The organism is Teredinibacter purpureus (genome assembly GCF_014217335.1).
GTDB classification, from domain to species: domain Bacteria; phylum Pseudomonadota; class Gammaproteobacteria; order Pseudomonadales; family Cellvibrionaceae; genus Teredinibacter; species Teredinibacter purpureus.
Genome location: NZ_CP060092.1, coordinates 767,228 through 824,898 on the forward strand (window position 1 = coordinate 767,228; position 57,671 = coordinate 824,898).

The 57,671-nt window shown below is 46.8% G+C and carries 44 protein-coding genes (2 of these 44 running past the window's edge); 13 read left to right on the plus strand and 31 right to left on the minus strand.

Annotated features, from left to right (window positions below):
- The 20 genes from H5647_RS03150 to H5647_RS03245 form a co-directional block, all read right to left on the minus strand.
- Window positions 1-1,262: the 5' portion of an eCIS core domain-containing protein gene (locus H5647_RS03150; protein WP_082086940.1), read on the minus strand. Its footprint begins 265 nt before the window's first position; 1,262 of the gene's 1,527 nt are visible here — the first part of the coding sequence; the start codon lies at window positions 1,260-1,262; its stop codon lies beyond the left edge, outside the window.
- A 66-nt stretch (window positions 1,263-1,328) separates the two neighbouring features.
- Window positions 1,329-3,389, minus strand: coding sequence for an eCIS core domain-containing protein (locus H5647_RS03155; RefSeq protein ID WP_082086941.1), 2,061 nt, complete (start codon window positions 3,387-3,389; stop codon window positions 1,329-1,331).
- Window positions 3,390-3,464: 75 nt separating this feature from the next.
- A complete protein-coding gene (locus H5647_RS03160) occupies window positions 3,465-3,818 on the minus strand; it encodes a hypothetical protein (protein ID WP_045856245.1) in 354 nt (117 codons plus the stop codon).
- Between the two features lie 22 nt (window positions 3,819-3,840).
- Window positions 3,841-5,808 (minus strand): ATP-binding protein, encoded by a 1,968-nt coding sequence (locus H5647_RS03165; protein ID WP_045856247.1) that lies wholly within the window; start codon window positions 5,806-5,808, stop codon window positions 3,841-3,843.
- A gap of 4 nt (window positions 5,809-5,812) precedes the next feature.
- A complete protein-coding gene (locus H5647_RS03170; protein WP_045856249.1) occupies window positions 5,813-6,811 on the minus strand; it encodes a phage late control D family protein in 999 nt (332 codons plus the stop codon).
- Between the two features lie 13 nt (window positions 6,812-6,824).
- Window positions 6,825-7,145, minus strand: a complete 321-nt coding sequence (locus H5647_RS03175) for a tail protein X (RefSeq protein WP_045856250.1) — start codon at window positions 7,143-7,145, stop codon at window positions 6,825-6,827.
- A gap of 2 nt (window positions 7,146-7,147) precedes the next feature.
- Window positions 7,148-7,582 carry a phage tail protein gene (locus H5647_RS03180; RefSeq protein WP_052691840.1) on the minus strand — a complete coding sequence of 145 codons (435 nt, stop codon included), beginning with the start codon at window positions 7,580-7,582 and terminating at the stop codon, window positions 7,148-7,150.
- Window positions 7,583-7,620: 38 nt separating this feature from the next.
- Entirely contained in the window at window positions 7,621-9,666 is a 2,046-nt protein-coding gene (locus H5647_RS03185) for a phage tail-collar fiber domain-containing protein (protein ID WP_052691841.1), read from the minus strand.
- A 33-nt stretch (window positions 9,667-9,699) separates the two neighbouring features.
- A complete protein-coding gene (locus H5647_RS03190) occupies window positions 9,700-10,641 on the minus strand; it encodes a phage tail protein I (protein WP_052691842.1) in 942 nt (313 codons plus the stop codon).
- Between the two features lie 69 nt (window positions 10,642-10,710).
- On the minus strand, window positions 10,711-11,688 hold the full coding sequence (locus H5647_RS03195) for a baseplate J/gp47 family protein (protein WP_052691843.1): 978 nt from the start codon (window positions 11,686-11,688) through the stop codon (window positions 10,711-10,713).
- A 10-nt stretch (window positions 11,689-11,698) separates the two neighbouring features.
- On the minus strand, window positions 11,699-12,985 hold the full coding sequence (locus tag H5647_RS03200) for a baseplate J/gp47 family protein (RefSeq protein ID WP_045856252.1): 1,287 nt from the start codon (window positions 12,983-12,985) through the stop codon (window positions 11,699-11,701).
- Between the two features lie 19 nt (window positions 12,986-13,004).
- The gene (locus H5647_RS03205; protein WP_045856253.1) at window positions 13,005-14,999 is read right to left on the minus strand and encodes a hypothetical protein; all 1,995 of its coding nucleotides are present in this window, start codon (window positions 14,997-14,999) and stop codon (window positions 13,005-13,007) included.
- A gap of 149 nt (window positions 15,000-15,148) precedes the next feature.
- Window positions 15,149-15,394, minus strand: coding sequence for a phage tail assembly protein (locus tag H5647_RS03210; protein WP_045856255.1), 246 nt, complete (start codon window positions 15,392-15,394; stop codon window positions 15,149-15,151).
- 175 nt (window positions 15,395-15,569) lie between these two features.
- A complete protein-coding gene (locus H5647_RS03215) occupies window positions 15,570-16,070 on the minus strand; it encodes a phage major tail tube protein (RefSeq protein WP_045856256.1) in 501 nt (166 codons plus the stop codon).
- Window positions 16,067-17,215, minus strand: a complete 1,149-nt coding sequence (locus H5647_RS03220; RefSeq protein ID WP_045856258.1) for a phage tail sheath C-terminal domain-containing protein — start codon at window positions 17,213-17,215, stop codon at window positions 16,067-16,069. Before H5647_RS03220 ends, H5647_RS03215 begins: the two co-directional genes overlap by 4 nt.
- A gap of 50 nt (window positions 17,216-17,265) precedes the next feature.
- Window positions 17,266-17,661, minus strand: a complete 396-nt coding sequence (locus H5647_RS03225; protein WP_045856260.1) for a GPW/gp25 family protein — start codon at window positions 17,659-17,661, stop codon at window positions 17,266-17,268.
- Window positions 17,662-18,513, minus strand: a complete 852-nt coding sequence (locus tag H5647_RS03230) for a phage baseplate assembly protein V (protein WP_045856261.1) — start codon at window positions 18,511-18,513, stop codon at window positions 17,662-17,664.
- Window positions 18,513-19,139 carry a hypothetical protein gene (locus H5647_RS03235; protein WP_045856262.1) on the minus strand — a complete coding sequence of 209 codons (627 nt, stop codon included), beginning with the start codon at window positions 19,137-19,139 and terminating at the stop codon, window positions 18,513-18,515. The genes H5647_RS03230 and H5647_RS03235 overlap by 1 nt, the downstream gene beginning before the upstream one ends.
- A gap of 366 nt (window positions 19,140-19,505) precedes the next feature.
- Window positions 19,506-20,459, minus strand: coding sequence for a serine/threonine-protein kinase (locus H5647_RS03240; protein WP_045856264.1), 954 nt, complete (start codon window positions 20,457-20,459; stop codon window positions 19,506-19,508).
- Between the two features lie 265 nt (window positions 20,460-20,724).
- A complete protein-coding gene (locus H5647_RS03245; protein ID WP_162926269.1) occupies window positions 20,725-21,681 on the minus strand; it encodes an FHA domain-containing protein in 957 nt (318 codons plus the stop codon).
- Between the two features lie 347 nt (window positions 21,682-22,028).
- Here H5647_RS03245 and H5647_RS03250 point away from each other — a divergent pair, with 347 nt between their 5' ends.
- Window positions 22,029-22,634, plus strand: coding sequence for a thioredoxin family protein (locus H5647_RS03250; protein ID WP_045856268.1), 606 nt, complete (start codon window positions 22,029-22,031; stop codon window positions 22,632-22,634).
- A 192-nt stretch (window positions 22,635-22,826) separates the two neighbouring features.
- Here H5647_RS03250 and glmS read toward each other — a convergent pair whose 3' ends face one another.
- The 4 genes from glmS to glmU form a co-directional block, all read right to left on the minus strand.
- Window positions 22,827-24,659: a glutamine--fructose-6-phosphate transaminase (isomerizing) gene (gene glmS / locus H5647_RS03255; RefSeq protein WP_045856270.1), complete on the minus strand. Its 1,833-nt coding sequence runs from the start codon at window positions 24,657-24,659 to the stop codon at window positions 22,827-22,829.
- A gap of 40 nt (window positions 24,660-24,699) precedes the next feature.
- Entirely contained in the window at window positions 24,700-25,476 is a 777-nt protein-coding gene (locus H5647_RS03260; RefSeq protein WP_045861029.1) for a DeoR/GlpR family DNA-binding transcription regulator, read from the minus strand.
- 225 nt (window positions 25,477-25,701) lie between these two features.
- Window positions 25,702-26,364 (minus strand): hypothetical protein, encoded by a 663-nt coding sequence (locus tag H5647_RS03265; protein WP_162926270.1) that lies wholly within the window; start codon window positions 26,362-26,364, stop codon window positions 25,702-25,704.
- Between the two features lie 130 nt (window positions 26,365-26,494).
- Entirely contained in the window at window positions 26,495-27,850 is a 1,356-nt protein-coding gene (gene glmU / locus H5647_RS03270) for a bifunctional UDP-N-acetylglucosamine diphosphorylase/glucosamine-1-phosphate N-acetyltransferase GlmU (RefSeq protein WP_045856272.1), read from the minus strand.
- A gap of 134 nt (window positions 27,851-27,984) precedes the next feature.
- Here glmU and H5647_RS03275 point away from each other — a divergent pair, with 134 nt between their 5' ends.
- A complete protein-coding gene (locus H5647_RS03275; protein WP_052691845.1) occupies window positions 27,985-28,830 on the plus strand; it encodes a DUF4231 domain-containing protein in 846 nt (281 codons plus the stop codon).
- 64 nt (window positions 28,831-28,894) lie between these two features.
- Here H5647_RS03275 and H5647_RS03280 read toward each other — a convergent pair whose 3' ends face one another.
- The 5 genes from H5647_RS03280 to H5647_RS03300 all read right to left on the minus strand — a co-directional run bounded on the left by H5647_RS03280 (window position 28,895) and on the right by H5647_RS03300 (window position 38,449).
- Window positions 28,895-31,348, minus strand: a complete 2,454-nt coding sequence (locus H5647_RS03280) for a glycoside hydrolase family 9 protein (protein ID WP_045856274.1) — start codon at window positions 31,346-31,348, stop codon at window positions 28,895-28,897.
- A gap of 115 nt (window positions 31,349-31,463) precedes the next feature.
- Window positions 31,464-33,617, minus strand: coding sequence for a S41 family peptidase (locus tag H5647_RS03285; RefSeq protein ID WP_162926271.1), 2,154 nt, complete (start codon window positions 33,615-33,617; stop codon window positions 31,464-31,466).
- A 100-nt stretch (window positions 33,618-33,717) separates the two neighbouring features.
- Window positions 33,718-36,696 carry a CotH kinase family protein gene (locus tag H5647_RS03290; RefSeq protein ID WP_052691846.1) on the minus strand — a complete coding sequence of 993 codons (2,979 nt, stop codon included), beginning with the start codon at window positions 36,694-36,696 and terminating at the stop codon, window positions 33,718-33,720.
- 36 nt (window positions 36,697-36,732) lie between these two features.
- On the minus strand, window positions 36,733-37,842 hold the full coding sequence (locus H5647_RS03295; RefSeq protein WP_045856277.1) for a porin: 1,110 nt from the start codon (window positions 37,840-37,842) through the stop codon (window positions 36,733-36,735).
- A 7-nt stretch (window positions 37,843-37,849) separates the two neighbouring features.
- Window positions 37,850-38,449 (minus strand): DUF4956 domain-containing protein, encoded by a 600-nt coding sequence (locus tag H5647_RS03300; RefSeq protein WP_236074751.1) that lies wholly within the window; start codon window positions 38,447-38,449, stop codon window positions 37,850-37,852.
- A 930-nt stretch (window positions 38,450-39,379) separates the two neighbouring features.
- Between H5647_RS03300 and H5647_RS03305 the strand changes: the two genes are divergently transcribed.
- The 9 genes from H5647_RS03305 to H5647_RS03345 all read left to right on the plus strand — a co-directional run bounded on the left by H5647_RS03305 (window position 39,380) and on the right by H5647_RS03345 (window position 52,278).
- Window positions 39,380-41,242: a hypothetical protein gene (locus tag H5647_RS03305; protein WP_236074752.1), complete on the plus strand. Its 1,863-nt coding sequence runs from the start codon at window positions 39,380-39,382 to the stop codon at window positions 41,240-41,242.
- 267 nt (window positions 41,243-41,509) lie between these two features.
- Window positions 41,510-43,591 (plus strand): TonB-dependent receptor plug domain-containing protein, encoded by a 2,082-nt coding sequence (locus H5647_RS03310; RefSeq protein WP_045856280.1) that lies wholly within the window; start codon window positions 41,510-41,512, stop codon window positions 43,589-43,591.
- Window positions 43,592-43,806: 215 nt separating this feature from the next.
- Window positions 43,807-45,813 (plus strand): alpha/beta hydrolase family protein, encoded by a 2,007-nt coding sequence (locus tag H5647_RS03315; RefSeq protein WP_052691847.1) that lies wholly within the window; start codon window positions 43,807-43,809, stop codon window positions 45,811-45,813.
- 355 nt (window positions 45,814-46,168) lie between these two features.
- A complete protein-coding gene (locus tag H5647_RS03320; RefSeq protein ID WP_045856283.1) occupies window positions 46,169-47,182 on the plus strand; it encodes a stealth family protein in 1,014 nt (337 codons plus the stop codon).
- A gap of 397 nt (window positions 47,183-47,579) precedes the next feature.
- A complete protein-coding gene (locus H5647_RS03325; RefSeq protein ID WP_045856285.1) occupies window positions 47,580-48,035 on the plus strand; it encodes a DUF2589 domain-containing protein in 456 nt (151 codons plus the stop codon).
- A 94-nt stretch (window positions 48,036-48,129) separates the two neighbouring features.
- Window positions 48,130-48,696, plus strand: coding sequence for a DUF2589 domain-containing protein (locus H5647_RS03330; RefSeq protein ID WP_045856287.1), 567 nt, complete (start codon window positions 48,130-48,132; stop codon window positions 48,694-48,696).
- Window positions 48,697-48,727: 31 nt separating this feature from the next.
- Window positions 48,728-48,985 carry a hypothetical protein gene (locus H5647_RS03335; RefSeq protein WP_045856289.1) on the plus strand — a complete coding sequence of 86 codons (258 nt, stop codon included), beginning with the start codon at window positions 48,728-48,730 and terminating at the stop codon, window positions 48,983-48,985.
- A 301-nt stretch (window positions 48,986-49,286) separates the two neighbouring features.
- Window positions 49,287-49,979, plus strand: a complete 693-nt coding sequence (locus tag H5647_RS03340; RefSeq protein ID WP_052691848.1) for a tetratricopeptide repeat protein — start codon at window positions 49,287-49,289, stop codon at window positions 49,977-49,979.
- A 142-nt stretch (window positions 49,980-50,121) separates the two neighbouring features.
- Window positions 50,122-52,278 carry an eCIS core domain-containing protein gene (locus H5647_RS03345; protein WP_082086942.1) on the plus strand — a complete coding sequence of 719 codons (2,157 nt, stop codon included), beginning with the start codon at window positions 50,122-50,124 and terminating at the stop codon, window positions 52,276-52,278.
- Between the two features lie 145 nt (window positions 52,279-52,423).
- Here the strand turns inward: H5647_RS03345 and H5647_RS03350 are convergent, their stop codons facing one another.
- Together H5647_RS03350 and H5647_RS03355 are read right to left on the minus strand one after the other, a co-directional pair.
- Window positions 52,424-54,388: an alpha/beta hydrolase family protein gene (locus H5647_RS03350; RefSeq protein WP_045856292.1), complete on the minus strand. Its 1,965-nt coding sequence runs from the start codon at window positions 54,386-54,388 to the stop codon at window positions 52,424-52,426.
- Between the two features lies 1 nt (window position 54,389).
- Window positions 54,390-54,971 carry a hypothetical protein gene (locus H5647_RS03355; protein ID WP_045856294.1) on the minus strand — a complete coding sequence of 194 codons (582 nt, stop codon included), beginning with the start codon at window positions 54,969-54,971 and terminating at the stop codon, window positions 54,390-54,392.
- 176 nt (window positions 54,972-55,147) lie between these two features.
- Here H5647_RS03355 and H5647_RS03360 point away from each other — a divergent pair, with 176 nt between their 5' ends.
- Together H5647_RS03360 and H5647_RS03365 are read left to right on the plus strand one after the other, a co-directional pair.
- Window positions 55,148-56,929, plus strand: a complete 1,782-nt coding sequence (locus H5647_RS03360) for a beta propeller repeat protein (RefSeq protein ID WP_045856296.1) — start codon at window positions 55,148-55,150, stop codon at window positions 56,927-56,929.
- Between the two features lie 394 nt (window positions 56,930-57,323).
- On the plus strand, window positions 57,324-57,671 hold the 5' portion of the coding sequence (locus H5647_RS03365) for a globin family protein (protein ID WP_045856298.1). The gene runs 66 nt beyond the window's last position; only the first 348 of its 414 coding nucleotides appear in the window; its start codon is at window positions 57,324-57,326; the stop codon falls past the right edge of the window.

Genomic DNA, 57,671 nt, shown 5'->3' on the forward strand with positions numbered 1-57,671 from the left:
TCCACTTTCGGCATTCGCCCACGACTCGCATCTATTCGACGTTCAATAACTAACGTACCGTTCACCCACACCTTGTAATCAATCAGCCTTGCCTTTAATGAAGGTTTGCCAAGGCGTGTGGCGATTTCGAGACTAGGGGTAACCGCTAATCGAATGCTCTTACTTCCCATGAAGCGCCCAACGGCACTTTCGATGGCGGCCATTTCAGTATTTGCGCCGTGACTACCGGCCACCAAATTAGCGGCACTTTCCTGACCTCCCAGCGAATGCCCCTGCATATGCAACCATTCCCAATCCTCTTCACCAGCATATTCGGAGGCGCCAAGATAATACTTATTATTACAATTTGCGGCGAGTAGGGCTGCTTGGCCAAAGTGCTTCGCCATAACAGTACCTTGTTGGTCACGTGTTTTGGGGTTGGCTTGCGCCACCACATCAACCACAGGCCCTTCCTCAAATACTCCCCAACTTACATCGTCTTCGTAGGCATCCATTGTATTCTTGGCGCTGGCAATATCCTGTAGCGTTAAAGGCACATCGGGTGTTCGCATATAAACGCTATAGCCTCCAACACCTTTCTTTTTACGCACAGGTTGCCACCAGCGTACGTTGCCGTTGTCGCGCATGTACCAGCGCTTGCCGTTTTTGTCCGTCAACCACAGCCTATCTTGCTCATCCACCTCTTCACGGGTAGGCGGCTTAGCCTTCTTAGGGTCCGGTGGGCCGGCGGGCGCTCGTTGTACAATGCCATCGCCCGTAACCTCCATTTGTACCAACGACGCGCGGCCAATCGAACCCCGCAGCGCTTTTTCGCCCATCACGTCGGCTTCTTTTTCCAACGCGTTGTCGGTGTTCATCGCAACGCGTTTATATTGCACCGTAGGCCTCACGCGCCCCTGCATTTGCTGCACAACATGCCAGCCCTCATGAGGTAGATGTTTTTCTTGGCCTCGCCCTAAATGAATAGTGTTACCTTGGGCATAGGCAAGCGCCCCTAATGTTGCGGGCGCTGGAGAATTATAATGAACGCGGACGCCCGACAATTCAAAGCCCGATAGTGATTCGAGACCCTGTTTAAGGGGGGTTGGTATACCAGTGTTATTGGGTTTCGGTGAAGCGAGCGCAGCGTTTTTTGTGGCGGAAGCTCTAACGCCATAACGACATTGTACGGGCGCGGAACTGGGGGTAGGGGGCTCTGACCGAGACGTTTTCTCTTCGTTTACTTCTGCTTCATGCTCCGATGGTGCCTTTGTGCTGTACATGGCCAAAATATCCCTGAGCAGCGAATAACGTGTCGTTCGCTTAATAGTGTGTGATCCGCACGGGCACTACTGGTTAATATCGATAAGCATGTCATAGATATTCATCATAATATCTTCCCATTCACCAATTGGCCGTCTCGCAGCCCCAGCTTCTCTTGCCTTTGCTGAATCAAATAAGGCTTTTTCTCGAACCGTTCTCGTATCCGGGCCTGGAGGCGCAGCATAAAGACGGTATTTTTCCGCCAACCGGTCATCTGCCGCAGATTGGTTAGTACCGTAATCCTCATCTAAATACTCTAGGTGCCGGTTTTCCATTACCACGCCAACCTCTTGATTCAAGGCTGGGCCGATTTGGTCTGGCCCTAATTTTGCGCTATAGGGGTTGATGCTGCCCGCTAATAGAGGGTCATGAATATCCTGTGCATTCACATCCTGCCGCTGCGGGCCACTGAAGCCTGTAAAAACCTGTTCCAAATATTGATTAACCGACCAGCCCGCTAAAGGCGCAGTGAGCGGTGTATTCAAATGAAGCCCTACAGATCGTGCAATGGCTCTGCGCACGCCTGCGCGCAAGGCATTATTGTTCGTCAAGGTGTGGATTATTTCATGAGGGAGCTGTAGAGCTAAATCATAAAGATCGGTTTTATAGTAGTGCATTCCTACTTTTTGCTTTGCAAGGTTATTGGTTCTTAGTGCTTGAAACATCAATAGATAATTATCAAGCAATGTTAAGAAACCTAAGAAAGTCTCTTCCGTGCCGGGGTTCCAACCTTTACTTCCTTTAGAGAACCAGCCGCCACCTTGGCGAGGCCACAAACTTTTAATTGAACTCATAGCCGTGGTCGCTTTACCGATGGAGCTATGGGTGCGTTTTAGATTATCGGCGTGTTTTCGTTCACTACGATGCGTTCTTGCATGACGTTTAAGCGTTGTTTTTTGTGCTGTGGTTCGCTCGAACATCCTTGGCACTTGGCTCAATTTCACGCCATAGGTTGCATGAAAATACCCTAAACGTGGTTGAAATAAATCAGATTGTGCCGCGGTAGAACCCATAAAATAATTTCCCAAGGCGACCTGCTGATTACCTCGAATTGAATTAAAAAGGCCATTCACCCACGCTATCACAGCTCTCACACGTTGTAGCGCTTGCGCGCGTGTTAATGCCTGTTCATCCCACGCATCTGTTACTACTTCCATAATACTGGCTTGACTCGGCATCAGGTGGCCGGTGTATAACAAGAGGCCTTCCCGTTCAGCTGGGGTAAGTGCGTTTGCCACGGCGTACTCATCGAGTTCGCGAAGATATAAAGGGTCGAGTGCACCAGAATGATCAACATTCACATGGCACTGTGCACCGGCGCCATGTGCATCATAAACATCGGTGACGCCGGCACGCTGGCCAGCATCACACGGCACCGCTGCTCTCGCTGCGGTGGGCATCGGGCCGGCGCCGCCTAGCCCCCTCGCTGGCACTGCGGCGAAATTCGCTTTGTGTAAAAACAAAATAGGCAGTTCTATTTCAAAACCAAACCGCCCTTGTATAGGGGCATTCGCCATTGCAGCGGCACCCGCAGACTTTAAACTCATGGCACTTTCTGGCTGCATCGACGCGGTAGAATGCGGAGTATTTACCCGCGAGCCTCTTGCCGCCTGAGGAAAATTCCGCCCACAAGAAAGCGCCTTCTCACCCATCACGTCGGCCTCTCGCTCTAACCCGCTATCATCATTAACTGAAAGGCTTTTTAGTTGGCGCGTGGGTTTTACTCGCCCTTGTTTTTGCTGCACCACATGCCATGCTTCATGAGGTAAATGTTTTTCTTGGCCTCTACCTAAATGAATATTGGTACCTTGCGCGTAAGCCAACGCACCAATTTGTTGGGGTCGCGGAGAATTATAATGGACGCGAACATCGGACATATTAAAGCCAGACATACGCTCTAGACCCGTCTGCAAACCTCCGGGTAAGCCTGTATTTATCCCGCTTGAACGGTTTTCAGTATGCATGCTCTCACCGTACTGACACTGTACCGCTGAATAAGGCTCCGTACGCACCGCCGTGGCACTTGGCTTGGGCTTAGACTTTTGAGTGCGGTCTTGCTTGACGACTGTTTCTTTGGCCATTTGCATGTGTTTAATTCCGAAGCGTATAGAATCCATTATTTATCACGGTATAGTTCAACACTAACAGTGCTACAACAGTGATCAGGATGTCGTAAGTATTTTCTGCGAAGCCTTCACGCTCAGTTTATTCGAAAAGGCAGGCCCTACGGCTTCGTCACCATCCAACAAAACAGCGCCCTTATTGGTTATAGTAGTGGCGCCGGCTTTTAGCGTAACCGTCTCACTACCCGGTACCGGAGCCCCTGTAGAGGTATTCGCGCCAGTGTAGGTAAATACACAGGATGATTCTTTAATCACTTTTTTATCACCGTGGCTTAGTTGCCCGTTGGGCACATCAACAACAGGGCCTGCAACCCAAGAACCCTTTGCACTGGGCAAGTCGGTAGTAGACACCTCGGCTTTTACATCACCTAAAACCGCTACGGGCTTTCCCATGTTTTATTTCCTGTGCAGTGCGCTACCAATCAGCCACCAATTCTGCGACTAATGTTTTTTCTGTTTTTTTGTATTCGTCAACAGCAGCCTTACGAATATGGTGCATTTCTAGCAGATCTCCACTAGCGGCATGGAAAGCTGCATTAATTGCAATACTTCGAATAATGCCACCGGGAATTTCCAGCCGAGCCAATTTTTCGAACGTAATGTCCTTTCGAGGAAGTTGTGACGGAAATACGTTTTCCCATATAAGTATGCGTTCTTGAATTTGAGGGAAAGGAAATTGCACGATAAATCGAAGCCGGCGTAAAAACGCTTGATCGAGTGCCTTTCTAAAGTTACTGGTTAAAATGGCAAGGCCACTAAAGTTTTCGATTCGCTGTAACAGGTAACTCACTTCCATATTCGCATAACGATCGCGGCTGTCTTTTACTTCACTGCGCTTACCAAAAAGCGCATCGGCTTCGTCGAACAAGAGTATCGCGCCGCTTTTTTCCGCCGCGGTAAATATTTTCTCGAGATTTTTTTCTGTCTCGCCGATATATTTACTAACTATAGAAGAGAGATCTATCTGGTAAATATCCAACTTTAATTCGCTCGCAATAACGCGAGCCGCCAGTGTTTTACCGGTACCGCTGGCGCCAGAAAAAAGTACCCCAATCCCCAATCCGTATGCGGAACCTTGAGCAAAACCCCATTGGCGATACACTTTATAGCGGTGTTTTACTTGTTCGATAATACTGCGAAGCGTGGTGAGCTGTTCTTCGGGCAATACGAGGTTTTGCCATTGTATATCTACCGGCTCAATAATTTTTGCTAAGCCGCTCACTTCTGCCCGGCTTTGCTTACGGCAAAGGTTCAATACGTGTTCGACGGCCTCATGAGGTTCACTATGCTCACTCGAATCGGCGAAAGAAATCGCATCGATTGTCCACTGGCGTGCTATCGCCTGAATAGCATCGGCGCTTAAGTCGAACTGATCTAATATTTCTCGGAGGGCGGCAACGGATGATTCAGAGGAAAAAACATCGGGCATTAGCCGTTGCCAAATCTCTTGCTGCTCATGGTAACTCGGCCGAGTAACATCCAACTTAATGTGGTCGCGTGCACCTAGGCTAAGCGGAATATCGCCCGTGAGTAAGCAGAAAGCAGTAAGGCGCTTAAACAAATAATTAAGCGCGCGCGTAAGATTCGGCTTTTGTTCTGGCTCATATTCACATTCGAAAACATAAATACTTTGATAAAGTATGGCCTCTCGCTCTAGACGAATATAGAGCTCTTCTAAATCAACGTTATTATGCGGTAACAAACTTGCATCGAGGCGCTTAACGATAACATTCGCTAGATTCGCAGCAACTTGAACCACGCCAATGCCCGCTTGTTTGTCATTACCTTTTAATTGAACGAGTGGGGGGAGAGCATCGGTTGTTGGCTGAGTAATTAATTTTGCGACTTGCTCTGCAAGCAAGTGTTGACCACCCGCCAACTCGGGCTGAAAATCGTTGGGAATAGTAAGTGCACTCAACGCAGAATCGCTACTCGCAAAACCAGTAATGTAATGTAAGACCGTTTCGTTAATGCGCAGCGGCGTGAGATTCGGCTGCTGTGTATCATTCATTTCCAGAAGACGCCAATACCGTATCGTCGATTGCGGCGAGAATGGTAGCCACTGCCCGCCATTAAATAAGGTTAGTGCTAAATCAAACGTTGGGAAATGTCTTTTCGGGTCACCAACAATAGCACCGTAAAGTTCACCAAATTCACCCTCTAATTGTGCTGCTGCGCAGAGCAGTAATAGCTGACGCTCAAACGGTGATAAACGAAAAATTACGCATAGCCGAGTTAAAGCGGCATCATCAAACGATTCATTTTGCTTTGGAATTTCTTTTTCATATTCTCTAGAAAGCGCACGATAACAGGCCCGACGAACGTCTTCTAAACCTACCGCAAGACAACGGCTATTTAATGCGTACCACTCATTATTCGACATTATCTTATTCTCGGTATAGCGAAACAGTGCACTGATAACCGCTACCACTCAACGTGTGTGTGGCCGATTTAATAATCCATAAACCATCAACTTCACTGCGAATTTTAACTAGCATGACAGAGCCCCCGGCAACAATTCCAGGATCACCGACCACCGTTAAATCTAAGGTTGAAGCATCTCTTTTCTTACGATTATGTTGTGCTTTGGCAGCAGCTTTTGCTTCGGCTTCGCTTGTGAATAAATGTGGCATTCGGTAAATGGGTTCGGCATCGGCGGTGCCTTCAATCACTTGTTCTTGTGCTGCGGTTACGCGGTTATGCCAAATGGCCACTACAGAGCCGTATTCTGTTCTATCTGAGAGTTGGCAGTTCCAACTGATAACATTATCCGGCGTGATAGGGGTAGGGAGTAGCGGTAAACCCGACGCAGATAGACTTTCTCCTTTCACGAGGAACAACAAATTATTACTGGCCGGTTTTGCCAAAGCGTCGTACTTTTTAGCCAAACGTGTAATAAAACTGAGGTCGGTTTCATTCACCTGGTTTTCTATAGCAATGGCTACTGTCTTAAGTGAAGCACTTATTTTTGCCGTAAGAGAATTATCTGTAGCGATTTCACCAATGATATCGCCAATGGTGGTGTCTGCCCATGTACGTGTTTTTTCGGACAATAGCAATTTGGGAACGGCGGTAATATTAATCGAGCCGCCGCCACCGGAGCCATTACAGGTAATTTGATCAACATGGAAAATACCCATATCGGCTTTATGTAAATCGTAGCCCAGCGATACCTGTATTTCTTTTCCGGTGTCGGGTAATTGGATACGACCAAAGGTTAACGTTTGGCAGTCATCCACGGAAAGTGTGAATTGATCACTTTGTTCGCCGTCATTTAATACCACGCTAAGCGACAATAAACGCGTGCGCAATTCGTGGGTCGCCGAAGCGCCACCAATGGTTAGGCTGTAACCGGGTGGTGATTGTTTATATAAATACGCTAGCATGGGTTAAACCTTTTTAATCCCATAACTGAACCACGTCTTGCTGTTCTACGCTGGCCTCTAATTCTGGTAGTGTGACATCAACACCAGCGGGTAAGCGGCTACCGTAATCAACCAGTCGTGGATTTGCATCGAGAACTTGTTCAACAATACCGCGTAGGTCGGTACTACTAAATTGGCTCAACATTTCCACCTCTTCGTCTATGCCACCGTTGGCCGCCACTAAATGCGGCTCTATTTGGCGGGTGGCTTCGCTTAGGCGTGCGTGTTGGCCATAATGCCTCCAACAAATCCAGTCGAGCATATCGCCATCTTTGGTTGAGTATACGGTTGCCATAATTAAAAACCTGGAAGAAAATCTTGTTGAAAACGTTTTAGCGTTAACGTGAAATCAATTTTTCTGGCTGCACCATTATCGAAAAATTCACTTTTCGTTTCATTGATACTTTCAATTATCCAACGGCCCATCACTAGGCCATTCCCACTAATCAGTGGTAGCGCAATTCCCACACCCGCCGATAGGCGCATAATAATAAGCTGCAAAGGGCCACCATTAAAATGCGGGTAAATGGAACCATTGATGGTCAGGCTATCTTCGCCGGGGCCGATATATTGACGAGTGGGGCCACCCAACCCTAAATACTTTAAGACCGGATGCCCAAGCGCCGATTGCGTTGCCCACGAGTATTGAGTGGTACGTTGTAGTTGTTGATAGGCCGCCTGATCGATCGAAAAACGAATGGGGCCTAGCAACATCATAAAGGGCGCTGGCATAGCGGTGTCCTGTTAGGCAAATCTAAAGAAAAAACCGGTTACGCAACCGGTGTCATGAGGTTATGGGTTCCCATTTCTCGCAAATAGATACTATGGCCGGAGTTCACCATATCGACTTCTACTTTTAGGTAGGAAAACCCCTGGGGTATTTCAGACGCAGGAATACGTGCAGCCAAATAGCGGTTATACAATTTACTGTTCCAATGTCGTGCAAACGGGTTATCGTACGTTGCACTAAAGCGTTCAATGGGCTTACCATTCACTTTAATGCCATCATGCATGCCGCCATTCCAATCGTTATTATGCTCAATAAGGTACAGCAATTTATCTTGTCCATCGCCCATACACGGCACCATAACGGTTCTTACAGCCGCAGGTTCCAACTGAGCCAAAATATCACCTTTCCATTTATGGGTATTCCACTTAATAGCCTCACCACCATTTAGCTTCCAGTGTAAGGTGACTGCTGAAACGGCACTGTGATTCCACGGATTTTGACTAAACGCCAAACCGGAAACCCAGAAACTATTGTTTGTCTGAGGTTTAACCACCAAGCCTAGCTCGCCGTCACGAGGAACGGATATGGGTACCCATTGATGCGCTAGCGCGGCGTTATCGCCACCAATCCAGCGCCCGTCGGCTAAAGAACCGTCCGGCGAGTAACAATTGGTCTGGCGGTAACCACCAGTCCACAAACCGAGGCTTTCCTTTTTTCCGTCCAAATAATAGGCTTTAAACGCTGTCCAGCGCTCACCTAGTACGCGTAGCCAAACGGTATCGTACCCTTTAGGAATGGTAACCTTACCGCCATTCCCATCTTTTTCTGTGTCCGCACCAAACTTAATAATCGGTTTGCCATGCCAGGGTTTTGCTGCCGTGTAGCCTGTATTATCGAACGTGGGTTTACCCATTTTGGTAATGGCTTTTTTCTTCACTGCATCAAATATATTCTGATACACCAACGGGTTATCAGGATACATGCGATGATGATTTGGGTTGTATACTGGCTGGGTATTGATGAACTGTTCAGCTTTTATGTGGCCTTTAACCGTAACATTCCCTGACGGGTGAAACGTAGTCGTCGCTGTAGCCGTACCTTTTTTGGCGCCGGGCGATAGCACGATTTTGCCATACTCACGAAGCTCTAGAATATCTTCTGAGCGGCGGAAGAGGATTCGATGGTTATTATCCGAACTGCGAATTTGGCCGTTGTCTGCAAAAAATATTTCTTTTTTCCCGCCTTCACCTTCTTGTATGGCGAGACCATCCGCTCTTGATTTGGCATTACCGACCGTCAATGAAATATTAGCGGTTACATTATCGAGATTGAGTGGTTCTGCCGCTTGGGCTTTTTTGAAATCTTTAAACGCCGTGGTCAAGGTGCTAGGCGTAACGGCTTTGTTCGCAACAATACCCGCTTTAACTTCATTTTTATTGGCTACTTGTGTTGCGGTCAACTCGCTCTTACCAAGATTATCACCAAAAGCTGCGAGTGCTGATTTCATCGTTGCAGGTGAAACGGCTTTATCATCGGCCTTGCCCGCGGTAACTTCTGCTTTAGTGGCAATTTGTAATAACCCGGCCGATTGCTGCGTTGCTTCTGGCAGGTGTAAGTAGGAGTCTTTATCGAATTTTAGCTCGCCTTCGACAATGTCCGGTAGCACAAGATCGAACGCCAGTAATAGCTCGGTCGCGGGGTCTTTCGATAACAAAGGATTTTCGCCCGGCTCGGTAGCATATACCGCAAATAAAACCGCATCGCCAATATCTTGGCCATCTTTACCTACGCCTTGTAGAAAAAAACCAATTTCATGAATATTGTATTCAGACGCATCTTTATCTTCTGGATTACCAATAACAGCCGTTATGTGCAGGCGCGCATGATCCTGAATGACCACACTCGATACCGCGACACGCTGAACTTCGTGCACAAGCACTTTCATGTCGGGCTCTGGCTTATATCCGTCGCCATTTGCATCACCCAGCGCAACTTGGCTAAAGCGATAATTATCTGCATTGGCGAAGCCAGAAATGAGTGCTTCTCGTCCTTCGTCGGTAATAATCGGAACCAATTGATCAGCCATTATTGTTCTCCATTTCGTTTATTCTGGTGTGCCCTATTCGGGCTTAAAGTGGAATTTTTTTGTACGCAGGTTTCGAACACTGGCCTGCAAGGTTAATTTTTGTTTGAAGTTTAAAGTCGGAATTGCCTTCATAGAAAAACGACGCCTTTCAACCGCGCGACTACGCACACCCATTGGCATTACCGTAGTGAACTTTAAAACGGCTTTAGGGGATACCGTAAAACGGCCGTAGCGATTACTGCGAGCACGAACACCCAGTGGTACTGTCGTTTTCAATTTCAGTGATACTTGCGGCGCAACTTGGAAACGATGATAGTGTTTAACGCGCAATCCAGTTTTTAACGCGGGTAATTCTGCGTCTAATTTGGCACCACCAATACTTAACTTGTAACGCGTGCTTAAAGGTTTTACCGCATCAATGGCTTGCCGAAGCTGCCGGTAAAGCTCGCCACCTAATATTCCACGCCCGCCCAGTACACCACCGCCAATCAGTAACTGCACATCGAACGTTAACGGATCGGTTGAAAACTGCTGGCCCTGTTCGGCATTATTAATGGTTTCCCACCACTCCCTTACATTGAAGGAACTATTGTACCGTTCAAGGCCCTCTAAACTCGTTAGTGCTTTCTGGTCAACACGGGCTTCAGCTAACGCGAGCACCATACGAATAACATCGTTAACCGATCGTTTGGTGCCTCTAATTTTGTGCATCTGTGCAGTGTTAGCAACCATTGCACGCTTAAATTCTACCGGCCAACTGTCATCCCACTGATCGACCACTAGCCCCCATGCAAGCCACGGCAAAAATTCTTCTGGGCAGGTCTCCGGGCTCCACAGTTGACGTAGTGGTACGTCTATGTGTTCCAACGGTTGCGTAAGCGCCGCTAATTTTTTTTCTAACGTCGTTGCATTCGGCGGCAGTAAATGCTCGTCCACTGTTGGTATCGGCGGTGCGTACTTAATGGCTTCACTCATACCACAATCCCTTTATTTTCCACACAGCGAAATAAACGTTTGCAATAAATGAGTACTCTAACATTACGACTATTCATCAGTTTTCACTGCCATATCGACTTGGGTTTGAAAATATTGGGGTGTCCGCAAGGTCAACTGAATATTGGTTTGTCCTTCTATTAATAGCGCGTTGGCTTCTTCGATAATAAAATCACCTTCTTCGGACGCTATGCCAGCGTTATACCCTACGCTATCCAGCGGTACGGCAATATCATTAGCCGGCTCCACGAGCAGCGCCTGCTCAACGCCAGCCTGATACAGTTCAGCTAATATTTCATCACGTACAATGTTCTTGCCCAGCCGATGATTACGTTTCGCTAGCGCATCAACCGCTGCTACGACTTTGGCTAAGCATGCCGGTTTATCAGTGCCGGTGGAAAATTCTAGTTTTATATTTAGGCGGTAGGGAATAATATTGGCCCACCGCACGTCAACGTCATCAGTAATGGAAGCGACCTCTTCAATCGCACCTCGAACGGTTTCAAGTAAATCAGTTTGATCGGTTAACCCATCGCCGCGACCATAACGGTTGAGTATAAAGATACTTACGTTTTGACTTCCTTCTAACCAATCGCGGCTAAATACTGAGACATCTTTTACATCCGCACTCGCCGACATGGCAAAGAACCGGTAACTACCTTCACACCCACTGTGATTAAGCGCTTGTACACTGTAGCGGGCTCGCGAACGTAATCGATCATCCGATTCCATTACTGCAGGAATAGGTGGGTTTTCTTTTTCATCAGCAGGGGTAATGATTTGTCGCTGAACGCCCAATAAGGCGACCGCTTGATCCAAGCTCGCACCTTCTGCGGTAGCCAACATAACGGATTCCGTTAAACGATTTAAATCACCCGAAACGCTGTCTAGGCGTGACTGTATCGTTTGCGCTATTGCGTTAGTCCACGCGGTTTCCTTATGAGAGGATGACGTGTCGGCACGTGCTTTTTTCTCACGTAATTGTGGTAGCTGAAGTTTTGACAAACCTGCTGATAATGACGCTCTCACACTAACTTCCTTATGGCCCGTTCATTTCAGTTGATGGAATGTTAATGGCATATCCCGCACGCTGATCATCTTCTTGTGCGCCAGCATCGCCGCTCACTGTTCCCATTTCGCCGTTTTCATTAACGGTAAACACTACAAAGGTTTTGGCCGTTTGCGGTACGGTTTCGTTAACCAACCGAACACGTCGCTCACCACCTACCGGTAACGACTGAATCGCACTCACACCCGGTAATTTTTCACCGTCTTCGTCACCCCAATACAAGGTGTAGTAGGTGAGACGTATCTCATGCTGAGGTGGCTCTATTACCAATTCACAACTCATTAGCTGTCGTTTTCGTTGAATTTTTTCGATCCGTATACCTTTAATTTTTTCGCTAGGCACATCGGAATGTAATTGAATATGCACATTATCGGGGTGGCACCAAGGTGCTTGATTAGAGCCGGACGCCACATCGGATAACGCACGGTGCTCTTTTAACGGTTGGAGAATAATGTAATCAACCCCAGGCTGGTGCAGCGCAGACAAAACCGCGTTGTGGTAAATATTTTGGCCAAACCGATATTTTTCTTCAATAAACGCGAGTACGGCATTTTTTGCCGCGGCAATGGCTTCAACAGAACCAAGCCTATCTCGAAAGCCCAACGTCGCTTTGACTTGATAGGGCACCACACGCGCATCGTTAATCACAACCTTTTGGCCAATCGGCCGAATGGCGTCGTCTTGCAGTGTTTTGGTGACACGTTCAAAAGCCAGTTCTTTCGCTGAGCCCGTGACATGAGGTTGATAAAGTAAGCTCACATCAACCTGGCCCTTTCTTGTGCTCACCACGTGGACTTCACGTAGCGTTTCGTTATCGCCAGCCGCTTGATGCGCGAGCGTGATGTAGGCACGCCGTGAACCTGCAGTATGGATATTCTGATACTCATTAATTACGGCCTCTCGACATTTATCGTCGAACGCATGTTCATATGCACGCTCGGGTATAATTAATTCCGCTAGGCGACGTAAATCTTCGTTACGCGCTGTAGCTAAGTAGCACGCTTTAAGCGCTTCGTTCATACGCTGGCGTGTTAGAAACTCACGGTATGCCAGTACTTCTAAAATTTTAAGTATCGAATCGCTTTCGGGCAATAATTCAAGGTTCACGGAGCGCAACGTTTTGTTGTCATTAAGGATGTTCTGCAAGCTCTGTTTTATCTCAGACAATATTGCTTCGTAGTCCAATGGCGGCACTGCTTTTTCTACTTCAGCCGCCAAAGGTAATAATTCGTGTTTCTGTAATTGCCCTGTAATCATTTTTTTAGTGCTCCTTCGATTAGCTGTCACTTAAAAATGAGAGAGGCCGTAAATTTGGGCCTTTGCTCACAGGGGTTTGTGTTTGGCTTGTCGTTACCAAACTGTTAATCGACTTGAGTAATGCGGTCATGTCGTTATGACTTCTGTTTTCAAGCGCACGTAGGTGCTGGGCAATATCTTTTAACGCGGTAATCTGTCTTTCGTCGTTCACCGATGTCGTATTTTTGTGGTGTTCGACATCCGCCAGCTCGCGCAGTGCGCTATTAACGGTTGATCGACCGACATTCGCTTGTTTTGATAACAGTGACGAAGAACGAGTACTGCTTTCGTTCGCGCGCATTAGCGATTTACCCACTAGGGATTCGTGTAACCACCGTTTAAATGATGTGGGCGCAGTCGTTTGTTCTTCGCGTTCACGTATTGCTTCGCTCTCCAATACAAATGCGTTAACGGCCGTATCGGCACCCGGTGCTTGCGCGTGGGCAGAGTGCAATACCGGTTTTTTAATGCTCGCTAATCGTTGCAGTACATTAAAACGTGGTCGCCGATCGCTGCGGCTCTGCGGTATTGTTGGCTCAAATGAAGTAGATGTTGGCCGGTATGTTTGAGGGGCTCTGGTCACGCCGCTATTAAATAACCCATTATCAAGTAATGCATTACTCAGCAGGGCACTTTTAAAGTGGGCACTCTCACCGATAACACTATCAGCTAAGGCACGTTCAAATACCTTCTCTGTAACGTCGTCAAAAACAGGGGCCATTTGCCCATTACGTTGCAGCGCCTCTGATGCAAAATAACTTTCCTGCGCCGTGTTTTTAGCCCCGTCACCCAATAGGCCGGCGCCCACCAACAAGTCTTTAGCGATGCGTTCAAATTCAGCTGAACGGTTTACTCTTTGTGATGCTGACGCAAGCGTGCTGCCCGTGGCATTTTGGGGCTCGATGTGAAAATATTCGTCTAGAGTATCTACGGTTACCGCTACAGTGTTCGCCTGCAGTGCCACACCAAATGTTTGTTTTTTTAACGCCGTTAATAATGATGCTTTAAATGTAGGAGCGTTGGCGCCGGTGGCTAAAAATGCCAGCGCGTGTACCACCTCTTGTCGATTAATAGCCGGTATATTAACGGTATTTTTACTTTCGATTGCAGTGTCGCTTCGGCGACCGGTGTTTTTTTGCGTGACCAATGCCTGGAGCGTTTTACGCGCGAAAGCTTGATTAGCGAGTTGCGATTGTTCACTTAAATCAGTATTTCGGTGCAACTCGCCTTGCTCGTCAATGTGCATAGTTGCCGCTAAATACTGCCGAATACCGTTTATTAACCCGTCACGCCCTACACCACTTTGCAATAACGTTGCCATTACCATGGTTAACAGGGGATGGCTTTCGCCCGCTTGCTCTATGCTGACATCAGCAAGTTGCGTGTCGAGTACACGGGTTAACCATTGCGTATCGGCTGTTATTTTTAATGTACTGAGCTGTTTGTAGGCTACCGAGTGATCATTAAGGGGAGGCGTGGCGTTAGTGCTTTCAGCGGTGGCAAGGTTGTGTTGCCATTGCCGGTAAAACGTTGCCTGCGCGCGAACATTTAGTGCGGCTTGCAGTAGCGGCTGCGCGGTAATTTTTTTGTTGTCGGGCGCAATAAAACGACCCACTATTGAAGAGCGCTCTTGTTGAAGCACGTGAGTGTGTTGATCATTACAATACAGTTTCGTTCGGCCCGGGCCTATGGGCATCAACATGTGTAAATAACGGTCTAGATTTAGCACGGCCAAATGATGGCTAAAAACACTAAAATACGGCAGTGCAAGTGGGTGTCCGAAGGTAAGAGCGCCAAGGCCTCGACGGGTAAGGCTCACCGTGCTGGCCTTTAACGGTATCGCTTTGTTTTGTAAAACATTCGCGTACTTAGCTCGCGGTTTTAACGTCCATAACCGTTGTATGCGGCAACGCGCGGTTGTCTGTTTCCACAGATCACCTCGTCGCTGTTGTTGTGTATTTGCCGCTGCTTGCATTCTCTATGCCTGTGTTTGACGCTTGTGTACGTCTCGGCTTATTTCAAGCCATTCAATAAGTTCTTGTTCATCTAGCTGCAGTAGGTCGTTTAAACCCCAACCACTATTCTTCCCCAAGATATAAATCGCTTGTCTAAGGGTGGCGGGGTCTAGGATAAAAAACTTGCTAGGGTATCCTGAATTTTTAGGTAGTCGGCCATGTCGAGCTTTTCAATGTCGCTGGGCGCAACTTCGCAGAGATTAGCGATAAAACGAATCTCTTTGTCGGCATCGTCACCGCTCATTTTTTCAACTGCCAGCCGGTCACCTACGCGCGGACGGCGCATCTCTAAGGTGTTCACATCGCGGCCATCAATATTGATTGGAAAATTCAAATCAATTGCAGTGGTGTTCATGGTTACTCCTCTCGGTCATATAAACTCGACGGCGCTAACCGCCGAGGTATAATCTCAGTTACAACGCGCCTTAACTTAATCGCATTGCAACGGGTTTTTACTTTAATCGTGTAAAACCACTGCTACGTAAGCTCGCGTAAAGACTGCGGGCCTACGTTAATGGCAGAGACCTACATTACATGCCGAGCGCGCTGCGCATGGCTTCCATTTGATCAACACCGTTAATTTTGCGCACCATGTTTTCGGCATCAACTTCGATAAGCTCTTGACCATCTATTTCTAAACGGTAGTAGCGTGCCGCAATGGAAACTTTTAACGGCGCTTTTTCACCGGCTTTCCAGCCGCCGAAATCGAGATCACGCCAAGCACCAGTAATACTAACAACAACCGGCGCAACGCCTTCTTCGCCGTCTAAACCACCGCGAAGGGTTAACGGAACCTGTGCGCCTTCTCGAATGCCAAACATTTTAATAATTTCGGTATCGTATTCGGAGATGGTGATATCGCACTCGAGCTTATTCATTCCCATTTCTAATTCAATCGGTACATCCATTCCACCGGCTTTGAATTCTTCGGTTTTCAAACTCAATTTCGGTAACGTCACCTCATCTACACGACCAGCGTACCCGCGGCCATCAACGAATAGGTTAAAGTTTTTAAGAACCTTAGGGATCATGCGAATATCTCCTGTATGTAATCGTTAACCAAGCTACTACGGAATGTGATGTGCTCAGCAGGGTAGGGCGCGGTAAAGTCAAAATCGAACGTTACCTTTCCATTAACAACTTGGTCCCACGTGTTTATTTCAGGATCAGCCCAACATTTTCCATTAATAATTGCACCGATTTTTTTCAAATGACGTAGGTAAGCGTTAACGCCTTCGGTTACATCTTCAACGTAGGTTTTGGTGATATTGCGATCCACGGCCCACATGTGAGAGCGCTGTAGTGCGTCATTAATAAGGTCGGCGGTACGGCGTACACTGATAAATGCCCACTTGGTATCGGCGGCACAACTACGGTTACCCCAAAGCCGGTAGCCGTTGGCATGAATGATGGTGGCTACCTTACCTTCGTTTAGTAAGTTCGCCGTAGCATTAACATCACCTAACGCAAAGTCGACAGGTCGGCTGGTACCAACGATGCCTGCAATATTGCGGTTGGATGGGCTCCACCAAAAACCGCGCTCGGAATCAGATTTAGCAAAGACACCGGCAACACGTGCAGAAGCTGGCTCTAGTCGAATTTTCTTCGCTCCCGCGGATACTTTAACTTTGGGGTCGATCATGTAAGCGCGGGCGTTCGCCATGGTAGATGCTGCCGTAATAGCCGTTTTATTGTCGGTGTCTGGCCCATCAATAATGGTGACACCACGTAAGCGTTCGGCCACCGATTTTAAGCGATCACTCACTAGCGTGCGGTCACTAAAACTTGGCGCAATTAAAATGCGTGGCGTTTTATGTACACTACTTTCTGCACCGAGTAACGCATCGATGCCGGCTTGTAGATCTTTTTCTTTTACACCATCGGCCGTAGATTTAACTTTGACCACAACAATTTGTGCACCCGTTTGGTCGAGAATCCCATTAAGCGCGAACGGTATTGAGTTCGCGTCGTCTATTTCGGTCGCCTCTACATCTACGGCCCCAAATAAACGCACCGCTTCTTTTCGAGAGCCCGCAATTAATACCGGCTCACCTTCTACGGCTTCGCCTGCTTTTGCTGTTCCCACGAGGCCGATAACCGACGTATCACCACCGGCAACGGGTCGCGGCCCTAAGTCTAACTCTTGTATTTCTACACCATGTAAAAAACCAGCCATACCATGCTCCTTTAGAATGAATCGCTTTTTGCGACAGGCTCGCGCCTCAATCAGCTATTTAAAACATCACTTAAAATCGTGTACTGCCCTTCTGGTAACACCACGCCTTCAATATGAATTTGGACATGCCCAGCGGCGGCGCTTTGTTGCTGCGTGCGCGTTGCCGTGGACGGTAATTCCACCGATACACGGCTTAATTGCAGCCGTGGTTCTAATTTCGATAACGACATAGATACTGCCACCTGAATATCGGCAACAAGTTCTGCATTCATGGGGCGATCTAACAGGTTCATTAAATTGGAGCCGTAGTCTCGCCGCATCACCCGAGTGCCGATGGGTGTGGTAAGAATGTCGCGAACGGATTGACGAATATGCTCTATTCCGGAAAGGGGCTCCCCGGTATTCGCATCCATCCCGATTAGTTGAGTTGTTGTTTGAGTGCTCATCTATTTAACATCCGCGCCACCGCTGCTAATTTCCATAGTTGTACCGGCTTTCAGCGTAATTTTGCCGCCAGTCGCATCAATTTCTGTACTGTCGTCAACATTAAATTTGGCAGACTTTACGGAAAATCCCTCCGCAGCGTCTATCTCGAGTTTTTTGCTGGTCAATTTAATCGTGTCTTCATTGAGTTCGATAAAGTTTTCGCCAAGCGTTAGTTTTATGCCTTTTTCGTTACTAAGTTCTACCGTTAACTTGGGCTCTCCAGCCTCTAACTGAATAACAACGCCCCCTTTTTTCTCTTTAAGAGTAATGCCTACAACTACGCCGGGATCTTCTTCTGCTTTTTCTCGAACAGCGAGATCTAGGGCATGTAGATCGCGGTCGTAACTAATAGCGGTGCCGTCTTTGTAATTCACCTGATGTACATGGGCTTTGTCCTCAGCGGGAACGGCGTTCGGTGCGGCTGGAGCTGCCGAAAAATCATTTGCTTCAGGAAACGACAGCCATTTTCCACGCGGCAACACACCTACAATAACGCCCAATGCCAAATTACCGGAGGGCGCCATCACGACCACTTGCTCATCGATTTCGGGTTGCCACCAATGTGCGTCATAGCCCGAGCGCGCAACGGTCCACTGCATCCAGTTACGTGTGAACGTACCTTTTTTTTCACCGCCAATGTGCACTAGTACAGCCGGATATTCTGTCGGTGGCTTTGGATCAGTATCTTCGGGTTCGACAATACGACCAAATTGCACACTGCTGCTAAGCATCTGTTCTTGCTGAGCGATGCTGTCACTTAACGCGACCGCTCTATCAGCGGAATCGTCTGCTGCACTTTCCTCGTCTGGCATTAAGTGGCTCCGCTTTCACTGGGTGTTACATCAACAGGTTCTAAATCTTGATCGTGCTTTGCAACCAGTTCGTCGGGGGGATAAGGTGACTCTTCACTCGGAAGTTCACCTACTCTCAAAACCTGCTCCCAACTCACCGCCCAGAGGGCCAAGTGGCTAACGGGATCTTCGCCTCCGTATAAATCGGCGGCACGCGATAATGCTGAAACGCTCGTGCGCCAACTGGTGACATCGGGCTTAAACCCTTTGGAAAGACCATGTAAGTCGGACGACTCAACATCATTCGCTGGAAAAGCATTCGATTTATTCCAACGCCGATAAGGCACGTAGCACAACAGTCCGTGCACTAGATCTTGGGCAATTTTTTCACGTTCAATACTGTCGGGGTTAACTACAAGAACATAGGCCAGTAGAAACACTTTGATATCTTTTTGGCCATTTTCAATAATTTTGAGTTCGCCGGTGCCAACGGTCGATATGAAGATGGCTGGCGTGTTCGCATGAATGGCGGCGAGATCTGTTGTTTCGATATGCCCTGCCAAGGGTTTGCAGTCACGTAGTGTATCGCCGAATTGCAATGCAATATCGGAGGCAATGCCCTCAATAAAGTCAGCTATTTCAGACATTCAATCTCTCCCTTCTTCGCCCTACACTGCGTCCGGCAATTAGCCATTGACGATAAGGCTGGCGATGCAAAATGTCGGGCCAGTGTAGGGAATTCCGAAGGGTACAACCATTACGCTTTATTACACCAAGTGAACACTAAATAGACTTATTTGCCTGCCCAGCGCAATGTATACATTTGTTCCGTGCGTTATTAGTCATAGTGGGAATAATCACAGGTATAGATAAAGCTAAATAAATGCATTTACACATAAAAATACACATTTATAGCGGTTTGCTGAGAAAAAAGGCGATTAAAAGGCGCGTATTATTGGGGTGATTTGCGTTATTAGGGCAGGATTAATGGCGGCATGGCTTACAGTATTGCGCTAAAATTTCTCGGCTTTAGCGGCTAAGGTCTCATCAAAAAGTGGTATCTGCTTTTCACCTTCCATGCAATCGAGCGTAGAGAAATCTATAGCGCTCAACCACTGATCCAGCGCCGTGACCGATCCAATACGGGTTTCAGGTTTTTTAGACAAGGCCTTTTTTAATAAACGACACACAGGGTGAGCCAATACCGAATAGGGATAATTAACTTCGTTTGGTAGCAGTTGTTGGTAACATATTTCAGCATAGGTTCCGCCCATGAAGGCAGGACGGCCCACTAAACACTCATATAACAGCAATCCCCACGAATAGATATCCGAACGCACGGTTGCAAGCTCACCTCTTAACTGTTCAGGCGAAAGGTAGAGTGGTGAGCCCATAGTGTCGGAAGAAAGGGTTAGCTGTTCTGTGGCGTTTTCTCGTTCGGCCGTTAGCCAACAACTGGCACCGAAATCAAGTAGCTTGATTTCAGGTAGGCCCGCAACAAAACGGACCATGATGTTACTGGGCTTTAAGTCGCGGTGAATAATACCCAACTGATGCGCCTTACCCAGTGCTCGCAATACTTGGCCCATTATCTCAACGACCGTACCGATAGGTATAGGTGTATTGGTGTTTAAGAGTTCCCGGAGGTTAACACCTGAAATGTATTCAAACACGGCATACATTTCCCCTTGCTCACTCTCTCCATGATCAAGATATTGCACAACATTTGGGTGCTGCAAGTTTCGACAAATGGCTATTTCTTTTATGAATCGTTTACGGCGGTTATCGGCACCTCGCTTCGTGCCGGCTTTCAATATTTTAAGCGCAACAGGTTGTTGCGACGAAAGATGGTACGCAAGATAGACCTCACCAAATGCACCTTCACCTATAAGCTGCTGGAGCTCGTAACGCGCTACCATACGTTTTGGGTACAACTCATTATCACGTGCACTTTGCGTTGTCGTCATAGCAAGGGTAATAAAGTTGCGCCGCCAGGCCTGTGGTTAGAGGAATGCGTTCTTTGAGCAGGGAAGTATTGTTTAAAATTTCGCTCTCGACGACTATTAATCGGTACCGTCCAACTTATCTTACCGCGACCGACCCAAAGCAACGCACTAAATTTAGGGTTTGCGTCCATTCTGGCGAGCTGGTTTGCTAATAATAGTCAAAATACTATGTGCCTTAACGCAGTACACCTAACACGCTAATCAACCCTCAGACTTTTTTCGTTTGTTATACCACGCTGCAAAGCGCAGTCTTACGAGGTGTAATTGAAAATGCCATTTCGCCCAACCTAACCATTCCTCTGCGGCGCTCTATTATCTTATCGGGCATAAACCCGTTATTAAGAGCATCACAGATTTGCTTTCGCGCTCGAAAAATCTGAATATTTATGTGTGCGACTTCGAGCGCGAGCATATCCGAAAGCTCCTCCATGGCAATCCAACCACGCTCTGAACTCACAATACCGGCTTCAGCATCGGTTTGCCATTTCCGAGCAAGTGTCAGGGTTAGGAAGTGGTGGGTACGTTCACCAAGGTCCATTACACGACTTTCGTAGATCAACTTAACCACAACGTGCTCTTCATTCAGGCTGCAGTTAAAACGTAACGTTATCGCATCGTTAGACGCTAGGGTTTTGCGGTCATATTGCTGTGTTAGTTCCCAGTTTTTCATGTGCCAAAATGTCCATGTAGCCCGTCCAACACAGAGAATTTGACCGTGCTCTAACCGCTGATAGTGCTCCGCACGCTCTACCCACCATTCATCAACACCTCGCTGGTGTATAAAAACCCCTGGCGCCAGTTGCAACGGTAGAATAGGGGCGTCTTCCAGTAAAATGACACGCTTCAGCTTGCCCAGGCTACCAGCGTTTTCCACATACGGTACTAAACACGCCTGTGGCGGAGAACCATCGCATAGGGTTAGCTGATTTTCCGTGGGTGACGCAAGTGAGAGGCGATCATTAACACGTAAAATAGCATCATGGCGGTTGCTTAGCTTCTCACCATTAAGCCAGGTACCGTTTTTGCTCATATCCCGAATGTGCCAATCGCCGCGACTCCAACGAATAGTAAGATGCTCACTGGAAATGGTCGGTTCACTAAGGGCGGGGTGTCGGCGGCCAATCACGTGATGGCACATAAGAGGCGCTAACGCCCCTGTTGTATTAAATTTAATAATGGCCATTTCGCTAATCTCTTTTTTCGTGCAGTAGGGCTGAGGGCGAGAATAGTACGCAAATTTACTGCAAGGCAAGTGCTCACCTGTTGCGATGTGAATTAAATAAAAAACTTATTATATTGGTGGCACTTAAAAAATCACCGGCGCCTAATTCATTATTATAGGCTGTCATTAACCTTAAGAATTTTAGGGTTTATCCAGAGCGTTCGCTCTACAGGCAAACACCAAACATTACAGTTCTCACCGCTAAATAACGTGATGGTGGGGCTCGTTAACCGTATAGTTGTAGCACTCCAAAAATTTGTCTATGCTCCGCTTCAATTCATTCACTACGCTCACTATAAGGGCATTAAATGGCTTTAACACAATCAACTATGATGCCACTTCAGCATAAGGCTCCCGATTTTTCACTGCCCTCCACCGACGGTGAGCAATTGTCGTTGCAAGACTTCGACCGCTACAAGGCGTTGGTTGTACTCTTTATCTGCAATCATTGCCCTTATGTTATCCATATCGCACCTGCGTTGGCGGCTCTAGCGAAAGCGTATAAGACAAAGGGCATTGGATTTGTCGCCATCAATAGTAATGACGCTTCTCAGTACGAGAGTGATAATTTCGAAAACATGAAGGCGGAAAAAAGCAAGCAGGGTTACGATTTTCCTTATTTGTTTGACGAAACACAATCCGTTGCGCACGCCTATAGCGCAGCCTGTACGCCGGATATTTATGTCTTTGACCAACATCGAAAACTTGTTTATCGCGGGCAGTTTGACGACTCTCGCCCCCATAGAATTTCGTCCGGTAACTACGACTCCCTTCAGTCACCCTCTACCGGTAGCGATCTTAAAAACGTGTTAGATCTATTACTCGACAATAAGGCGGTGCCCGATGTGCAAATTCCCTCTATGGGGTGCAACATTAAGTGGAAGGACGGTAACGCACCTGATTATTTTGGTTAGGCATTGGTTACGCTGTTTTATAGGTAGCAGAATCGCCCGCTATTGTTCAAAGAATCTTTGGTAAATGACCTAGCTTTTGCTGATACACAACCGCCATTCGGCTATTGGACGATAGCACCGGTTTGAGAAAGGTTTTCTATAGTTACGAAAACGCCCGCCTGTTCACACAAAAACAGGCGGGCGTTTTTCGTTTTATTCTACAGTTACGGATTTGGCCAAGTTACGCGGTTGGTCGACATCAGTACCCTTGATGATGGCAACATAGTACGACAACAACTGTAGTGGAATAGTGTAGAGAATTGGGGCTAACCACTGGTGAATATACGGCACGTTAATGACTCGCATGGTGTCATCACTGTCGAACTTGGCGTTGTCGTCAGCAAATACATACAAAATACCGCCACGCGCACGCACTTCTTCAACGTTAGATTTTAGTTTTTCCAACAAATCATTATTCGGTGCCACTACAATAATAGGCATATCGGCATCAATAAGCGCAAGCGGGCCATGCTTTAATTCGCCTGCAGCGTAGGCTTCTGCGTGAATGTAGGATATTTCTTTTAGTTTTAACGCGCCTTCCATCGCAATAGGGTATTGGTCGCCGCGACCTAAAAAGAGTGCGTGGTGCTTATCAGCAAATTCTTCCGCAAGGGCTTCAATACTTTCTGCTAAACCTAGTGACTCTTCTAGTTTGGCCGGTAAGCTTTTCATGGCTTCTGTTAGTTCTTGTTGAACCGCATCAGACATTCCGTTGTATTTACCGAGCGCCATCACCAACATGGCCAAGCCAACCAATTGAGTGGTGAACGCTTTTGTGGAGGCAACGCCAATTTCAGCTCCAGCGCGTGTCATAAACGCCAAATCGGATTCGCGCACCAAGGAAGAACCGGCAACGTTACAAATAGTAAGGCTCCCCAAATAACCGAGTTCTTTGGCTAAACGCAGTGCCGCCAATGTATCAGCCGTTTCGCCCGATTGTGAGATGGTAATGAGCAAGCTATCGGGCTGTACAAACGATTTTCGGTAGCGAAATTCTGACGCAATTTCAATATTGCAACTTACGCCAGCCAGTTCTTCTAGCCAATAACGGGCAACCATACCCGAATGGTAGCTGGTACCACAGGCAACAATTTGTACGTGTTTAACTTTTTTGAACAGTTCGGCAGCACCATTACCAAACGTCTCGTCGAGCACGGACGTTTCACTTAAACGGCCCTCTAAAGTGTTGGTAACACAATGGGGTTGCTCGTGAATTTCTTTAAGCATGTAATGGCGATACTGACCTTTATCGCCGGCATCGTAACTTACGTTTGACTCGTGAATTTCACGTTCAACCACGTTACCCGCCTTATCAAAAATAATCACGGATTTGCGCGTAATTTCTGCAACATCACCTTCTTCTAAAAAGATGAAACGGCGCGTAACAGGCAAGAGTGCCAACTGATCCGACGCAATAAAGTTTTCGCCAATGCCCAAACCAATGACTAAGGGGCTGCCCGAACGTGCAACAATAACGCGCGACGGGTCATTTTTATCCATAATAACGGTGCCGTAAGCGCCGTCTAATTGCACAACCGCAGATCTTACGGCGGCCAATAAATTTTCAGCGGTTTGTAATTCTAAATCGACAAGGTGGGCAATGACTTCCGTATCGGTTTCAGATTCAAAATGATAACCGTCGCCTTGAAGTTTTTTACGCAACGGCGCGTGGTTTTCGATAATACCATTATGCACTACGGCAATTTTTTCACAGGAAACATGCGGGTGGGCGTTACGCTCACTTGGCTCACCGTGAGTTGCCCAACGGGTATGCGCAATACCAGTACCACCAGGTGTTGGGTTTAGTGTAACCGCATCCGCTAGCTCTTTTACTTTACCTAGACGTCGTAAACGTTGCAGCTCACCTTCGTTATTGATAACCGCCACACCGGCAGAATCGTAACCACGGTATTCAAGCCGACGCAGGCCTTCAATTAATATTTCGACAACATCCCGCTGCGCTACTGCGCCTACTATTCCGCACATGTGCTTTTCCTTACTCGTTTAAGTTCAATACTGTTGATAGTTACAATTTTGCGCACACGACGGTAACGCCCTGTGCTTGAATTTCGTGCTTGATATCCGCTGGCAGAGCATCATCCGTTACCAGCAGATCGACGTCTTTCCAGCCTAATTCTAGGTTATGTATTTTTCGGCCTATTTTGTCCGACTCCGCCATGACGACAACTTCCCTCGCCACTTCTGCCATGACACGGCTAAGGCTATAGAGCTCGTTATACGTTGTGGTGCCACGTTTCGGGTCGATGCCATCGGCACCTATAAACAACTGATCGAAATCATATGCTCGTAACACTTCTTCGGCTAACTGGCCTTGAAACGCTTCGGACTGAGGGTCCCAGCTACCACCGGTCATTAGCAGTGTAGGTTCGTTTTCCAGCTCTCTTAACGCATTAGCCACATCGAGTGAATTCGTCATAACGACTAAGCCTAGCTTGTTTGCCAATTCTGGTAATAATGCGGCGGTAGTTTGGCCAGCATCAATAATAATACGGTTATGATCACGAATTAGCTCCGCTGCAGCTTTCGCAATTGATTGCTTTCGTTTTGAAACTTCTTCTACTGCCTCGGCAGAGGTAACCGCTTCGAGCTCTTTCGGGATTGGAATGGCGCCGCCGTATTTACGCAACAACAGCCCACTGGCCTCTAGTGCGGCTAGATCTTTACGAATGGTCACTTCGGAGGTTTCGTTAATGGCCGCTAACACTTCTACACTCACCTCACCTTCGGCATTTAGCTTGTCGATAATACTGCGACGACGCTGCTGAGTGTTTCGTTTATGCATTACATTCGGCCCGTTAAGTTTCGTTTCGAAAGTTATTGTAGTCAGCCGAAACTTATTTTCAACCAAATAGTGACTTTATTCCGATTTTTGACGCAAATATCATTATTGTGGTGTCCGTCTATACGAAACGAGAGGGCTAACAAAACGGGTGGCGGGTAAAACGAAGGGTTGAGGGAGTGTGTGTAATAAAAGAAGGCGAGTGTAGAACCGGCAGGTTAACCGCGGTTATTCGTCGGTAATGGGCTTTACCCAACGAATATTGTCCAACTGAAAATGAATGCCTTGCATACGGTTCCATGTTGGCGATATGGCTAAGCCAATATCTACACGGGCTAAATCTAAACCGCCTGCCACCAGCTCGTCAATAAGTAGCACTATCGAGGTCCACTCGTTTAAGCGAGGGACTTCAATCCGATGAGGGCCGCTGCCACAGGGGAACCCACACACCACTTGAGCAACCAAAATTCGCTCGGATAAACCCCAGTTATGTACGCGCACGTCGAACTGTAAAGTGCCGCCAGCAAAAGCCGTCATATCGTGGGGCTGGCCGCCACCCTTTGCATGAAAGCGAAGACGGCCATTCGCAGGCACACGGGTAAAATGCACATCAAGTATCTGTTGGCGCGCGTGCTCTTTGGCATCGATAATTTGCCATTTCACCAAATCACCGCCTTCACGCGTATTCAAGCTTTCGGCGCCGTCGTCATAGCGCATCTCCCACGACGAAATGCCATGCCACGACGGATCGATACAATCGATAAAAATATGCCCCTCTATCGCTTCACACTGTTTCGATGGTGGGCTACGAAGCAACGACATAGCCGTTACAATCGAAAAAACCACGAACGCAGCCAACGCAAAATTAAGGCAATTCGCTTTAAAGTTCAAAGGCATCTCTATAAGGCGTATAAGAGGGAGAAGAGCTCCACCTGCTTACACAAGATTAATATATTTATTGTTATACCTGATTTAAAGGATGATTTAAATGCCATACCCACCCTTTAGGCCCTATTTTCGATTATTTTTTAACCGGCCTTCTCCAGCCATCGATATTGCGTTGCTTTGTGCGCGCTACAACCAACTGATTCTCTTGGCTGCTCGAGGTGATAGTGGAACCCGCCGCAATAGTTGTCCCTTTCGCTAGCGTAACCGGCGCGACTAACGCGGTATTAGAGCCAATGAACACACCATCGCCAATAATCGTTTTATGTTTATTGGCGCCATCATAATTACACGTAATAGCACCAGCCCCAATATTCACGTTTTCACCTAGTTCGGCATCGCCCACATACGTGAGGTGGTTTACCTTACTGCCTTTACCGATATAGGCTTTCTTGGTTTCGACGAAGTTACCAATTTTAGCTTTTTGCGCCAATACCGACCCAGGGCGCAAACGCGCGAAAGGGCCTACGAGGCAATCTTCCCCTAGTTGCGACTCTTCTATATAAGTATTCGAAAAGATTTGGGTGTTATCGCCAATTGAGGTGTCTTTTAGGTGGCAATTAGCACCAATATGCACGTTGTCACCGAGCGAGACCTCACCTTCAAAAATGCAGTTCACATCAATCACACAATCACTACCAGTGGTTAATACCCCCCGACAATCGATACGAGCGGGGTCTAGGAGTGTGGCGCCGGCAATCATGAGGTCGTGTGCAATGCCCCGCTGATAAAAACGCTCCAGCTCCGCTTGTTGCACGCGGTTGTTCACGCCCATAACTTCACTTTCGCTGGCCGCCTGTACCGTTTCGACTAACACGTCGTTACTGCGAGCCATAGCGACAATATCGGTAAGGTAATACTCACCTTGCGCGTTTTCGTTGCTTAACGCCGGGAGCCACTGTTGCAGGTGCGCGCCCTTAACCGCCATAACCCCTGTATTGATTTCTGTAATTTGCATCTGCTCTTTAGTTGCGTCTTTCTGCTCAACAATGGCTGTAACTTCGCCATCTTCACGCACAATACGACCATAACCGGCGGGGTTCGCCAACTCAATCGTTAACAGGCCCATACTGGTTTCACTCACCTTAGTAATGAGTCTTTTCAAGGTATTCGTTTTAATCAGAGGTACATCGCCGTATAGAATAAGGACTGTCGCTTCCGCGTGTAACCGTGGCAACACCTGTTGAACTGCATGCCCCGTACCCAATTGTTCGGTTTGCTCTACAAATTCAATGCCCGGCTCAGCCAGTTGTTTCTCTACCTGTTCGGCACCATGACCAATAACAACCTTAATACCGTCGGCTTCTAGTTCGTGCGCTCGATCAATCACATGAGAGACAAACGCTTTACCCGCTAACGTGTGCAAAACTTTTGGTTTGGCTGAGCACATACGGGTGCCTTTGCCAGCGGCGAGGATGACAATTTCGAGCATAGGGAATCCTTGACGAATGGTAACAATTTTAGGGCAGCTATTTTGCCACCGAAACGTGATCTTTACGACTAGGCTTGCCAAAGCTTAGCAACATAAAATACTGTAACACGGTAAATTATAGGGAAGTTAATACCATGACAGAACGACAACAATATTTAAAGCGGCCAGGCTTTCATGTAACCGCTGTTCAGCTCGATCTGAATTTCGAAGGCTTTGGTTACAATAAGTGGGGTGACGGCCAAAAATGCAGCGCCGGTGACTGGTTAGTCAACAATTGTGGTGATACCTATACGGTCGAGAAAGAATATTTCATACAACACTATGAAGAAGTTAGCCCGGGCCAATTCGAAAAAATAGCACCGGTGTGGGCAGAGATAGCCAAAACCGACGGCGCAATTGAAACAATAGAAGGGACATCCGCGTATATTACCGGTGACTATCTTGTTTTTGACCGCTCAATAGGTGGGCAAGCATACGCGGTCACAAAACTGTCTTTCGAACGGATGTACGAGGTGGTACCCGAACCGATCGAACTAAGCGCAGCACAAGAAAGCTATTTAGAACAACGTCTCGAAAAACAAATCCAATGGTACGACCGCTCCGCCCACTTTAATCGCATTAACTATTTTTTATGGCAAACACTTACAATTATTGCCGCGGCATTAGTGCCAGTATTAAGCACCGGTGATAACCCTAACGTTATTTTAATTGCTGTTCTAGGTAGTGCTTCTGCTATTTTTGCAGGGCTATTAAGTGTCTTTAAGTTCCAGGAGAATTGGGTAAAATTTCGCGCTAGCTGTGAAGATTTACGCTCTCACATTTCGCAGTTTCGCGTGCAATCGGGCGGTTATGACAACCGTACCCTTGCCTTTAAGCTATTAGTTGAAAATTGCGAGCGCATCATAGGCGCAGAACGCGGCCAGTGGGTACAGCAGAATTCGCAACAAAAAGACGCTACGGATTCACCCGCAACGCCGTAAGGTATCCCGCTTTCATGTAATTTACACATAGTGCCCCGCCGTGGTAACACCGCGGGGCAAGCGGTTAGGGATTAAATTTTTCGTTCGCCGCTAGCACCAAGAACATATAATTGGTAGCACCGCCACCCATCACGTATTCCGTTTGTTGCCAAAAGAACGGCCATATTTTTAATTCAGGTAAATCTGGCCGAATTAAAGCCGTTCCCGAAATAACACCACCGGGTATATACGACCAGTCTGCGCGGTTAACGCCATAAGCAACGGTTGCAGAATTAGCCCCTACACCCGAAGCAAACGACTGTGTATTTTCACCTGGGTGAACCCCCAGTATAAAATTAAGCGCGTTTAAGTAATCGTCATCACTCGTATAACGCGGCCACGCCTGACGGAAAAAATATTGCTTAACGGCAAAGTGCTGTATTCCCCAACCCGCGCCCCAAATATGAGGCTTGTACGGCACGCCATAAGGCGTTTCGGTGGCCTGTTGTTTAACCGTCTGTTGATATGCCTTCACTGCTCTGTCGATGTTTTTAACAAAGCTTCTCTTCTTAACCATGGGCATTACACGGCCAATCGCCCAACCAGTATCTTGAATATGTTCAATAATGTCGGCTTCATATTGAGTCAGCTCTTTTACATACTGTTTGTTCTGGGTGGCCAAGCTCAATTCTGCGAGCGCAAATACACGGTTTTTAATATTCAGCTCTTTCGAACTCGCGGCTAGATAAATGGCTTCTGCAGCTTCAATGGCTTTTTTCGATAAGCTAGGGTTGTACTGTTTAATCACCCGAGACGCCGCCGCCAAACCCGCTGCAGCCGCCACTTCTCTATTGGGATTTTCTTCGGTAAACACCCAGCGGTCATCAGCAACAGCGTTCTCTACACTCGCATCGTAAACGCGGTTATCCGTTTGTGTGGCGGCATCGCCCAAGTGTACGTACTGGCGAACAGTGGGAACTATTATGCCGCGATACAGACGACCCAATGATTCATAGGCACCCAGTACGCTGAGCAGGCCATGTTCGATTTGCTGGTTGATGTCATTTTTGCCGTCGGGTTGATGTATTTCAACCACCTTGGTCTCTTGGTTAATGCTGGTTGCGTCGTAATCGACGTTAAATTCTTCAGCCATCATGGCTAACAACCACACAGTGGTCATTTGGGATTCTATCCTTAGATCGTAATCGCCAGCGTCATGCCAGCCGCCTTTATTCAAGCCCGGTACTGCTTGCAGGGGTTTGTAGGTGGTTAACGTTGAGTCGCCCGATTTATACCCATCAAAATGATTGGTATTGACCGGCGACATCAATGCATCATCGTCGTGACACAAGCCGTGCCACACGCGGTATTTTTCGGCCACATGCATATGGCACATTTGAACCGGCAAATAATATTCTAACGTTGGCTGCCAAGCGTGCCGATCGAAAACGTTATTACCTATTTTAAAGGTATGGCTAGTTTGGTCTCGGTATTCAACCACATATAAACCCGGCGTTTTAATATCACTGAAGTCGTAACTGAAATAGTTGTAACGAAGGAATTTGCCCCATGGCTTAACAACACCACTGGCCACTTTGCGTTTACCCGAGGCATCTAACCGATATAACGTAATGGGGCTTGCCTTACTATCGGTTTTATCTTGCTCGATAATCACCTTTTTTGATTGCGCTTGTGCATAGCCCAATTGCGATACTTGAATCACAGGTTTGTATTGCCAACCTTCGATGGTATGGGCGGTGATAGTCCATTCAATGGCGTTTTTAGTTGCGCCCTTTGGTACCAAGGTACGCACAATGTACCAACCATTATTATGGTTACTGCGACCATCCAATAAGGTCAATTCGCCTTGGTTTGCCTCTATCACGAGCCGCTGTTTTTCTTCGCCTGGCGCCACTACCAGTGTTTTACCTACGGCTAAAGCAGAATTGATCCACTCACCTTGGTGTTGCTGTATGGGGCCATTCGGTTGTTGTGGGAAGAGGCCCGTCGCTTCATCCATAATCCAGCTTTTACCAAAGAGATGGCCGGGAAAAAGCTCAAAATTGAAGCCGACTTTCCCAATCCATTCATCAGGTAACGGCTCATCAAAATCTACGCTGACTTTAACGCTATTGCCTTCAAGCGCTTTAACCTTCACTTGGTAGCTAAACGTTAAGTCGGGGTATTCAATGGGGTTGAACCCTACACGATTTTTACTTTCATCAGGGTAAGACAGTGTTTGGCTGATGGTTTGCGTCGTTCTATCAACCGTTTGCTCGCCGCCTTTTGGTACCGGTGACCATTGGCCCGGCGAGGCTTCTAATCGAATATCGCCGTTTGCCGCTACGCGCAAACCATGCTGAATAATCGATACGCCCGTTTGGTGGCCATCAGGATAAATATCACTAAAAACGGTAACGTTTAATCCGGCTTTTTCAAAATAATCGGCTTCATTTATCACTAGGGAAGGGCTGGTATTAGGTGCTTCTGCGGTAGCGAAAGCAGACAATACCAGTAGTGCGAGCAGTGGCAATCTCATAGGAAGACTCTTCTTGACGTGTATTTATCTTATTATTCATGGCCTTTTGACCATCAATCGCCTCAAGAATAGCCCATTGAAGGCGAGTTATACGTCAACTCTTCGGTTCATCTTTTTAATTACGTTCACTTTGGGCAATCGATTGAGCAAGTGCGGTCTCTAATACCCACGCCTGAACGGCCTCGTCAGCAAATATATCGCCGTTATAGGCTAAACGTGGCTTATTGGGCGCAAATGTTTTGCCACGACGCACTTTCATTGGCAAGGTAAGTACACCCATAGCATGAGGCAACTCTAGCGATCGAACGTCGGTGTACGCGGTATCAACCAGTGTTTCTTGCCCCATGTGTATAACGTTTGGAAAATGCCCCATGACCGCCATAAAATCCAAGCACGCACTCACGCACCGGTGCGACGTTAGTACCACGATTGGGCTCTGTATTTTCGGTTTACTATCTTTCACCCACCATTTCACCACGTCTAAAGAAAACGATTGCCAGCGCGTGGGTGTTGGAACCTGCTGCGTCGTAGCATTACCCGCGGCAAGGTCTTCACGCATTGCATCAACGATTTTTTGGGTAAATTGGTAGCTCTCGCTGAATTCGCCCACGGTTGCGGCTAAATACACGAGCCTATTGTGCTCTAGATCTCGGAGGTTGCTGTCAGTCGCACGCCACTGCGCAAACTCTGGGGAGCTTTCGAGCAGCCAATATTTCATGACGGCAGCTTCCCCGAGTAAAGCGCTGGCAATATTATTGCCCCATAGAGAATTACCACCAGTGTTATTGCGCAAGTCGAGTACAACCAGTTCAGGGGCATCTAGTTGCTCGATCGCCGTTTGCACAGCCTCCATAGCTACAACGCCTTGGGCAGTCAAACTGAAGGTATTTAACGTTACCCAAAACTGCTTGGGTTTAACTTCGCGAATCGACAGCGGGGCTAAGCCACTTTTTTTATAGAAATGCGGGGCTATGGCGTCGTCTGTTGTGACGAGCCATTGCATATCAACGTAGTGCGACCGGCCGTTATAGAAAAATACACACTGATTAAACGCTGTTCTAGCGCCAAGGCCATCATCAATTAATAACCGGTTGGCCCAACGGTTGCGCAACGCCTGCAGTTTTCTATCGTTCTGTCTAAACGGCAGAATATCTTCATCTAAAATGGTATCGGCTTCCCGACCATCGCACCCCAGCAGTACGCTATTCAACGGTGGCAAAGGTGAAGGCCATCGCTCGGCGGTATGAATAACGTTGTACGCTGTACCTTGTCGTTGCAGCACCACACCCGCCCACTGAAGCGCATGATTTTGCCCGCTAAAGTTGCTATAAAAATGCACATCGTTAAAGCCCGCTAAATAGAAGCTTATCGCCGATTTTGCTTCGGCCTTAGTCGTCGCTCTGTTAGCCCGCGCAATAGCCTGTTGATGGCCCAAACTGAGCCACTGTGAGAAGGCAGGATTTTGCGCATCTATTGCGCCGGGGTGATGTGCAGTCGCGGTGCTATAAATAAAGTCTAAAACATCTTTCGCTATAGCAGCCCAATCGGTGGAAGGCTGTGGTTGATTCTGCTCCGCCGGTGGCGATTTTTCCCAACGGATATTAGCAAGCTGATAGTGCACGCCTTGCATATTATGCCATTGGGGCGTGACCAGTAGCGGTACATCAACTTTGGCGAGGTCTAGCCCTTTTTGTACTAGGTCTTCTATCGGCAAGGCTATCGCGTACCACCGATTCAACTCTTGAATGTCCAAGCGTGTAGCACGACTTTCGCACGGGTATCCGCAATCGACCTTTGCCGTAAGAAAAGCGTTGTTATTACCACGGCTTATAAGCTTCACGTCAAAATGAAGTGTGCCGTGCGAATACGCGCGCATATCGTGGCGCAGAAGTGGGTAGGTAGCACCGAGTAAAAGCCCGCCGTTCGCCGGCACATTGGCATATTCGATCGCTAACACTTTGTTCTTGGGCGAACGCTCATCGGTAATAAAATTCCAGCGAACGAGCTCGTTGGTGTTGCCTTGGCTGTAACTGATGCTATTGCTGCCATCTAGGTCCGCTTGCCACGCAGACACATTATCCCACCGTGCTGAAAGACAATCAGTCAGTACATTGTTGTTGTCAGTCTCGGTCTCACAGACAGTTAAAGCATCCACGTGAACAGGGGGAGAGAAGAAGTCCGAACAACCAGCAATAAAAATTACCGCAAGCAATAAATAGGGGGCAGGGTGCAAGCTAGAATCCTTTTCACTATTGGAACTAATCGTCAAAACATTCTTGCGATTATCGGTATTGGCTTAGCACGACCGTGCCTCATTCGGCGTCAGTAGTCGTGCTAAGTTGTCGAGCGACGTTTAAGCGCAGAGCCGTTTATTGCGCTTCAAAAACGGGCTCTATTGTGCGGTCGCTCAGTAATGTGATGTCAATACTTGGTTCGGTAGAGGTACTCGCGCCCTGCCAACGAACAAAGCGATGGCCTTCAGCAGGCTGCGCCGTGAGTGTTACGGGTATTCCGTCGAAGTAGTCGCCACTCCAATTGGCTCCCGAAACGAGCAGGCTGTTCAGTTGCACACTGCCCCCGTTAGGTAGGCTATTACTCACCGTAAGTGTGTGCATTGCCGCAATACCGTACTGTGCCCGAATATGCCCTAAAAGATGCGAAGGCCTATTGTTACCAAAGGTGGTCATGGTTGTAATGTGGCCGTTCCAACTCGACCAGTTGCCATCACTCCATCGCTCGAAATGCGCGGGCATTTCAGCCTGTACTCTACTGGCGATAGCCTCTATATGCGCCGACACGGCAGACGGTTTAAAGCGCCCGTTAAGTTCATCTGCGAATTGATTGATAAACTGTGCGCGGAATTGGCTGTTGTCACTTAACTTGCGTAACAATAGCGTTGACCATGGTGGGTTTGGCCAACTGGGGCCATTGGCTTGTAATGCAAATGAAAGAGTATCTTCAAAATAGTCTTCGACGTTCCATATCCCAAAGCCGAAATCGGTATCGTATAACACCCATCGCCATTTACCGCCGTCCTGCGCCCGCCAAAACTTGATATTGTTACCCGGCCAATCTTGGTTATTAAAATAAATTTGCGCGACTTGATAACGAATAAAATTATCGATATCGATTTGTTCGGCAACGTAGGCGTAGTTATCGGCGGCACTGAGGTCATTGTTATCAACAAAATTTACCAGCGCCAGGTAATCCGTATTGGTACCCTCTACCACAGCGCCCTCGCGCTCAAGAATATCAATTTCGTCTGGATCTAGGTCGTGCAAACTCGCAAGGTAATGTTCATTTACTTTTTCGCGAAGGTTATACATACCCCAGTAATCACCGTTAATGTAGGTGGCAACAGAGCGATACGCTTGCGTCTCTAAGCCGCTTCCGTCCATTAAACTGGTTAAGGCAGCATCACGTATCATTGAGCGCATCCAATCGTTACCGGAATTACGCAGTACCACCGATTGAAAGGTGTCATAGTCGCGGCTAGGAAATAATGGGTAATCAATTTCTTTAAAGCCATAACGGCCACGGGCAAAAATTGACAGTGATCGCTGATCATTTGCACGGCTCCAACCGCCAAATATTTTTACGCCAGCATCCAGCGCTGTACCTAAGCTGCCATCGCTTTCATAAAAGCTAAAGTGCATATCTTTTTCCCAGTCCTGCCAGAAATTTGCACCGTAATAGGGTTGTGCCTGCTCGTAGCTGTCGCCGTACACGTAAATACCGGTATCGGTATCGAATAGGTTGTCGGGTTCGGTTGCCAGTGCAATAACGGGAAGCTGATGGTTGGCGTCGGGCAAAAATGTTCGGCTCGTAGTGCGCGACGGAATTAAATTGCCGTCAAACAGGCGCGCACGAATAACCCGATTGCTCGACACAACAATAGCTGAACCGTAAAGGCTTGAGCTGGACGAGGGAACACTGCCATCAATGGTATAACGGATAATTTCGCTACCCGTTGCTCCACTTAAGCTGACAGATGCGGGGCTATTAACACCACCTTGGTGGGAAAATTGTACGGTGTTCGACACGATGCCGTCGTACTCCAACGCGCTGTTAATGGCGTTGGGTGTCATGTTTTGGTAATACACAATATCACCATCGCTGCGCGAACGGCCCACGGAATACCCCACGCTTAAGCCTTCAACCGCTAGTTGGTCGACCGCGTTACCGCTAGGATCACTTAACACTAATGTTTCGCCACTGGATGAGATTTTAAAATTAGTGTGTAAGCTGGTATTTTCAAGGCCAAGAATTGCTGGCGGCGCTACGCCATCGGTGCTGTCATCGTTGTAGCGTCCACTCAAAAAAGGAATTAACGTAAGGTCAGAGGAATTTTCTGAGTAATTGTGTAGTTGAATACCCAATACATTCTCGCCAACGTCCACAAGTGAGGATAACGCGTTAACACTATACCGAACGGGCTGCCCACTTTGGTAAAGTGTTGCCTCTCGCTCGGCAATGGGGGATGCATCCCACGCAGGGTTATCCCCTAAAATATTGGCTCTGGCGATTTCAACACCATTAATATAGGCCACAAACGCATCATCAAAATCAATGTCTAGTATGAGTTCTTCCAAGCTCGTCAACGTATTCAAGGTAAATGTTTTACGTACAAATACCGCGCGTGTTCCTGCAGCGACCGTTGTTTCGTCATCACCATCGGCATAACCAAAGCCACTACGCCCAGTCTGCCAATTGCCATCGTCAAACGCTAACGTGTTCCAATCTCCAGAGGGCTGGCTGGTGGGTACTAAGTAGCTAAAGTTATCACCTTCGTTAACCAAGGTACGGTATACCCCTACGCTAGATGTGCCTTTATTGGAGGCCCATAACCGCAGCGTTCCGCCGGCTTCTATATCAACATCGGGAAACTCCCATTTATCGGGTATATCGTTATCATCGGAAATTGTCCATCCCGCCAACGAGACCGTGGTGGTGCCATAATTGTAAAGTTCAAACCAGTCGGGGCTATCACCGTCTTCATCGTCAAACGTGGAGTTGGACGAAACCGCTTCGTTAATCCACACACAATTTTGTGTACAACTACTATCACCGGGGGAATCGCCTGTTGAGCCATCATCACCCGATGAATCGTCGCCGCCAGGAGAATCATCATCACCAGAAGAGTCATCTCCGTCGGTGTTGTCGGTACCGCCGTTGTTCGTATTGCCGTTATTAGTGGTGCCGCCATCACTGCGGCCACCACTACAACCGGAAAGGGTAGCACCCAGTAAAACACTGCAAAACAGCACTACACACAGCCGTTGTAACACTTTTCTCATAGTGACTTTCTCAGGTTTTATCGCGTTTATGGTAGGTCGCGTTTTTTTCATAATGGGCCTCTCTAATACGGCTGTAACCGGGCTAGCTTAAAAATTTATCTGGAAGCGGGCTTTTACAGCATCACCATCCGTTAATGTGACGAAGCCATCGTCATGTCTTTCTCGTTCAGCAAATTCATATTCCAACACCACACGGTAGTGCTGTTTAAAATAATAGTTAGCCGAGGCCGTGAAAACCTCGGCTTTATCGCCGTCGTTGCGCTCACGCATATCCACTTCGCTAACACGTAGTGCTAATTCCACTAACGGTTTATTTTTATTGGCCAGTTTAATCTTTCCGCCACGGTATTCTCTTGATTTACCTTTTATCGCCCAGCTTAGGCTCGCGTAGTAACCACTATGTTGGTATTCATCGCCATCAAACTCGTCTATACCTTGCTGGTAACGCTCTGTTTGAAATAGCCATTTTTTGTAGGCGGCTGCAAACTCTACACTCGTGGTGGCGATTCTTTCGGCATCGTAGTTGGGGCTGCGCAGTAAGTTACCAAGCGTAGGTACTAGCATGGGTTCATTAAGGTCAAACCTACGCTCAGTACTATCGCGCTGCGAGTAGCTAACCCCTAAATGCGCAAACGCTTTTTTGTTTTCGCTGCGGTAGGGGTTTACCGTTGCTTTAAACGCGGTGACACGTCCATCGTCTACACCGGCTTCGTCCGCTTCGGCTTGCATTACGGCAGCCTCTGCGGCCCAAAAACCACCATTTGCCGCCAGTTTAGCGCCGCTTTTACGGCCGAAACTAAAGATATTGGTCGCAATGGAACGCTCAGTAAAAGTTTGTGCTTTTAAACTACCGCTTTTCGCTAGGCCACTGGGTTCTTTGAATTTACCCAGATATATGCCGTAGTCTTTAGCGGGGTTAACGAGCAAGTAGAAATCATCCACCGTAAGTGCTTTGTCGTAGTCATATTCAACCGACATTTTGGCCGACACTAACGGTGAAAACTCAAATTTTGCCGCCGCTTTTGCGCGCCGAAGATACGCTTCTTGGCTGTCGCTGGGGAATAGGTAACCGCGATAACTCGTTGCGTCTAACATTGCATCGGCGGAAATATCCCATTTTACCTCCGCTTGCACCTGCAATGCCGACAAGACGAGGGCTGTTCCCACGGCAATAGCACCATTTTTTATAACGTTCATACGTATTTTAATCCGTGCAAATAAGCGTAAGTTGTACGCTTCCCATAATAAAATCAATTTTTCCAACAACAATCTTCTCAATATTAAACCCCGTTCTTTCACGAAGCTCTTCGATTAATTCTGTGCGCACGGACGGGTGAATTTTATCAACGCGGTCATACAACATTTTTCGCTGTACCGAGGTAGACGCAAATAGCTGCGTTTCAGCAATAGCGGCGAGCACTACAAGGCCTAAGGTAATCACGGCCAGTGCGATAAAGCCAATTTCGGAAACAGAGCACATGAGTGATAACACGATGGTTATAAATAAGTACGTCATGTCGCGCACATTCAGTGTTTCAGTTCTGTACCGCAACATAGAAAACACCGCAAAAAGACCAAACGCAAAGCCCATCGACATTTCGACACTGTGCAGCAAATAGGTAATAAAGAAGGCGCCGTTCCCAAACATGAAGAGCCCGAAATAGACTTCACGATTGGGGGAAATGCGAAAAAAGACCATTCTTAGCATAATAAGACAGGTCGCGAGAAATATGCCGTACCGGATGAGGAGATCGTCAACTAACATAGGGATGATGGGGTCCAACTGAAGGGAACGGAATAGCACGTTGTATGGCCTCACCCACCTGCGGTATTAAGCGAGAAACCGTTAGGATTGTGAGGTACGCAAAACGTACAACAAGGGTAGCGCTGAGTTAGGTGTAAGTAGCCGTTGGCTCTTCAAAACGGATCCGCTTCATGTGAACCGCTTGCTCGTAGCAGCAATATTAAGCTTATTGCACAGAAGTCACTTAGACTTGATCAGGGGTTTCCTAGGCAAAAGATACTACCAATTTCGTCTATATGACAGGCTTATGCCCACAAATTCACTAAAATAGTGCGAAAGTCACCATTCCCATCGCCATAATCATGTCGATAACAAGCCTCGCTTTACCGTGTTTACATGCACTCGCAACCCGCTCAACAACCAGTACTTTTGCCTTCACCACACTCTAATCGCACAAAATCTCTAATGTGCAACAACCGTCAATATTTATTGATTACAGGTGTAGACATTGGCCATGGGTCAGCATCCGATTAAGGGCCGTTTTAAATACCTCGTAGTCTTTTATTTTCATGGTATTCCAAGAAACCAGTCGAACTTTTTCTTCAATTGAAACAAAAATCACATTAATTTTGTACTGGCTATTATTTAATGCACGCACTTATCTATATTCAATATTTTTAAGCTTTTACGGCTTATACCCCACCTAATGATGCATGCATTTTAATTAGAATGCGCCACGATTACTGTAACGGTGCCAATAAATCTTTACTGACTATATAGTTTTAATTAATAGTGATAGAAATAAAGTCACTAAGTATTCCGCTTTGTCACAGAAAAACTTGTAAGAAAATTCTCGCGACTCACGGTTCTCATTCTATTTCTTTCCTTTTTGCTATGCGCGCCTAACTCCATTATTAATACGCGACCGAAAATCACTTTACTGATTAACGGTACACCTCCAATAATCACATAACTATAATGGATAGGACTATGAAACGATTGCTTCTAACAGTCAGTCTTACAGGGTTCTCAATGCTTGCGCTAGGCGGAAAAGCCTTGGACGAGCAAAGCCGTTTGAACACACTTGCTCCACCTTCTAATCCCACACCCAGCGCGCTTACGCTTACGCGCGTAGAAGATAACATCGCTATTATTGGTGCACGGTTCGCCAATACCGAAAAACAAGATACCGTTACGCTTAATATTTCTGGTGAACAGATTAAGCTTAACGATACGGGTGAAGACGGCGACCAAAAACGCGGCGACGGAATTTTTTCGATAGCGACTGAATTCGATTTTGAACACTTTCAAAAAGCCAATGAAATGTTGGCTGAGCTACACCGTGACAGCAACCTAAAACCGCTATTTTCGATGGGTGCTCGCCATCAATCGGGCGAACAGAAATTACAGTTCGAGGGTGAGAATCTCATCATTCAACGCACAAATAACGGAAAATCATTTGAACAACTTGTTCCACTCACTATAAAAGGTTTCCCTTTTGGGCAACCAATTGCCATTCCTCTTAGCGGTATTCGTTTTGGGCTATTACCTTCGTTAAGAGCGGCTACCCCGGCAAGTATCCCTCATTCATTAATGATTACCGATACCAATGTTGTAGAAGACCCAGATCGCACGTGGGCCTGCCCAACGGGTGGTACATCGCCCATAGGGAACGAAACCGGTTCCTGGACATTCTGGCAACAAATGGAAAATATCAGTAACGGCACCGCGTCTACGTCAGACTATATAAAATCGCTATTCGCGCACTGGCAATCCATTCAAACCATCAACACCTTCGGGATTTTAGCTAGACCGCATGTGTACCAACAAATTATTGAAGCCTGGGAGATACGCAGTGGTGGGCCAGGTGCCGATTTATTACCTGAGCACAGCCCATTCCGATTGCTCGGCATAGTGCTGCGCGCAGATTTACGTAGCAATGGTTCGGTATACAGTGGCGGCGACGCAGGGGAAGGGCGCTTTGTGTTCTCACTACACGATGGCAACTGTAACCCAATGGCTAAAACGCTTATTCTCGAGTACAAGGTACCTATCGCGAGCTGTGCCAACGTACGTTCTTGGGCACAAGATTGGAAGGCTCTCGAGTTTTCTGCCAACTACAATGATGATTTAGCCGCACTTACCGAAGTCTTTACCGCTGCGGGAGCTAACCCTTCTGGCCCTAACCAAAGCGCTATTAGCCAAGTTCGGACCAATGAATTTTTAGCGGGCTCGTCGCTATGGCAATTACGTGAATTTGTGCTGCCTGATTCAGGTGGTTTGCTCGGCCAAACAACCGTAAAACAGGAGCCAGATATTAGTCATAACAACTCATTGCTCTTGGCTAATTTCATCAATGCAAATTGGAACGATTTAGTCGGCCCACCTGCAGCACAACACGACGTTACACCTGCGCATGGTGGCATGGCCTTTTTAGCGGGTGCTGCACCGGCACCTGTATTATGGAATGCGCCTCCAGGGTCTTTAACTGTACCTACAACACCGTCTCCAATTAGCGCGCCACCGGCCACTGTTCGGGATGACGCAGTCTTTCAGCTCGCCCTCAACACGTGCAGCGGCTGTCATTCAAACGAGACCGGCGCAAATTTTGCCCATCTTCATTACAATACACCTCCTGGTGCTCCTGCAATTTTATCGGGTTTCCTAACAGGGACCTCTTTGCCGGATACGCGTAATCCCGCCATTACGCGTACGTTTAATGATTTAGCAAGACGCGCAGACGATTTGGACGATCTAGCAGCCATGGCTTGCCGCAGTACTACGCCGGTAGGCTTGGGTAACGCCGTATTACATGCGCTAACGTCACCACGTACGCTCGACGCCTCTCACTAAAGGCACGCAGCCCTATCACTGACACACGCCTTTTAAGTGTCAGTGATAGGGGTTTTCTAGACCTCTTTCGTATACAGCCTTGCGCCCACAGGAAAACGTACGTTTCACCACACCTCACACGCTCAATTAAATAGAGCGAAACTTCTAACGCTCTAAACCACTAACCTTAATCAACACAACCGGTCGTCATATTCACCTACACTGCTTAGTTGGCCCTTACAGTACGACTCTCAATTTGTCATATAAAAGACTTCAGGATGAATCTTAATGCCAACAGCTCGGGTGCGCTTAAATCGGTCAATTGGCGTGTGTATATTTGCCGTGACGATCGCCACTCAGGCCGCCGAAAATTCCGAACGCGAATTGGAGTATTTACATTTAAACCTTGAACAACTGCTCGCTATAAAAATTTTCACTGGCACTAAACGCGATGAACCCCTCAAAAAAATTCCGGCCAGCGTTACGGTTATAACCCGCCACGATATTGGTAACCACGGCTATCAATCGTTACCAGAATTACTACGTAACCTTCCCAGCCTTTATACCCTTGACGATACGCAGGATCTTAAAGTAGGTTTGCGTGGGAACACCGGTGGCGCCATACAAGTTTTGTTAAATGGAATTCCCCTCGGGCCAATCGCTGTTAAAGGGCTGAGGCTCTCAAACCGCTCCCAATACAACATACCCATTGAGGCCGTCGACCGAGTTGAACTTATTCGTGGACCGATGTCGGTTATATACGGAAACAACGCGTTTAAAGGCACGCTTAATATCGTCACCAATGACTTTTTACAAAGCCGTAATCGCATCACCGCGAGTACCGGCAATAACGACGCTCATTCGGTGTTTTCTCGCTACGGTAACACCTTTGATGACGGCCACTGGGGCGTGAATGTAGGCGCAAGCCGCAATGGCGGGTACACTGGCCGCTATGCCGATATGATGAGCCCCGAACAATTTGCGGCGCTAGACACCAACATGCATACCACTATGCGTGGCGATATGGATGAAAAATCTCTCAGTGTAGATTCTTCCGCGCAATTTTCACAATGGAATGCTGGGCTTCGCTATAGCCGTATGCACTATGGCAGCTATGCTTTAACGCCATCCTTTTACAGAGGGAATAAGCAGGTCGACACTAATTTTCTAGCCAATGTTGGATTTAACCAAGCTCTCTCAACAAAGTGGCATTTTAGTGCTCTTGGCACCTATAGCGCCCACGACATTCTCCTAGACCCACTCGACATGGTTAGCCCCGCCGTTAAAAATAGTGATAATTACCATCATCAACAGTCTGAACGATTCGACATAGAATTAAATTCAATTTATAACAGTTCATCAAATATTGAGGTACTTTTAGGTTACCGCTTTAGAACGTTATTTAATACGATTCGCGATGCCTACGTACCCACTATCGGACTAAATTATTACCATCAAAACACAACATCAGCGCTGCACGATATTTTTTATCAGCTGTCGTGGCAGGTTACAGAAAAACTCCAGCTGGTAGGCGGAAGCCGATTAAATTTTGCTATGGAATCCCAAGGGGAAAATAATGATCGTACTACCCACGAGAAAAATACCGTAATTTACCAAGAAGGTGGCAACCATTATTCCGTCCCTAATATAGCCGCTATCTATGCTGTTAATACTCACCATACCTTTAAGCTACTTTACGGAGAGGCATTACAAGACCACAGCGATGTTAACTTTTCGCAGCCTGAAAATTTTGAAACGTACGAACTAAATTATCTTTATAGCTATCCTACTGTTTCACTCAATATTAGCGCATACCAATCGACCACCAAAAATTTACTACGCTTTGCGCACCAGTTGAATAATACCACTCTTCAGTATGATGAGGTTTCGGCGAATAACGGGCTCAATACTAGTGAAGGGATAGAATTAATTGCGCAGTATCATCCTTCTCCATTTTTGAAAATAGAACTTAGCGCAGCACACCAACACACCGATGATATTCAATATCACCATATTAACGCTGGTGAATCACCAGAGCGTTTATTAAAGGCTAAATTAAGCTATCAACATAATAAAATTCGCTACGGCATAAGCTTTCGCTACGTCGGAAAAATGCTAACCGACTATCGGTATTTATCGTCTCAAATATTAGGCGATTACCGCCGCATAGGTGAGCAGGTAAGCAAATCACAATCGTTAGACCTCAATATTCGCTATGCACCCAAACTGCAAGGGTTCTTTACACAACTCCATATTGAGAACATGACCGACAACGATATTCGCTACCCTACAAATGGGCTTATTGACCTAGAGCAAGGTTTAATCGTACCTGGCCGCACCATAGTACTGACGGCGGGCTGGGAATATTAAGGCTAGGTTAACAGCAGCCCGCAACCTTAGGTCTCGCGCAAAAAAATAACTCATCCGGCCAATAACCCGTTAACAATGCGAGGCATTACAGACGTTTTACCGCAGCCCATTCCATTCTATAGCACTCAATTGACCTTCTGTCTTACCTCTAGCGCTGTTACCATCACGGTCACGGTCAATTGCCTACTCAATGAACACCGCCAAGGAACACAAAAATGCAATGGAACTGCCTAAGATCACACCTGATAGTTATCTGGTTTTCCTGTTTACCCCTTACTAGCTTTGCAACACAGCCAAGCCCAACACCACTAAAATATTTCGCGCAGCTACCGGATGTTAATGGCCTTTCGCTATCGCCCGACGGCACTAATCTCGCATCACAAATACGCATTGATGTTGATGGCACCAACGGTACAGCCGTACAAATTAGCAACATTAAAAGTGGCGAAGCCAACATTTTGCTGTTTAGCGACAACACTCAGTACTTTATAGACTCTGTTTACTGGAAAGATAACCGTACGCTTTTTGTCACAACATGGTACCCCTCTAACCGCAATACTTGGTTAGGCATGAGCCAATATCGCTCGAAAACACGTGAAAACCGCCTCTTAATTATCGATACCCATACCGGCGCGGTTTCATCGCCTTACAGTTCTAGCTATCTACGTAAATTCAAGATTCTGCCCACGGACCTTTCTTACGTGCTGGACACACTACCCAGCGACCCCGATCACATTCTGTTTTCCAGTGCGAGTATACAAAGACAATATCCCTGGTACCCACTTGTCCATAAATTAAACATTAAGACACAGGTAAAGAGAGTTATTCAACGGCCCGAACAACACGTTTATGACTGGATGACCGACCAGCAACAGCGCGTTCGAGTGGGCTTTTGGGGCGACGAGGAAAAGAAGGCTACGCTTATTAAAAACGTGGAAACCGGAAAATGGGATAGATTTTGGCCCTACGAAGATTTCTCCGCTGACCAAGTAATCGCTAAAGGCTTCGACAAAGATCCTAACATTCTCTATATCAACGCCTATCATAATGATTTGATGGCGGTATTTCGTGTTGACCTGCGCGATAAAAACTTAACACGCGAACTCGTATACGCCGATGAACATTACGATGTTTATGGGTGGCTGGTTTACTCAAACCTTACAGGTGAAGTGATTGGTATAGGTGGTGCGACCAACGGTAGCACACGTTTTTTTGACGCAGAATATCGAGCACTACAAAATGGTATAGACAAAGCGTTACCCGATACCCGCAACTTTATTTATTCGGTAACCGATGATGGATCAAGATACCTGGTTTTTTCCACCGGCCCAACTGAATCGGGTACCTATTATCTAGGCTCTCGAAACCCAACATCACTCGAACCCCTGGCCTATCGCTACAAACAACTACCCCCCGATATTCTCGCTTCAGTCGAGCGTATTGAATATAAAGCACGGGATGGCCTCACCATCGAGGGCTTCCTTACTACACCCAGCGATCGGCCCAAAAAAGATCTCGCCACTATTATTTTCCCCCACGGCGGCCCAGTTTCCCGTGATTCCAAAGCTTTTGATTACTGGGCTCAATTTTTTACTAGCCGTGGCTATGCCGTGTTACAGATGAATTTTCGGGGCAGCACAGGGCAGGGCCTTGAGTTCAGGAAGTCTGGCTTAAAAAAATGGGGGAAAGAAATGCAAGACGACATTGAGGATGGAGCCTTGGCCCTCATAGAGCGCGGGATAACGGACCCCAATAAAATCTGTATTGCCGGCGCAAGTTATGGAGGCTACGCCGCACTTATGGGCGTCACCAAAACGCCGGACCGTTATAAGTGCGCAATTAGTGTAAATGGCGTGAGCAATGTTAAAGAGTTAGTCATCGATAATCGTGCCTTTTGGGCAACCTATAATATTATAGAAGAAATGATAGGGGACGATCTCGCAGAGCTTAAGGCTATCTCGCCGTCTTATCATGCCGATAAAATAAAAGTGCCCGTGTTATTGATTCACGGCGAACTCGATCGACAAGTACCCATAAAACATAGCTACCAAATGCGCGATGCATTAGAAAAGGCAGGTAAAGACGTAACGTTTATTGAACAACCTAAAGAAGATCACTATCTGGCCAACGAAGCAAACCGTATAGCTGCCTTTACTGCAATGGATGCGTTTCTGGCTAAACACCTACCAGTGAACGCCACTCCAGTCGTCAACGCGCCATAGCCTCTCCGTCGAACAGCGTGACGAGTATACGTATCGTCACGCTGTTTTCTTCAAGGGTGGACACGTAGTTCCCGTATTTATAACACGCCGTTAACGGAGCTCAGTATCCCTTATACCTACCCGCTAACCAATCACTAAAAAAATCGTCTATACAATAGAATGTTTGCATTGTGTGTAAGGCAAACGTCTTGTACCAAACGCGTTAAAGGCGATGCATGGTGTTCTCTCATTCCCTGAATAACCTACTAGACAACGAAGGGGAGCTGCAACGCTACTGCCAGTAGAATAAACTCATCACCTGCGGTAACCTTGCCACCGATATAGTAACCGTTTGATATTGCCTCGGAAAAACCCCATGCCAGAGAATCTCCATTCAGTTAATAACGCCGGTGATACTCGCAAGCCCGTCGACGCAGTTATTACATGGGTAGACGGTACAGACCCCGCGCATCGAAATAAACTGGAAAAACGACTTGCGCAAGTGGGGCGTACACCACCTAAATCCGTTGGCGGTTCGAGGCTCGTAGACGCAGGAGAATTAGCGCTTTGCGTAGCGTCTCTGTTAAAAAATGCGCCTTGGATTCGCACCGTTTATATCGTAACGGACAATCAAACGCCGTCCTTTCTCGATGCCATGGCTAACCCCGCATTAAGATCGAAAATACAAGTAGTTGACCATAAAGCTATTTTTGAGGGTTACGAAGAAGGGCTTCCGTCGTTTAACACTCGAAGTATTTCAATGCTGTTATGGAAAATAAAGGGGCTTTCGGAACACTTCCTCTATTTGAATGACGATTTTTTTATTATTCGCCCCGTCGAAACGCAAGATTTTTTTCGCGATGGAAAAATTGTTACGCGCGGGCACTGGAAATACTTATACAGTATTAAGGTCGAGCTTATTCGTTTTCTCTCACGCTTTATCGAAACGTTTAGGCACAAACACGCTAAACCAGGCTATTTAAAAAGCCAATATTATGCAGCGAAAGCCTACAGCCTTTACTACCGGTTCATGAGCGTCGATCATGCACCACATGCCATGAGCCAACATTATTTTTCGTCGTTTTTTCAACAGCACGCTGAACACGCGCGGCACTTGGTGAGCTTTCCGTTTCGCTCCGTTCAACAAATTTCAGCCGAGAGCTTAAGTGTTCATGCCGCACATAAAGATGGAAATCTCGTTTTAGATACTAAAAACAAGACCATGATTATTCACGCTTTTGATAGCCCAGCTAAAAAAATTCAAAAACAACTCGCAATCGCCGAGCAAAATGCAAACATTGCATTTCTCTGCATACAGGATTTGGCTGGTGCTAGTGAATCCGTCCAAACAACACTTCGAGACTGGCTTGAAAATCAAATGTTAGATTAACGTTCACCTCCTAAATTTACATGCAATAACACCGCACTCAAAAAAATTCGCCAGTTAACACTACACCTCTTCAATTTTAATTCACTCGATAACCAACCACACTATTACTGTAGTTTACATCGATATGTTTCACACAAAAGTACGAGCCTAATGCCGCTAAGGCCCATTTTTTATCGCTGAAGCACAACCCCACTCGCACGACGAATCGATAATTACCACGCTAGCTATAGCCAGTATTACGCTGTACTCTAACCTTGGGTTTGATCGCACAGTATTTGCACTATTCAGCGCTTGGACACTGTGCATGTAAGAATATTCGATTCCACTGTATCGACATTTATTGAGCTTACCCTTACACTTCGCAAACGTTGGTTAAAGATTATTCTGGATGTAAGTTATGGCACTTCATGGATTTGATGAGCTGGTAGAAGCCTTAGCGAGCGCATTAGTGCATGCCCGAGAGACGGTAGAACGCCAGCACTTAAGAACCATTCAAAACTATTTTACAAAAAAGGGCGATAAACTTATCGCCAAAACAACCACCATTCATGTTCCCGATTTAGATTCTAACGGTGAACCAGAGCTAGAAGTTAAGGTACCGTTATTTTCGTTATTACCGCTTAACTCGCTCGTAATTGATGAAGTTACCGTAGAATTTGACGCATACCTTTCTACCCTTAGTAGTGACCCCACCAAAAGCAAAGGGCCAAAACGTATGCAAATGGAGTTGGGCGGCCACGGGATGCTGGGCAAGAATAAAAATAATGTAAGAGTTTCGGTAAAAGTAAAAGGTGGCGACCCACCTGAAGGGCTTATCAAACTCAATGACAGTATCGTTAAGAGCATTCCTTAAAGCTGTTAATCGTGTCATTACTCAATTTTTTGTAATAATCATCACGGTTTAAACCGTAAGTACTACCCAACAAGACTCAACAAGGAGACTCAATATGCCAATAGGTGATCAATTCGCTGGCCTACCAATGGAAGAATTAATTGGCGGCCCATTAGCGGCATCCTGTATTGCGCAATACAATTTAGCGCAAACCATGGTTACGTTTATCAATCAAATTGGTTTCGACGACGGAAAAACCAAAACATTAGATTTCGACCTAGAGAGACCCGTCGATAACGGCTCCGGCACGCTGTCGACCGAAGTCGTATCGGTAAAAGCACCATTATTAGGTTTAGTGCCCATTCCAGCCTTATTGATTGAGTCTGTAACCATCGATTTTAGTATGGAAGTAAAATCCTCCACTACCTCAAAATCGGCAACAGCCGCATCAGTAGAAGCAGAGGCAAGCGGTGGCGGCGCCTTCTGGAAAGGTTCAATTAAAGGTAAGGTTTCCACCAACCGTGAGAACACACGCTCTACCGATAATACCGCTAAATATAACGTAAACGTTGTTGCTCGCCAGCAACAACCGCAAGAAGGTATGGCTAAATTAATGGATTTAATGGCGAGTGCTGTCGATCCTATTAAAATTGCAGCCGGTGGCGGTGGCGGTGGCAATTAAGTTAGCGTTTAGATGAGTTCATTCTAATTGTATGGCACTCCTTCCTCACATTGCTCGGCGCTATCGGTCGTTTTCTTCTACCGTTATCGCGCGAGCAATGCGTTTACTCGCTTGGCGGCCTTTTCAGCATTCGTCAATGCCCAATACTCTGGGCGAACCCAACCACGCCGATAAATGTGCCCAAAAACAACAAGACGACCTAAATAGCATTGTCAATTCTCACCTACTGCAGGTGCGCGCTATTGAGCAGCGGTACGCTAAACAGGGCTACAAAATCACCTTTAAATAGGCTTACGAGTGCGATACTGCTTATGAGATTACACTCAATTGACGTGCTCATTTTCTAAGGATTTTTTTGAAAATTCAGCTTACAGAAGAAGAAAGCGCAAAGGTTTACGAGATTCTCGGCGAACCTTTTTTCGAACAACTTCGAAGGAGTGAACAACGGTCGCGCATCATGCGGTATAGCAGTATGGTTATCGCACCCCTTGTTATAGCGCTAAGCCTTTATCTATTATTAGCTCGCTAAACGCGTCCTACACATTATCAACCCGGCAAAATTACGAACCCTGCGATAAAAGGTATCCGCTATGAATGAGGTGACAAAAAGCGAAGCAGCGCTCACCGCTACACAAACGTATGCACTAGCTCAACAATACGAGAAGGGCGACGGCGTGGAGCGCAGCATTCAAACCGCAGTAGAACTTTACGAAAAGAGCGCCATTAAGGGCCACACCGATGCTCAATTTACCTTGGGTATTTTTTACGCGCAGGGCACGGGTGTAGACCAAGATATAGACGACGCACTGTTCTGGTGGAAAAAAGCCGCACGAGCGGGGCATGCTAAAGCACAATTTAATTTGGGTGTTAGCTTTTACAATGGCCAAAGGGGCAAACCCAACTATGACGAAGCCATAAAATGGTTAGAAAAATCCGCTCGTGGTAATAATGTTAGAGCAACGTTTTTTCTAGGTCGGGAATACTATACTGGCCAGAATATTCCGCAAAATTTTGGTCTCGCCCACAAATTACTGCTAAAAGCCGCGAATCAAAACCTTTTAGATGCACAATTAGATGTTGGTCTCATGTATGCTTTAGGCCAAGGATTGCGTAAACCAGACCAAGTAGCAGGATTTGCGTGGGTTAAAGTCGCCGCAGACCAAGGCGCCGATAACGCAAAAGTTGTACTCGACGCATTCGATAAAGATTTTAATTTTTCCGCCGCTAGCAAAGCAAAGGCCGAGCAATTAGCCAAGCAATTATTGCTAAAAGTGAACCCATAATACGGGTTGCAATAACCCCAACTAAACTTTATTACCCGCAGTATTTACTCACCTCGAACCCTTGCACTCGTTTTACACGGGTAGATGTACAGCGATACGATTCTCGTCAATAACAACCGACAATTAACGGAGTCATGGTGAAATGACAGTTAAAGCAGAACCACAATCGCCAACAAGTACATCGAATCAACCTCACCAAGACGAGCAACAAAATGTGTCGTTCAGCGGTGCAAGTAACGCGGCTAGCCCCGCATTACAGCGTTTTCTGCCTGTCACCCAGTGTAAGCATACACATTATGGTGCGCAGCACGCTTTTAATAATGTCCCTCACTCGCCCTTGTCACCCCAGCACGCCCTTCAATCTAAAGCCAATACTACCGGTATACCGAACGGTTTAAAGCGCGGCATAGAAAGCCTCTCGGGCTACTCTATGGATAACGTAAAAGTGCATTACAATTCAGCTAAGCCTGCACGCCTACAGGCACACGCTTATGCTCAGGGCAACGAGATACACTTGGGGGCAGGCCAAGAGCGACACCTACCTCATGAAGCATGGCATGTGGTGCAACAAAAACAGGGCCGCGTTCAGCCTACCTACCAGCTAAAGGGCCACACACCCATCAACGATGAAAATGGTCTAGAAAAAGAAGCCGATATTATGGGCGCAAAAGCCCAACATCTCGGAATGACAGGGCTCACTAACAGCGCCCTTCCGCGCATGGCTTCTCCTGCAAGTACCAACGGCGGCGTCTTTCAGTGCCAACGAAAAATAGGTTTCGAGTTAGAAGATGCTAACTGGAATAGCTGGAAAAAAAGCTGGGTAAGAGACCCGTACTGGCGATCGCCCACCGATAAGCGTAATTGTAGGCCGATGACTAAACGCGAGCGAATTCACCAAGGCAACGGTTTCAATTTGGAAGCAGATGAGTTTGTGGGCGACGCTGGGCTTATTTCAGATATTGAGTTCGTAACCGCACCTTTTCCATTGACCAACGCGGGCCGCCAAAATCTTGTGGGTGCCATGAATGGCATCGCTGCTATTTACGACCGCATAACCCCGTTGCGCGGCCGCAATCATGCAGAAGGTAATTTTATTAAGCATGATGAATCCGCTTTTTCTAACAACAAAGCCATGCTGTCATTAGGGGCCGCCAGAGCACACTTAAAAGTGCAGGCCACACAGGGATTTCGATTGAGTGATATACCTAAAGCCTACAGCGCCTTAGCCAAACCCGCTGCAACTTCCGACACGCCAGAACTCTATGCACAAGTACAATATGCCGTAGTGGGTGATCGCGATGCCACCGCAGAGGTGCAACTGAACCCTTTGCGTGAAGCGCCAGAGCGCGCGTGGATCGCCGTCGATTATATTATTGACAACATGCCTGACGCAGCTGACATGGAAATCAGCGTAGAGGCGTTACACGATATTCACGGTTTCTTCACCGCCTTGATTGCCTTTGTCAATATGATGAAAGCGCCCTTGGTTATTCAACGCGGTGCGAAAACTTTTACCCCAATGATGCACCGCAACGATTTCGCGACATTGTTTGCATTACTGCCTGATCCGTTCAAGGCCGTTTTTCGCACCCACCGTCAGTCATTTACGGATGCCGTGATCGCAGGCATTGTAAATGCCCCCGGCGACAACATGGCCGCTTATAACCCCGTTGCACATCGCGGGGTAAACCTGTTTGACAGTTTTATTTTGGACGCTGGCGATCGCCGACGCTTCCTGGGTACCGACGAGGTTCCAATTGAGTTGCCAACCTTTGTCGGCCCAACTCCCGTTAGTTATTATGTTTTGCCACCCTCCTTTACGGTCGCTCGGTGGGTAACCGAATGGATGAACGGCGACCACCCACGCGATATTCTTACAAAAGCCCATTTTGAGTTTGCGGCAACCAACGCAATCGACCTGGCCCCCGTGCTACCCGCCGGTCTTCAAGCCGTTCAAGCCGCAATGGCACCCGCCACCGCAGCGCTAATCGACTGGGGGCGAAGTACTTTCGTCAACGGTCGCGCTAAACTGGCCTTTAATTACAACGCATTAGCTGAAAGACAAAAAGACGTGTTAAACGATTATGCACGCGGTTTAGGCGGGTTGGGTGGCGCCACAGACCCAGATGACCCACGCTTAGTGCTCATTGAAAACCGTGGTATTGCACCGGACATAACCGGCCCAGAAGGTCAGGAAATTAATCCGCTGGGTGGTGGAAAGCTCGACGTCGCATCGGCGAGGCGGTCAGTCTATTCTTACTTTGATGGCATGCGGGGGCTTTTCGGTGAAGAGGAGTAACAGCATATAAAATTCTAGTTTTTAGACTGTCTCACATTCAGTGTAGTACGCAAAACCTACCATTCGTTCTTTACACGCCGTTCACACCTTATGCCTTACAAATAACTCAACGCTAACACTTAGCGTTGAGTTATTCCGTTCAGTATTACGGAAGATGCTTCGATAAAAATTCTTGCGCTGCAGTCATCAACTTAATGGTGCGTTCTGAATCTTCAAAAGAGTGCCCCAATTCTTTGTCTATATACAATTCTACTTCAGCGTCGTATTTTTTAAGCATTAGATGGTAACGGTAGGCATGCTCAACATTCACTACAGTATCGTCTTCCCCGTGGGCGATGAGTAGGGGGCGGGTTAATTTACCGGCGTTATACAACGGAGATATCGATTTTAGACGATCATACTCTGTACTAGCATCACCAATAAAATCATTAATCCATTGCTGCTGGTCAATTGAACGTTTTTTGCCAGACACATAAAGATTAAGATCGTACACCCCAGAAATAGCAACGCCGCATTTGTAAATATCGGGATATTGCGTTAACAATGCCGCTGTTGCATACCCGCCGTAACTCATACCCATCAAGCACGTTTTTTCCGCAGCAATATCATCACGCCCCCGAATGTTTAAGGCCGTTTTATGGATATCGTCCAATATTAAATTGCCCCATTCTTTTTTACCACCATCGTAAAGTGCAGTGCTATGCCCACTAGAGCCTCGATAATTTACTCGTAGTACCGCATAACCTTGAGCGGCAATAAACTGCGTAACCTCATCAAAATAGGGCGAGTCGTGTACGCCTATAGGGCCGCCGTGGGGAAGCACGATTAACGGGTGTGGTGCTTCTTTGTTAGGTGGTAACGTTAGAATGTAAGGTATTTCGAGGTCATTAATTAAAAGGGTATCTCGAAATTGCCGCGACGGTAACGCCGCCGTAATAGTGGTATTTAATTGGCCCAGCGTTATGCCACTGTTAGTCTTCGGTGTGTTCAGTATAAACCGCCCAGGGTAGTTATGCGCTTCGACGTAACTAAGCGTTACACTGCCATCGAGACTATAATTATAGAGTGTATTAATATTATCGCTATTGGCTTTAATATTCGGTTCGGAGTCTGCAATATATTCATGTACCGTTGTACCGTTCTTTAATACCTTCACTCCAATAAAGTTACGCTCTTCGTCAATAAGAATATTAAGAATTTTATACGAGGCCGTTTCGTAAATTTTTTCATGTAGCCCTGTTTCAAAGTCAATGCGGTATACCGATTTTTCAGTCTCCTCGTTGATATCTAGAGAGTAAAAACTTGACCCGCTCTTTGCTAAAACGGTGGGTATCAAATGCGGCACGTCATTCTTGGCCGCATTTGCTTTATCGTCATCACCCCACACTTTGAGGATTTTGGGTTCTTCTATATTCGCCGTAAAAGAAAAGAGTGTTAGCTTGCCCTTCGCAAAGGCCAATACGGACTGTGGAATTCCTTCGTTGTTAAAGTACCAGCGAATCGCGTAGCCGTTGATGGATTGTAATTCATTGACTTTCTTAAATTGCCCACCGTCTATGCGGTCCAATTTTCCCAGCCTAGCCTTATCAGCGGCAAGTTTTTGAATGTCGAGCGAATACACTTTAGAGGCAATACCACTTTTTGCGTAGAGCAACGTGTTCGCCGAATGGGGTAGAGCATGTGCAAGCCACCCTTTGGTTCGAACACTGAGTATTTCGATCTCGCTGCGGTTCATAGCAAGGCGCAAAATGAGTAAACGGCGGCTTAATTTTGTATCGAGTAAATCTTCAATCCCTTTATGTATTTCGCTAAACTGCAGCGCCAAATGCTTATCGTCTAACCACACGAGCTCGCTTACCGAAGCATCGTTCTCTACATACTCTGCTGCAGAGAATATAGTCGACTCAATTAAAGTTTCAGTATCGATCAGGGTAACCACCGGCTCACCCTCGACAAGACGCACAGCAGCCAATTGTTCGCCATTGGGCGATACAGTAGCATAGACCATATCGGGCTCGCTAAAAAAATCGTTCGCGGGAAGCGCTGCCAAGAGTGTCTGACAAAAAAATGCGGCAATAAACCATACGGTCAATTTGAGAGTTCGTTTCATACTAAAGAGGCTCCTTACTGCTATCCATTAATGCCTGATAGAAATCATCCCTATAACCTGCGGCTGATACAATGGGATAGTCCGCTATAAGTCCAGCATATTCCGTTTGTATGTCTTCTAACGTTTTACCCAAATGATTCAATCTCTTAACAATAACGTCATCCGTAGCCCGTTCTGCCTCTATCAGTAATTTACCAAAATAGTTTATTTTTCCAGCCTCTATGTCAAATTGCCAATAAGGTTGACCTTTAGTGTCCATGCGGTAAGGTAAATCATAAAGCGGTGCGTGAACCTGTGTTACGTGATAGGCACCTTTTTTGGCTGTCAACAGTAAAAACCGCTTGTCTATACCTTTTAATTTTAAGGTTACAGCGCCGCTGGAACTGCTCCTACGAGAGTATTCAATGGCAGGCGCTATGCCGCCCACATCGAGTTCTATTAATAAGTAACCGAAATGTTTTTCTAACGGCGGATAAAGAGGCGGTGTTTCTGCTTCGCTATTTTGGGCGAACGCAACCGGGCAAGTGTAAACAAGCAAGGCCAATAGGCTAGCGACAAGAGGGCGCGAAAAATATGTAAGCATAGCGGTACTTATTTTAAAGTAATGAAAAAAAGCATGTACACGAGGCGCATACACTCGTTTTATTAGGTTAACGGCAAATTAAGTAAGTGTACAGAGTATCGCATAAGGGGCTATGTAAAATATAATCGTACGAATATTGATAATAAATGATAAAACACAATGATAGGAGTGTAACAATGAGGTTGAAGGGAGTTTTCGACTTAAAGCGTATCGTGCAGTTAACATTAATGACCCTAATTTTATCAGGGTGTGCGGTTTCGGGTGTTAATTTCAGCCCAGCGCTCACAAAAGACTCTGTTATTGACAATACTCAAGGTGTAGTAACGGTGAGAGTGGTAAACGCGGGAACTATCCCTTTACCTTTCAATTTCCTCACGGTCGTACCCGAGAACCTAAACGAGTCTGAAGAGATTAAAGCTGTAAGTTTAGAGAGTATTGCCAATACCGTTGGCGATAGCTCAATGTTCACCTCACAAGTACCCGCTGGCAACTATACGGTTAGCAGCATTCGCGGGTATTACGCATTGGGCGAATACTGGTATAGCCGGTGGGTGAATGGCGATGTAACACTTGGTACATTTACAGTAGAGCCCGGCAAAACAACCGACCTAGGTACCCTTATTTATTACCCTAAATCGCAGGGCGAAAAGTACCTTAATACACTGATACGTTCACCGGGTTCCAATACTGAATCGCTCGTTAACACCCATACACCGTTTTTAACCTACGACGCGCAAAACATACTCTCTTGGAACGACGACGAACGTGAAGACGAGCGCTACGCGACTTACGCCTCTACAGTACAAAATCCCGTTGTTTATAATCGCCGCTATATAGCGCGCGATAACAGTGTTTATTTTATTGGTAAGTTAGGGTTTATTTTACAAAGAGACGCTAGCGGTGAATGGCATGAAGACGCCGTAGACACAGATGGTGATCTAAATGCTATCGCAAAAAATTTATCCGGCGACATAGCCGTAGGTGGGGAAGGCGGTACCCTTTACCTAAAACGTGCAGGGTCTGACCATTGGGATGCCTCTGTACTAGACGCAGTCAGTACAATAAGCGACCTCTTTTTTACCGATGATGGCAATGTGGATGTTGTCCTTTGGAACAAGAACAGCGTCCGAGTACAACGCGTAAATGTAAACGGTGGTTACGAGCAACAGTTACTCGCTCAGTTTAAGCCTGCCTATGGTTGGTATAGCAGCGAGAACATACGTGTCACTCCTTTTGGTAAAAATGGCCCACCGCGTTATCCCCAAAACTACAGCATTAACTATGTGTACACCGAAACAATGGGCGACCAATCGCTCATTTTTGTCGGCGAGAAAGAGGGTTATGGCGGTACCGTATCTCCACTAACCTCCGTTTCGAAGCGTACCGCTATTAGGTTCGACCCTAACACGTGGAACCTAAATGTTTTTGAAGAATTTGGCGAGGGCGTAGACCGTGTACTCGACGCCGGTGCAATTAAATTAGGCATAAAGGAAGCGGGCTTTTGGAGCTGGACAGGAAAAGACACCTACCTTCGCTTCGATGAAGCAAAACGCGATTGGATTAAAGTAATCACTAAAATTGACCGCTGCCCATCGCTACCGAGTAATTCCAGCCATTGTCGATTAGGAGGTAAAACCATTGTTCGAAACCTAAGCTTTAACTTTCTCGGAATTCCCGTATTTACCGATAATTTAAATGCAACTGCGTTTGTACGCTTATCAACATCGACCTCGGGGCCGGAGGGTGACCAACCCGACCTAGCCATACTCAGCACTAAAGACGGAGGGGCAACATGGCGCTATGTAGCCGAAGAATTACCGGGCAAATATTGCTCTAACTCTATTCCAGAGGTAAAAGACGTGCTGTTAGTTTCCTGCAACGGCTTATCCAGTGATTTTTACGAATCCAGTGATGGCGGCAAGTCATGGGATCATGTACGCCAGAACGCGAATTTCTAACCCTGCCTAAACTATTACGCTTATTGTTATGAAAAATCCCGCTTTTTTGAGCGGGATTTTTTTAGCATACTCAAAAGAAAATCGAAGGCCCGAAAGTGTATAAAACATGTAATTACATGGGCTATTCAGAGAGTTCAAAACAATAACCCTTATCACGAACAATACGCCCAATAAACTTCATCAGCCTTGCACTACAATGTTACTACCAACGAAAAAGAGCAATGCACGGCAATTAATGTTCTTAAAACAAAAGACACTATCGAACGACACCAAATGAGCGGGTGCTAGGAGAGAATATGGGCGCTACACAGTGGTCTACACTGATACACAATGTAGTTGCCCTTAATCATCATATTGGCACATAGTTCAACAATCGAAGTCAGGTAAGCGTCTTATGGCTATAACAGCAAGGCAAAAACAACTCGTCCAAGAAAGCTTTTCTAAAGTAGCGCCCATCGCCGATCAAGCCGCTGAAATATTCTATACAAAGCTGTTTGAGTTCGACCCTGGCTTACGTCCTTTATTTAAAAACGATATGAAAAGCCAGGGCCGTAAACTAATGAGTACGCTCAAAGTAGCAATTAAAGGTTTAGACGACCTTAATTCATTGGTACCGGTACTCGAAAAAATTGCTGTGCAGCACCTTGACTATGGCGTTAGAGCACAAGATTATACGCCCGTAGGCAACGCACTACTGTATGCGCTTAAAATGGGCTTGGGCGACCAATGGAACCCAGAGCTA

Bases quoted from the DNA above. Each gene is read 5' to 3' on its own strand.
- H5647_RS03155 (WP_082086941.1), bottom strand. From the start codon at position 3,389: ATGCAAATGGCCAAAGAAACAGTCGTCAAGCAAGACCGCACTCAAAAG.
- H5647_RS03160 (WP_045856245.1), bottom strand. From the start codon at position 3,818: ATGGGAAAGCCCGTAGCGGTTTTAGGTGATGTAAAAGCCGAGGTGTCT.
- H5647_RS03165 (WP_045856247.1), bottom strand. From the start codon at position 5,808: ATGTCGAATAATGAGTGGTACGCATTAAATAGCCGTTGTCTTGCGGTA.
- H5647_RS03170 (WP_045856249.1), bottom strand. From the start codon at position 6,811: ATGCTAGCGTATTTATATAAACAATCACCACCCGGTTACAGCCTAACC.
- H5647_RS03175 (WP_045856250.1), bottom strand. From the start codon at position 7,145: ATGGCAACCGTATACTCAACCAAAGATGGCGATATGCTCGACTGGATT.
- H5647_RS03180 (WP_052691840.1), bottom strand. From the start codon at position 7,582: ATGCCAGCGCCCTTTATGATGTTGCTAGGCCCCATTCGTTTTTCGATC.
- H5647_RS03185 (WP_052691841.1), bottom strand. From the start codon at position 9,666: ATGGCTGATCAATTGGTTCCGATTATTACCGACGAAGGACGAGAAGCA.
- H5647_RS03190 (WP_052691842.1), bottom strand. From the start codon at position 10,641: ATGAGTGAAGCCATTAAGTACGCACCGCCGATACCAACAGTGGACGAG.
- H5647_RS03200 (WP_045856252.1), bottom strand. From the start codon at position 12,985: ATGATTACAGGGCAATTACAGAAACACGAATTATTACCTTTGGCGGCT.
- H5647_RS03205 (WP_045856253.1), bottom strand. From the start codon at position 14,999: ATGCAAGCAGCGGCAAATACACAACAACAGCGACGAGGTGATCTGTGG.
- H5647_RS03210 (WP_045856255.1), bottom strand. From the start codon at position 15,394: ATGAACACCACTGCAATTGATTTGAATTTTCCAATCAATATTGATGGC.
- H5647_RS03215 (WP_045856256.1), bottom strand. From the start codon at position 16,070: ATGATCCCTAAGGTTCTTAAAAACTTTAACCTATTCGTTGATGGCCGC.
- H5647_RS03220 (WP_045856258.1), bottom strand. From the start codon at position 17,215: ATGGCTGGTTTTTTACATGGTGTAGAAATACAAGAGTTAGACTTAGGG.
- H5647_RS03225 (WP_045856260.1), bottom strand. From the start codon at position 17,661: ATGAGCACTCAAACAACAACTCAACTAATCGGGATGGATGCGAATACC.
- H5647_RS03230 (WP_045856261.1), bottom strand. From the start codon at position 18,513: ATGCCAGACGAGGAAAGTGCAGCAGACGATTCCGCTGATAGAGCGGTC.
- H5647_RS03235 (WP_045856262.1), bottom strand. From the start codon at position 19,139: ATGTCTGAAATAGCTGACTTTATTGAGGGCATTGCCTCCGATATTGCA.
- H5647_RS03240 (WP_045856264.1), bottom strand. From the start codon at position 20,459: ATGACGACAACGCAAAGTGCACGTGATAATGAGTTGTACCCAAAACGT.
- H5647_RS03245 (WP_162926269.1), bottom strand. From the start codon at position 21,681: ATGGCCATTATTAAATTTAATACAACAGGGGCGTTAGCGCCTCTTATG.
- H5647_RS03250 (WP_045856268.1), top strand. From the start codon at position 22,029: ATGGCTTTAACACAATCAACTATGATGCCACTTCAGCATAAGGCTCCC.
- glmS (WP_045856270.1), bottom strand. From the start codon at position 24,659: ATGTGCGGAATAGTAGGCGCAGTAGCGCAGCGGGATGTTGTCGAAATA.
- H5647_RS03260 (WP_045861029.1), bottom strand. From the start codon at position 25,476: ATGCATAAACGAAACACTCAGCAGCGTCGTCGCAGTATTATCGACAAG.
- glmU (WP_045856272.1), bottom strand. From the start codon at position 27,850: ATGCTCGAAATTGTCATCCTCGCCGCTGGCAAAGGCACCCGTATGTGC.
- H5647_RS03275 (WP_052691845.1), top strand. From the start codon at position 27,985: ATGACAGAACGACAACAATATTTAAAGCGGCCAGGCTTTCATGTAACC.
- H5647_RS03280 (WP_045856274.1), bottom strand. From the start codon at position 31,348: ATGAGATTGCCACTGCTCGCACTACTGGTATTGTCTGCTTTCGCTACC.
- H5647_RS03290 (WP_052691846.1), bottom strand. From the start codon at position 36,696: ATGAAAAAAACGCGACCTACCATAAACGCGATAAAACCTGAGAAAGTC.
- H5647_RS03295 (WP_045856277.1), bottom strand. From the start codon at position 37,842: ATGAACGTTATAAAAAATGGTGCTATTGCCGTGGGAACAGCCCTCGTC.
- H5647_RS03305 (WP_236074752.1), top strand. From the start codon at position 39,380: ATGAAACGATTGCTTCTAACAGTCAGTCTTACAGGGTTCTCAATGCTT.
- H5647_RS03310 (WP_045856280.1), top strand. From the start codon at position 41,510: ATGCCAACAGCTCGGGTGCGCTTAAATCGGTCAATTGGCGTGTGTATA.
- H5647_RS03315 (WP_052691847.1), top strand. From the start codon at position 43,807: ATGCAATGGAACTGCCTAAGATCACACCTGATAGTTATCTGGTTTTCC.
- H5647_RS03320 (WP_045856283.1), top strand. From the start codon at position 46,169: ATGCCAGAGAATCTCCATTCAGTTAATAACGCCGGTGATACTCGCAAG.
- H5647_RS03325 (WP_045856285.1), top strand. From the start codon at position 47,580: ATGGCACTTCATGGATTTGATGAGCTGGTAGAAGCCTTAGCGAGCGCA.
- H5647_RS03330 (WP_045856287.1), top strand. From the start codon at position 48,130: ATGCCAATAGGTGATCAATTCGCTGGCCTACCAATGGAAGAATTAATT.
- H5647_RS03335 (WP_045856289.1), top strand. From the start codon at position 48,728: ATGGCACTCCTTCCTCACATTGCTCGGCGCTATCGGTCGTTTTCTTCT.
- H5647_RS03340 (WP_052691848.1), top strand. From the start codon at position 49,287: ATGAATGAGGTGACAAAAAGCGAAGCAGCGCTCACCGCTACACAAACG.
- H5647_RS03345 (WP_082086942.1), top strand. From the start codon at position 50,122: ATGACAGTTAAAGCAGAACCACAATCGCCAACAAGTACATCGAATCAA.
- H5647_RS03350 (WP_045856292.1), bottom strand. From the start codon at position 54,388: ATGAAACGAACTCTCAAATTGACCGTATGGTTTATTGCCGCATTTTTT.
- H5647_RS03355 (WP_045856294.1), bottom strand. From the start codon at position 54,971: ATGCTTACATATTTTTCGCGCCCTCTTGTCGCTAGCCTATTGGCCTTG.
- H5647_RS03360 (WP_045856296.1), top strand. From the start codon at position 55,148: ATGAGGTTGAAGGGAGTTTTCGACTTAAAGCGTATCGTGCAGTTAACA.